At 40.3% G+C, this 57,671-nt stretch carries 52 protein-coding genes, 1 tRNA gene and 1 pseudogene (1 of these 54 running past the window's edge); 17 read left to right on the forward strand and 37 right to left on the reverse strand.

Annotated elements, in window-relative coordinates; genetic code table 11:
- Positions 1–90: 90 nt before the first annotated feature.
- The 23 genes and pseudogenes from J5X91_RS05450 to J5X91_RS05560 all read right to left on the reverse strand — a co-directional run bounded on the left by J5X91_RS05450 (position 91) and on the right by J5X91_RS05560 (position 22,897).
- Complete coding sequence (locus J5X91_RS05450; protein ID WP_011327705.1) at positions 91–306, reverse strand: EF-hand domain-containing protein; 216 nt, start codon at positions 304–306, stop codon at positions 91–93.
- 95 nt (positions 307–401) lie between these two features.
- Positions 402–614: a calmodulin gene (locus tag J5X91_RS05455; protein WP_011327704.1), complete on the reverse strand. Its 213-nt coding sequence runs from the start codon at positions 612–614 to the stop codon at positions 402–404.
- A gap of 149 nt (positions 615–763) precedes the next feature.
- A complete protein-coding gene (locus J5X91_RS05460; RefSeq protein WP_011327703.1) occupies positions 764–976 on the reverse strand; it encodes an EF-hand domain-containing protein in 213 nt (70 codons plus the stop codon).
- Positions 977–1,530: 554 nt separating this feature from the next.
- The gene (locus J5X91_RS05465; protein ID WP_011327702.1) at positions 1,531–1,746 is read right to left on the reverse strand and encodes a TIGR02450 family Trp-rich protein; all 216 of its coding nucleotides are present in this window, start codon (positions 1,744–1,746) and stop codon (positions 1,531–1,533) included.
- 72 nt (positions 1,747–1,818) lie between these two features.
- On the reverse strand, positions 1,819–2,172 hold the full coding sequence (locus J5X91_RS05470; RefSeq protein WP_011327701.1) for a cupredoxin domain-containing protein: 354 nt from the start codon (positions 2,170–2,172) through the stop codon (positions 1,819–1,821).
- Between the two features lie 30 nt (positions 2,173–2,202).
- Positions 2,203–4,449, reverse strand: a complete 2,247-nt coding sequence (locus tag J5X91_RS05475; RefSeq protein WP_086998339.1) for a heavy metal translocating P-type ATPase — start codon at positions 4,447–4,449, stop codon at positions 2,203–2,205.
- Positions 4,449–4,883: a MerR family transcriptional regulator gene (locus tag J5X91_RS05480; protein ID WP_086998381.1), complete on the reverse strand. Its 435-nt coding sequence runs from the start codon at positions 4,881–4,883 to the stop codon at positions 4,449–4,451. The genes J5X91_RS05475 and J5X91_RS05480 overlap by 1 nt, the downstream gene beginning before the upstream one ends.
- A gap of 184 nt (positions 4,884–5,067) precedes the next feature.
- Entirely contained in the window at positions 5,068–5,397 is a 330-nt protein-coding gene (locus tag J5X91_RS05485; protein ID WP_011327698.1) for a Na+/H+ antiporter subunit G, read from the reverse strand.
- A gap of 9 nt (positions 5,398–5,406) precedes the next feature.
- Entirely contained in the window at positions 5,407–5,676 is a 270-nt protein-coding gene (locus tag J5X91_RS05490) for a K+/H+ antiporter subunit F (RefSeq protein WP_011327697.1), read from the reverse strand.
- Positions 5,670–6,206, reverse strand: coding sequence for a Na+/H+ antiporter subunit E (locus tag J5X91_RS05495; protein ID WP_208834206.1), 537 nt, complete (start codon positions 6,204–6,206; stop codon positions 5,670–5,672). Before J5X91_RS05495 ends, J5X91_RS05490 begins: the two co-directional genes overlap by 7 nt.
- On the reverse strand, positions 6,206–7,723 hold the full coding sequence (locus J5X91_RS05500; protein WP_208834207.1) for a monovalent cation/H+ antiporter subunit D: 1,518 nt from the start codon (positions 7,721–7,723) through the stop codon (positions 6,206–6,208). The genes J5X91_RS05495 and J5X91_RS05500 overlap by 1 nt, the downstream gene beginning before the upstream one ends.
- The gene (locus J5X91_RS05505; protein ID WP_011327694.1) at positions 7,720–8,067 is read right to left on the reverse strand and encodes a Na+/H+ antiporter subunit C; all 348 of its coding nucleotides are present in this window, start codon (positions 8,065–8,067) and stop codon (positions 7,720–7,722) included. The genes J5X91_RS05500 and J5X91_RS05505 overlap by 4 nt, the downstream gene beginning before the upstream one ends.
- Positions 8,067–10,859, reverse strand: coding sequence for a monovalent cation/H+ antiporter subunit A (locus J5X91_RS05510; RefSeq protein WP_208834208.1), 2,793 nt, complete (start codon positions 10,857–10,859; stop codon positions 8,067–8,069). The genes J5X91_RS05505 and J5X91_RS05510 overlap by 1 nt, the downstream gene beginning before the upstream one ends.
- A 256-nt stretch (positions 10,860–11,115) precedes the next feature.
- The gene (locus J5X91_RS05515; RefSeq protein ID WP_244363772.1) at positions 11,116–12,288 is read right to left on the reverse strand and encodes a hypothetical protein; all 1,173 of its coding nucleotides are present in this window, start codon (positions 12,286–12,288) and stop codon (positions 11,116–11,118) included.
- Positions 12,275–13,153 (reverse strand): lipoprotein NlpI, encoded by an 879-nt coding sequence (gene nlpI / locus J5X91_RS05520; RefSeq protein ID WP_011327691.1) that lies wholly within the window; start codon positions 13,151–13,153, stop codon positions 12,275–12,277. The genes J5X91_RS05515 and nlpI overlap by 14 nt, the downstream gene beginning before the upstream one ends.
- 254 nt (positions 13,154–13,407) lie before the next feature.
- On the reverse strand, positions 13,408–15,534 hold the full coding sequence (gene pnp, locus J5X91_RS05525) for a polyribonucleotide nucleotidyltransferase (RefSeq protein ID WP_011327690.1): 2,127 nt from the start codon (positions 15,532–15,534) through the stop codon (positions 13,408–13,410).
- 350 nt (positions 15,535–15,884) lie between these two features.
- A complete protein-coding gene (gene rpsO, locus J5X91_RS05530; RefSeq protein WP_011327689.1) occupies positions 15,885–16,154 on the reverse strand; it encodes a 30S ribosomal protein S15 in 270 nt (89 codons plus the stop codon).
- Positions 16,155–16,308: 154 nt separating this feature from the next.
- Positions 16,309–17,268: a tRNA pseudouridine(55) synthase TruB gene (truB, locus tag J5X91_RS05535; protein ID WP_011327688.1), complete on the reverse strand. Its 960-nt coding sequence runs from the start codon at positions 17,266–17,268 to the stop codon at positions 16,309–16,311.
- Positions 17,269–17,359: 91 nt separating this feature from the next.
- Positions 17,360–17,752, reverse strand: a pseudogene (gene rbfA / locus J5X91_RS05540) (30S ribosome-binding factor RbfA); the annotation flags it as partial.
- Positions 17,753–17,861: 109 nt separating this feature from the next.
- Positions 17,862–20,522: a translation initiation factor IF-2 gene (gene infB / locus J5X91_RS05545; RefSeq protein ID WP_011327686.1), complete on the reverse strand. Its 2,661-nt coding sequence runs from the start codon at positions 20,520–20,522 to the stop codon at positions 17,862–17,864.
- Positions 20,523–20,547: 25 nt separating this feature from the next.
- Complete coding sequence (nusA, locus tag J5X91_RS05550) at positions 20,548–22,047, reverse strand: transcription termination factor NusA (protein WP_011327685.1); 1,500 nt, start codon at positions 22,045–22,047, stop codon at positions 20,548–20,550.
- A gap of 38 nt (positions 22,048–22,085) precedes the next feature.
- Positions 22,086–22,541 carry a ribosome maturation factor RimP gene (gene rimP, locus J5X91_RS05555; RefSeq protein WP_041454374.1) on the reverse strand — a complete coding sequence of 152 codons (456 nt, stop codon included), beginning with the start codon at positions 22,539–22,541 and terminating at the stop codon, positions 22,086–22,088.
- A 279-nt stretch (positions 22,542–22,820) separates the two neighbouring features.
- Positions 22,821–22,897: transfer RNA gene (locus tag J5X91_RS05560), tRNA-Met, on the reverse strand.
- Positions 22,898–23,187: 290 nt separating this feature from the next.
- Between J5X91_RS05560 and J5X91_RS05565 the strand changes: the two genes are divergently transcribed.
- Positions 23,188–24,741 carry a cryptochrome/photolyase family protein gene (locus tag J5X91_RS05565; RefSeq protein ID WP_208834210.1) on the forward strand — a complete coding sequence of 518 codons (1,554 nt, stop codon included), beginning with the start codon at positions 23,188–23,190 and terminating at the stop codon, positions 24,739–24,741.
- Between the two features lie 80 nt (positions 24,742–24,821).
- On the opposite strand, the gene J5X91_RS05570 is transcribed toward J5X91_RS05565, so the two are convergent.
- Together J5X91_RS05570 and J5X91_RS05575 are read right to left on the reverse strand one after the other, a co-directional pair.
- Positions 24,822–25,268 (reverse strand): Hsp20 family protein, encoded by a 447-nt coding sequence (locus tag J5X91_RS05570; protein ID WP_011327682.1) that lies wholly within the window; start codon positions 25,266–25,268, stop codon positions 24,822–24,824.
- 290 nt (positions 25,269–25,558) lie between these two features.
- Positions 25,559–26,005, reverse strand: coding sequence for an Hsp20 family protein (locus J5X91_RS05575; protein ID WP_011327681.1), 447 nt, complete (start codon positions 26,003–26,005; stop codon positions 25,559–25,561).
- Between the two features lie 349 nt (positions 26,006–26,354).
- Here J5X91_RS05575 and J5X91_RS05580 point away from each other — a divergent pair, with 349 nt between their 5' ends.
- Complete coding sequence (locus J5X91_RS05580; RefSeq protein ID WP_011327680.1) at positions 26,355–26,618, forward strand: GrxA family glutaredoxin; 264 nt, start codon at positions 26,355–26,357, stop codon at positions 26,616–26,618.
- A gap of 160 nt (positions 26,619–26,778) precedes the next feature.
- The gene (locus J5X91_RS05585) at positions 26,779–28,629 is read left to right on the forward strand and encodes a DEAD/DEAH box helicase (RefSeq protein ID WP_011327679.1); all 1,851 of its coding nucleotides are present in this window, start codon (positions 26,779–26,781) and stop codon (positions 28,627–28,629) included.
- Positions 28,630–29,099: 470 nt separating this feature from the next.
- Here the strand turns inward: J5X91_RS05585 and J5X91_RS05590 are convergent, their stop codons facing one another.
- From J5X91_RS05590 to J5X91_RS05605, 4 genes are all read right to left on the reverse strand, one after another.
- Complete coding sequence (locus J5X91_RS05590) at positions 29,100–30,656, reverse strand: AbgT family transporter (protein WP_011327678.1); 1,557 nt, start codon at positions 30,654–30,656, stop codon at positions 29,100–29,102.
- A 160-nt stretch (positions 30,657–30,816) separates the two neighbouring features.
- On the reverse strand, positions 30,817–31,092 hold the full coding sequence (locus tag J5X91_RS05595; protein WP_208834211.1) for a YfcL family protein: 276 nt from the start codon (positions 31,090–31,092) through the stop codon (positions 30,817–30,819).
- 30 nt (positions 31,093–31,122) lie between these two features.
- Positions 31,123–32,238: an ATP-NAD kinase family protein gene (locus J5X91_RS05600; protein WP_208834212.1), complete on the reverse strand. Its 1,116-nt coding sequence runs from the start codon at positions 32,236–32,238 to the stop codon at positions 31,123–31,125.
- The gene (locus J5X91_RS05605; protein ID WP_089367956.1) at positions 32,228–32,782 is read right to left on the reverse strand and encodes an elongation factor P hydroxylase; all 555 of its coding nucleotides are present in this window, start codon (positions 32,780–32,782) and stop codon (positions 32,228–32,230) included. The genes J5X91_RS05600 and J5X91_RS05605 overlap by 11 nt, the downstream gene beginning before the upstream one ends.
- A gap of 303 nt (positions 32,783–33,085) precedes the next feature.
- Between J5X91_RS05605 and J5X91_RS05610 the strand changes: the two genes are divergently transcribed.
- Positions 33,086–33,778: a 2'-5' RNA ligase family protein gene (locus J5X91_RS05610; protein WP_244363768.1), complete on the forward strand. Its 693-nt coding sequence runs from the start codon at positions 33,086–33,088 to the stop codon at positions 33,776–33,778.
- Between the two features lie 9 nt (positions 33,779–33,787).
- On the opposite strand, the gene J5X91_RS05615 is transcribed toward J5X91_RS05610, so the two are convergent.
- The 3 genes from J5X91_RS05615 to prmB form a co-directional block, all read right to left on the reverse strand.
- Positions 33,788–34,147, reverse strand: a complete 360-nt coding sequence (locus J5X91_RS05615) for a DUF4112 domain-containing protein (protein ID WP_182679218.1) — start codon at positions 34,145–34,147, stop codon at positions 33,788–33,790.
- A gap of 125 nt (positions 34,148–34,272) precedes the next feature.
- Positions 34,273–35,370 (reverse strand): chorismate synthase, encoded by a 1,098-nt coding sequence (gene aroC, locus J5X91_RS05620; protein ID WP_011327672.1) that lies wholly within the window; start codon positions 35,368–35,370, stop codon positions 34,273–34,275.
- Between the two features lie 105 nt (positions 35,371–35,475).
- Entirely contained in the window at positions 35,476–36,411 is a 936-nt protein-coding gene (prmB, locus tag J5X91_RS05625) for a 50S ribosomal protein L3 N(5)-glutamine methyltransferase (protein WP_011327671.1), read from the reverse strand.
- A 123-nt stretch (positions 36,412–36,534) separates the two neighbouring features.
- On the opposite strand from prmB, the gene smrB reads away from it, so the two are divergent.
- A complete protein-coding gene (gene smrB, locus J5X91_RS05630; RefSeq protein ID WP_041454372.1) occupies positions 36,535–37,092 on the forward strand; it encodes an endonuclease SmrB in 558 nt (185 codons plus the stop codon).
- Between the two features lie 41 nt (positions 37,093–37,133).
- Entirely contained in the window at positions 37,134–38,057 is a 924-nt protein-coding gene (locus tag J5X91_RS05635; protein WP_208834214.1) for an AEC family transporter, read from the forward strand.
- 35 nt (positions 38,058–38,092) lie between these two features.
- On the opposite strand, the gene sixA is transcribed toward J5X91_RS05635, so the two are convergent.
- A complete protein-coding gene (sixA, locus tag J5X91_RS05640; protein ID WP_086998294.1) occupies positions 38,093–38,563 on the reverse strand; it encodes a phosphohistidine phosphatase SixA in 471 nt (156 codons plus the stop codon).
- Positions 38,564–38,755: 192 nt separating this feature from the next.
- Between sixA and J5X91_RS05645 the strand changes: the two genes are divergently transcribed.
- Both J5X91_RS05645 and J5X91_RS05650 read left to right on the forward strand, forming a co-directional pair.
- The gene (locus J5X91_RS05645) at positions 38,756–41,479 is read left to right on the forward strand and encodes an insulinase family protein (protein ID WP_208834215.1); all 2,724 of its coding nucleotides are present in this window, start codon (positions 38,756–38,758) and stop codon (positions 41,477–41,479) included.
- A 64-nt stretch (positions 41,480–41,543) separates the two neighbouring features.
- Complete coding sequence (locus tag J5X91_RS05650; RefSeq protein ID WP_208834216.1) at positions 41,544–43,799, forward strand: bifunctional diguanylate cyclase/phosphodiesterase; 2,256 nt, start codon at positions 41,544–41,546, stop codon at positions 43,797–43,799.
- Between the two features lie 23 nt (positions 43,800–43,822).
- Here J5X91_RS05650 and J5X91_RS05655 read toward each other — a convergent pair whose 3' ends face one another.
- Positions 43,823–44,017 (reverse strand): hypothetical protein, encoded by a 195-nt coding sequence (locus tag J5X91_RS05655; RefSeq protein ID WP_182679110.1) that lies wholly within the window; start codon positions 44,015–44,017, stop codon positions 43,823–43,825.
- Between the two features lie 139 nt (positions 44,018–44,156).
- Positions 44,157–44,729 (reverse strand): elongation factor P-like protein YeiP, encoded by a 573-nt coding sequence (gene yeiP / locus J5X91_RS05660; protein WP_011327658.1) that lies wholly within the window; start codon positions 44,727–44,729, stop codon positions 44,157–44,159.
- Between the two features lie 192 nt (positions 44,730–44,921).
- Here yeiP and J5X91_RS05665 point away from each other — a divergent pair, with 192 nt between their 5' ends.
- A complete protein-coding gene (locus J5X91_RS05665; protein WP_086998279.1) occupies positions 44,922–45,308 on the forward strand; it encodes an MmcQ/YjbR family DNA-binding protein in 387 nt (128 codons plus the stop codon).
- A 342-nt stretch (positions 45,309–45,650) separates the two neighbouring features.
- Here J5X91_RS05665 and fadJ read toward each other — a convergent pair whose 3' ends face one another.
- Positions 45,651–47,840, reverse strand: a complete 2,190-nt coding sequence (gene fadJ / locus J5X91_RS05670) for a fatty acid oxidation complex subunit alpha FadJ (RefSeq protein WP_208834217.1) — start codon at positions 47,838–47,840, stop codon at positions 45,651–45,653.
- A complete protein-coding gene (fadI, locus tag J5X91_RS05675) occupies positions 47,840–49,150 on the reverse strand; it encodes an acetyl-CoA C-acyltransferase FadI (protein ID WP_011327655.1) in 1,311 nt (436 codons plus the stop codon). Before fadI ends, fadJ begins: the two co-directional genes overlap by 1 nt.
- 328 nt (positions 49,151–49,478) lie before the next feature.
- Between fadI and J5X91_RS05680 the strand changes: the two genes are divergently transcribed.
- The 8 genes in view from J5X91_RS05680 to J5X91_RS05715 are tightly spaced (at most 59 nt apart) and all read left to right on the forward strand, a layout consistent with a single transcriptional unit that may run on beyond the window.
- Entirely contained in the window at positions 49,479–50,435 is a 957-nt protein-coding gene (locus tag J5X91_RS05680) for a MoxR family ATPase (protein WP_011327654.1), read from the forward strand.
- A gap of 3 nt (positions 50,436–50,438) precedes the next feature.
- Positions 50,439–51,383, forward strand: coding sequence for a DUF58 domain-containing protein (locus tag J5X91_RS05685; protein WP_086998270.1), 945 nt, complete (start codon positions 50,439–50,441; stop codon positions 51,381–51,383).
- A gap of 2 nt (positions 51,384–51,385) precedes the next feature.
- Complete coding sequence (locus J5X91_RS05690; protein WP_011327652.1) at positions 51,386–51,820, forward strand: DUF4381 domain-containing protein; 435 nt, start codon at positions 51,386–51,388, stop codon at positions 51,818–51,820.
- Positions 51,813–52,799, forward strand: coding sequence for a VWA domain-containing protein (locus tag J5X91_RS05695; protein WP_011327651.1), 987 nt, complete (start codon positions 51,813–51,815; stop codon positions 52,797–52,799). The genes J5X91_RS05690 and J5X91_RS05695 overlap by 8 nt, the downstream gene beginning before the upstream one ends.
- A complete protein-coding gene (locus J5X91_RS05700; protein ID WP_208834218.1) occupies positions 52,799–54,676 on the forward strand; it encodes a VWA domain-containing protein in 1,878 nt (625 codons plus the stop codon). Before J5X91_RS05695 ends, J5X91_RS05700 begins: the two co-directional genes overlap by 1 nt.
- Positions 54,670–56,316: a BatD family protein gene (locus J5X91_RS05705; RefSeq protein WP_192532361.1), complete on the forward strand. Its 1,647-nt coding sequence runs from the start codon at positions 54,670–54,672 to the stop codon at positions 56,314–56,316. The genes J5X91_RS05700 and J5X91_RS05705 overlap by 7 nt, the downstream gene beginning before the upstream one ends.
- A 59-nt stretch (positions 56,317–56,375) precedes the next feature.
- Positions 56,376–56,933, forward strand: a complete 558-nt coding sequence (locus tag J5X91_RS05710) for a sigma-70 family RNA polymerase sigma factor (protein ID WP_011327648.1) — start codon at positions 56,376–56,378, stop codon at positions 56,931–56,933.
- Positions 56,933–57,671, forward strand: the 5' portion of a protein-coding gene (locus tag J5X91_RS05715; protein ID WP_011327647.1) for a DUF3379 domain-containing protein. Its footprint extends 17 nt past the window's final position; only the first 739 of its 756 coding nucleotides appear in the window; the start codon lies at positions 56,933–56,935; the stop codon falls past the right edge of the window. The genes J5X91_RS05710 and J5X91_RS05715 overlap by 1 nt, the downstream gene beginning before the upstream one ends.

The raw sequence follows: 57,671 nt of genomic DNA on the forward strand, positions 1-57,671 counted from the left end.
TGCAAGCCTAGCCCTTGAGTTATTATTCAAAAATCAGCTGCCTGATATATTCATTTCAGATGAGGCTGAATAGTTACGAAATGGGTAGCATTATTGAACTGCTGCAAACTCTTCTTTAGAAAGTTCACCATTACCATCTGCATCTAATTCATCAAATATTTGTGCAAGCTGCGGGTTTGCCTGCGCTTCTGTTTGGCTAATAACGCCGTCGCCATCTGTATCAAATGAGTCGAAGTCTACTGCTGCAAATGCCGCTGAAGATGATGCTAGTGCGATTAGTGCTAATGTCTTATGTAATGTTTTCATTGTGTTATCCTTAAGCTTAAAGCCTGTTTAATAAAAAATAATAAAGTGAAAATCCTTTTCAAAAATCCATATTCTGTAAATTAATGTGCTGAAAATTAATACTCAGCAAATTCTTCTTTAGAAAGCTCACCGTTGCCATCAACGTCAAGCTCTGCAAATTGCTCCATTAACTCAGCAGCAACCGACGCTTCGGCTTGGCTAATTGTGCCACTGCTATCTACATCAAGTGTTTCAAAGTCGGTGCCTGCAAATACTGCAGATGAAGACGCTAATGCCATTAAAACCAGTGTTGATTGTAACTTTTTCATAATTTAATCCTTCAAGTCTATGTAATATAAATGTATTAACTTTCCCGTGAACACTTGAATTTCCTTATTATTCTTTATCAAAGGCTCCCTTGCCTATTTAGGTTGTCTTTGGCAACTCAGAATATTAATTGTGTTGTAGGGCTTGAGGCTTATGCCTTAGAAAATTCTTCTTTAGATAACTCACCATTTTGGTCAGTATCAAGCTCAGTAAATTTACTCATAAGCTCTGCATCTACCGACGCTTCTGCTTGGCTAATTGCACCATTACCATCTACATCGAGTGTGTCAAAATCTGTTGCTGCAAAAGCCGCTGATGAAGAAGCTAAAGCCATTAGTACCAGTGTTGATTTAAATGTTTTCATAATGTAATTCCTTCATTGGGTTATGATTTAAGCTGTTTAACTTTAATCTTGTTTTGCTCAATACAGCTTAGGTATTACAACTTCGGTGCCATGTTTTTAAATCACAATAAAAACAGTTACTTATACTTATTTAAGCCGTTTGAGGGTGTTTTATAATGATTTTTTGTTGCTTTTTAGCAACAGCTGTTTGATGTTAAATAATTAAAGCTTAAAAATCATAAGGTTAACTTTAATAAAAAAGACACAACACAGCGCAAATAAGCCACTACTGGCTGCTTTAAGTTGATTTTGTAATAAACCCACCATGAACAATTTACTTTTTATAAATTATTAAATAAAAAACAAACAATAAGGCATTGAAATTTAATAGCTTTTTATAGTTGATTTTATTAATTCAGCATTTATGAAGTGTTTTAAAGTAAATGATACTTTTTGTCGCCATTTGGCGAATGCAGTGCACATTAGGATGTGATTAACAGTGAATTGAAACAAAAAACCGCTACATAATCTTAATGCAGCGGCTTTATTATTTTTACGAGAAGTGGAATTAGTTGTTATTTCCAGCCTTGTAACCAATTTTGTGCGTTTTTTAAATCTCGCCAACTAATTGGGTATTGGCTTTTTGAAATTATTGCCTCAGTAACGCACGCAATCACGTTGCTATCCTCATCGTACTCAACCTCTATAATAATAAAGTGTTTTTCTTTATTGATTGCAGGTACTGCAGTCCACTTACTATTAAGTAGCTTTTTAGGGTTTAGTTTATTCATAAAATTGCAAAGTCCAACCAAGCTGTAAATATGATAAGCCAATACGCGCTAACAATACGTTTAGCTCAACTATTACTGCACTATTAGCTTACCTTTATACATTTGCATTTGGCAGTGAAAGTCGTACTCACCTACTTTAAGCTCGGGTATTTTTAAGGTATTAGCATCGCCCATTACGAGGGTTTTACTTATATCAAGCTGTGGAAATATGACTGTTTCGCTACATGGTGCACTATCTTGGCGATCGAAGTTAAGTGTTAACTCTTTACCTGCAACAACTTTAATTTGCGCCGGCTGGTATATACCGTTATCAACCACTATAACTACCTTATTGTCGTTACTTTGCACTTGCTTTGGCTTAAAAAGCCAAAACCAGTACACAATCGCAATTATGAGTAATGCGCCTAATATATTAATCATCAACATAATTATTACTCCTAAATTAAAGGCTTTGGCTTATGATTTTGCTGGTTTAAAAAAGCGTAATCTATTGGCGTTACTAACAACCGTTAGCGATGATAGTGCCATAGCAGCCCCTGCTACTACTGGGTTAAGCAATAATCCAAAAAATGGATATAACAACCCAGCAGCAATTGGAATACCCGCCACATTATAAATAAAGGCACCAAATAGATTTTGCTTAATATTTAAAATGGTCGCGCTACTTACTGCAATTGCATCTGCAAGGCCGTGTAACGATCCGCGCATTAGGGTTATGTCGCCACTTTCTATGGCTATATCAGTGCCTGTGCCAATCGCAAAGCCAACATCGGCTTGTGCTAGTGCCGGTGCATCGTTAATGCCATCGCCCGTCATACCCACTATTTCGCCCTTTGCTTGGCGTTTTATAACTTCATTTACTTTGTCGTCAGGGAGTACTTCTGCAATAAAGTCCTTTATTCCTACTTTTTTAGCAACTGCTTGCGCTGTTGCTTGGTTATCACCTGTGAGCATGACTAAGTGAATGCCTTTATTTTGCAACCGCTTAATTGCTGCAGCTGAGTCTGCTTTAATAGGATCTGCTACAGCAATAATAGCCTGTAGCTGTTGATTAACTGCAAAATACATTGGGGTTTTTGCTTCACTTGCCAATGTTTGTGCCTGCTCGTACGCATCGTCAATTGCAACATGGTATTTATCCATTAAGGCCTTATTACCAAACAACAGCGTTTGTCCATCAAGTGTCCCTATTACTCCTTTACCGGTAAGTGCATCAAAGTCAGTTACTTTACTCAGCGTTAAGTTTAGCGCTTTAGCATAACTTATTATGGCCTCGGCTAATGGATGCTCTGAACTACTCTCTAGGCTAGCAACGTGCTGCATTACTGTGTTTTCATCGCTGTTATTAAAGGTAATAACATCGGTTACCGTTGGCGATCCTTGGGTAATGGTGCCAGTTTTATCTAAAATCATGGTGGTAATTTTAGAAGTTACTTGTAGTGCCTCACCGTTGCGGATCAGTATTCCCGACTCAGCAGCTTTACCTATGCCCACCATTACCGACATTGGCGTTGCTAAACCAAGCGCACACGGACAAGCAATAATAAGCACTGTAGTGACAGCAACTACCGCATAAGCAATTGCTGGCTCAGGGCCAAAGTTTAACCAGGCAAGCCCAGCAAGTATTGCTATTATCATTACCGTGGGAACAAAAATACCCGAAATAACATCTGCTAAACGACCAATTGACGGCTTTGAGTTTTGTGCCCGCTTTACCATATTAATAATATTGGCGAGTGTTGTTTCGCTGCCTATATGGGTCGCTTTGAATAATAATGTTCCGGTTTTATTAATACTACCAGCAACTACCGTATCGCCTATTTGTTTAGTAACCGGCATAGGTTCACCCGTTAGCATTGATTCGTCAACACTACTACTGCCTTCAAGCACTTCGCCATCTACTGATATTTTTTCGCCCGGGCGCACTCGTACCTGATCACTTTTTACTACGTCGCTAATATCAATATCGCGCTCTTGCCCGTCGCGAATAACACGTGCTGTTTTTGGTTGCAGCCCTATTAAACGCTTTATAGCCTCAGAGGTGCGCCCGCGTGCTTTTACTTCTAATGCTAGGCCTAAGCTTATTAAACCAATGATCATTGCTGAGGCTTCAAAGTACACATGCCTTGCCACCTCTGGTAGTAGGTTAGGGGTAATAACGACTACCATAGAATATAACCAAGCAGTACCGGTTCCCAGCGCTATAAGCGTATCCATATTGGCGGCATGGTTTTTAAATGCTTGCCATGCGCCATTGTAAAATTGCTTACCGGCTACGGCCATCACTGCCAACGTGGCTAAACCCACAATAAACCAAGCTATACGTTGAGTCGTGGTTATTACGTTCATATCGAAAATAAGCCCATAAAGCATTAATGGTGCACCTACGCCTAACGCTAATATCATATTGCGCATTAATTTTTTATAATGCGCGTCATCGGCTTTGGCTTTTTCATCGAGCGCATCTTGCTCTGAGTCATTACTCATGGGCTTTGCTTTATAGCCAATGTTTTCTACCGCTGCAATAAGCGCCGCTTCATCCGCTTGCCCTTCCACTTGTACGGTGCGTTGTGCAAAGTTCATTTCTACTCGCTGTGCACCCGATACTGTTTTTAGCGCTTTTTCTATTTTTGCTACGCAGCTGCCACAATTAGCCCCTTCAATAATAAAGTTTTGTGAGCTGCTGTTAATATTATTACTCATTACGCCTCCAGGTTATTTTTTTCAGTGCTAATGGGGTCAACAAATGACTCTATTAAACTACATATATCAGCGCTAGTTGCGCCATCGGGAGAACTTTGCCACTGCTTAACTGCCGCTTGCATTCGTGTGCGCAGCTTAAGTGTTTCTTGAAAAAGAGCTTCGGTTTCGGCTAAGCGTTTAACTATTAGTTTTCGTGTTAATGGGCATGGGCAGTTTCCTTGCTCCGACTCAGTAATAATGTGCTGAATATCTTTAACAGAAAAGCCCAACTGACGAGCATTGATTATAAACTTTAAACGCTGTTGATCAGTTTTTGTATATTCTTGATAACCGTTACTTACACTACGGACTGGTTTGAGCAACTGCATTCGCGTGTAATGGCGAATAGTGTCGGGTGTAACGCTCATTTTATTGGCAAGTTGTTTAACGTACATAGCTCCTCCGTGATAATTCATAGTTTAAAGCTAAATTCATACCTGTAGTGTAAACCTATGTGTCACACATAGGTCAACTTAAATACTTTAAAAACAACAAAGCCGAATAAATTAACTTTATCCGGCTTTATTGTAGTTAAATATATCTAGGGTAGTTACACGCTAAATGCATTTATAAATAATATTAATCTTCAATATTATCAAGCCCTTTGGTGCCATCTTTTGGTTTGAGCTTATGATGAATGGCTGCTTTAATTAACATATACCCACTAATCGGTGCGGTAATTAATAAAAATATAGTAATAAGTACTTCTTTAACACTCACGCCATGTTCGGTATTTGCAAAGTACACCATAGCGGCAGTTAAAATGTTCGCCATACCTAGGGTAGTTGCTTTAGTTGGGCCATGTAAGCGCATAAAAAAATCAGGCAGTTTAACTAAGCCTATTGAGCCAATTAAAATAAACACGCCACCTAGTAATAATAATATTGATACTATCCATTCACTGATCATTGCTATACCTTATTCGATTATATCGCCGCGAAGTAAATACTTACATAATGCTACTGTGCTTATAAAGCCAAGCATTGCAATTAATAAAGCCGCTTCAAAGTACAACCCCGTGCTCATACTTATACTGTATAAAATAATCAGCGCAATCACGTTTATATACATAGTATCGAGCGCTAAAATACGATCGGGAACCGATGGACCAATTACCAAACGCCATAAATTTAATAGTAGCGCTAATCCAATCATGCTAAATACAATTAATAATACGGTTTCTAACATTGAAATATCTCCTTTAAGGGAGCCTCATAACGCTCTTTTATTTGTTTAATAAGTGCTTGCTCGTCTTTAAGATCAAGTACATGAATAAGCAAATAACGCTGTTTTGGTTGCTCACCTTTATTAAGTGATTCTAAAATAGGATATACCTCAGCGCTCACAGTGCCAGGTGTGAGTGACACGCAGCTTGCCAAAATAGTAATCGGCATTTCATGGGTTAAATCTACGGGTACTTTAACAAATGCTGGGCGCATGTTTTTACTTGGCCCAAGTATTAATACAGCCACTTGTAAGTTAGCCACTATTATATCGTACAGTACAATAAAAACCTGTTTAAAGGCTAATCCGGGCCTTAAAATTAATGGCTGAGGATCGCGAAACGATATAGTAAATAACGGAATAACAATCGCAAATATAGCCGCTAATACCAAGTGCCCTGCAGACATACTATTATTTAATAACAGCCATACTATAAACAAAAATACACTACGAAATGGCGTAGGTAACAATCTAAAACGTGCTTTTAGTCGCATTAAACACCTCCTTTAAGCACGGCATTAATACCACCACTTATGTCGTGTAATTGGGTTGCGGCCTTTATGGTGTACTCACTAATAACACCACCAAAAACAACTAGCATTACTGAGCAAATAAGTAACCCCACAATAGCAATTACTTGCAATGGATGCGCGTTTGGTGCGTCATTTGGCTCACTACCTGTGTACTTACCTTCCCAAAACAAACTAGTTCCGGCGCGTGCTAGTGCAATAATTAACACTAAACTAGTAATTAAGTAAGCAGGCCAAAATACAAGTGCATTTTCACTATTGAGTGTTGTTTTTAAAATCCAAATTTTGCCTACAAAGCCTGAAAATGGCGGCATGCCTATTACAGTTAATGCTGCAATAATAAATAACGTACCTAATAAAAACGGCTGTTTTACCACTCTACCTGCTACCAATCTGTCGCCAACTTTACCGCGTTGAATAGAAATTATATCGGCGAGTAAAAATAAAGCAGCACATACCAAAGTTGAGTGTACTAAATAATATAGCAAGGCCGCCGTAGCGTTTATGTTTTGTAACGACACTAAAGCCACCAAAGTACCCACCGACACCAGTACTAAATTGGCAGTGATCTTACGTAAATCCTGAGCGGCTAATACCCCTATGGCCCCTACAGCTATCGTTGCAATTGCTAAGCCCCATAACCAAGTTTGCGCCATGTGTTCAAGTTCGCCAGCTTGCTCACCAAACATAACGGTATAAACGCGTAGCATGGCGTACACACCAACTTTGGTCATAATCGCAAATAGCGCAGCAACAACTGGGGCGGCACTTGAATAGGTATTTGGTAACCATAAATGTAGTGGCAACAACGCACTTTTTAAAGCAAATACTACTAATAACAATAGTCCACCGGCTTTAGCTAAATAAACATCGTCGCCAGTAAGTAAAGATATTTTTTGCGCCATATCGGCAATATTTAGCGTGCCTAGTACACCGTATAAAATACCTAAACCAATTAAAAACGCACTCGAACCTACTAAGTTTAAAATAACATAGTGCAATGCAGCTTTAGTTTTTTGCTTGCCACCACCGTGCATAAGCAAGGCATAAGAGGCAATAAGCAGCACTTCAAAAAATACAAATACGTTAAATAAATCGCCAGTTAAAAATGCACCATTTACACCTAAAATTAAAAAGTGAATTAGTGGATGAAAAAAACTGCCGTGTTCATCATCGCCTGCACATCCGTACAGCACAACCATTACGCCTAAAAATGAAGTAAGTGTTACCAACAAGCTAGAGAGCATATCTGCAACAAGTACAATACCAAATGGTGCTGACCAGTTACCTATTGCGTATACGTTAATACCTTCGTTGTGTACGGTTATCAGTAATAAAACACTCACTACAAATGTAATAATTGCCATTACGCCTGAAGCCAAACGACGGGCAAATAAGTTTTTACCACACGGTGGTAATAGTAAAATAATAGCTGCTAGCATAGGCAGCAATACAGGAAGCGATGTTAAATGCTGAATCATTTTTTCACCTTGTACTTACTTTTAACAAGGTGACCATCAACATGGTCATTACCTAAATCTGCACGGCCACGTATTGCTAATATAACCACAAAGGCGGTCATTGCAAAACCAATTACAATGGCTGTTAACACTAAAGCTTGCGGCAGTGGATCGGCGTAATCTGCACCTGTACCTAATACAACAGCTTTATTTGTGGTTAGTCGACCCGATGAAAATAAAAACAAGTTAACTGCGTAAGAAATCATAGTTAGACCAAGCACAACCGGAAAAGTACGTGCTCTTAGCAGTAAAAATACACCGCAACTAATTAATACACCCACGCATGACGCGTATAATAACTCCATTAAACATCACCTTCTTTTTGCTCTGCACTTGTGGTCATATCACCTAAGCTTGCTAATATCATCAATGTGGCACCCACTACGGTTAAGTACACACCAAGGTCAAATACAATGGCACTTGCTAACTCTGTTTTACCAATAAATAGAATGTCAAAATAGTCAAACCACGTGGTTAAAAATGGCTTATCAAAAAACCAGCTACCCACACCCGTGAACATAGCAATAGCGATACCCGAGGCAATAATTTTTCGGTAATTAACATCAAAGCGCTCACTGATCCAAGTAGAGCCATGTGCCATATACTGCAAAATAAAGGCAATAGAAGTAACAAGCCCGGCAATGAAGCCGCCGCCCGGTAAATTATGACCACGTAAGAAAATATAAGCCGACACTAACAGTGCAAGCGGGAGTAAGCTTTGCGAAATACTGGCTAATAAAATAGGGTGGCGCTCGCGTGCCCATGAACGGCCATCACTGTCGGTTGCAGGCATAAACAATGGAATTCGCGATAAAAGCTTAAAAATCCCTAGTGCTGCAATACCTAATACGGTAATTTCGCCAAGCGTATCAAAGCCCCTAAAATCAACTAAAATAACGTTAACTACATTGGTACCGCCACCACCGGTTTTGGCATTGGCAATAAAAAAGTCAGAAATAGAATCAAGCGGACGAGTAAGCAAAGCGTAACAAATACTGGCTATAACAACGCCCACTGTCGAGGCAATACTTAAATCACGTAATATACGCAATGAGCTTGATTCTCTTGGGGTGCTTTGCGGTAAGAAAAACAATGCCAACATAAGTAGTATTATTGTTGCCACTTCTACCGTTAATTGCGTTAAGGCTAAGTCTGGTGCCGAAAAGCGGGTAAATACCACAGCTACCATAAGTCCTACAATAGATACCATTAACAAAGCGACCATACGCGATCTATGGCTTATCACTGTGGCAATCGCACCTACAATTAACAAGCTAGCACCTATGCCGTTGTGCAAATCAACCGGTGTATTTGGCACACTTCCCGCTAATTTTTGCATTTCGAATAACGGCCAACCTGCAGCTAATAAAATAACGCCCAGCATAATAAATACATAGCGTTGCAGTGAGCCATTTTCTGTTTTGTTTATTTTATCTTGGCTCCAATCAATTACGCATTGTACTAAATGATCAAACATTTTTTTAGCGTTTAGCGGCGGTAAAGACGCTTGAAATTGAAACAGGTGTTTACGGTTAACATAAATAAACAAGCCGCCAGCAACTGCCATGGCACTCATTAATAACGGTAAATTAAAGCCATGCCAAATGCTCAGCTGATACTCTGGCATTGCTTTGCCCAGCACTGCTAATGAGGCTGCCGATAAAATACCATCAACTACAAAGTGCGGAAACATGCCAACAAGTAAACACAATACCACTAATATTTCGATGGGTACGCGCATATAACGAGGCGGCTCGTGTGGCGTACGCGGTAAATCTATTGGGTCGCCATTAAAAAACACATCGTGGATAAAGCGCGCCGAATAAGCCACGGCAAATGCCCCCGCAATGGTTGCTAAAACCGGGATTAACCACGACATAGAGCCAAGTACTTGCTGATGCAGTGTTTCGGCAAAAAACATTTCTTTTGAAATAAAGCCATTAAGCAAAGGGACACCCGCCATTGCTGCAGCGGCAACCATAGCAAGCGTTGCTGTGTAGGGCATAAAGCGCCACATACCATTGAGTTTACGCATATCGCGCGTACCTGTTTCATGGTCAATAATACCAGTGGCCATAAACAGTGACGCTTTAAAGGTGGCGTGATTAATAATATGAAAAATAGCGGCAACAGTAGCAAGTTCGGTATCTAGGCCAAGCAATAGCGTAATTAAACCTAAATGACTTATCGTTGAATACGCTAATAAACCTTTTAAATCATGCTTAAATAAAGCCACGTATGCGCCAAATAACAAAGTAATTAAACCTGTTAAGGCAACTAATATAAACCACATTTCGGTGCCCGCTAAGGCCGGATAAAAACGCGCTAACAAAAAGATACCCGCTTTAACCATGGTCGCCGAATGTAAATAGGCGCTCACGGGTGTTGGCGCTGCCATGGCATGAGGTAGCCAAAAATGAAACGGAAATTGTGCCGATTTAGTAAATGCACCTAATAACACTAAAACCAGTGCAAGCTCATATAGATCGTGCGATTGAATAATTGCTCTGCTGGCTAAAATTATATCTAGGTTATAACTGCCAACAATGTCGCCAATTATCAGTAACCCACCAAGCAGCGCTAAACCACCGGCTCCGGTAACTGTAAGCGCCATACGTGCGCCCTTGCGCGCCTCTGACTTATGCCACCAATAACTAATTAATAAAAACGAACTTATACTGGTTAATTCCCAAAACACCCATAGCTGAATAACATTATTAGACATAACAATGCCAAGCATTGCGGTCATAAATAACATTAAGTAGCTATATAGCTTTGCCATTGAGTCGTTATTACTTAAATAATAACGAGAATATAAAATAACCAATAAGCCTATGCCCAAAATCATAAATATAAACAGTAAACTTAGACCGTCTAAGCGCAGGGAGAAATCGAGCCCTAAACTTGGGATCCAAGCAGCACTAAAGCGAATAGTTTCACCGGCAAGTACCGCAGGCGCATGATATAGAGTTATGCAAAGTGCGATTAATGGTGCAAGCATAGTTAAGCTTGTCGCTTGGTTTCGCGTTAGTTTGCCTGTAAATGCAGAAATAACACTGCCAATTAAGGATAGCAGGGGTATCCAGAGCAAAGTCATAGTAAAGGACCTTTTAAAATCATAAATTTATCAATACGCTATTCGTTATAGTTAATGACCAAAGTGACTTGGGCATTAGCTTTTGTGGTCTGCTTTTTTAACAGCATTAATACGTATAGTTATACTGATAAACGCCGTTTTTGTCTATAGAAAGCGCCTCTAGCTGCATAATTATCAAGCAAATTTATATATAAATTAATGCAACAATATCAACTATGTTCGCTTTTCATACGCCTTAGAGTAAAGACTTTAAAATTTAGCGTGGCGTTATTGAGCGTTCCATGAAGGAGTTAAAACGAGGAAACACTGTAAAATGGGTATTTATGTGTGCTTGCCACAACGCTCTGTATTGCGCCGAGAGAGCCAACTGCTGATATTGCATAATAGACCAAGCTTCACTGGGCTTATAAGCCACGGCCCCTTGCTGGCAGCTCTGGCTTTTATACCAACCTACTGGTGGGGTAGCTTCGCTATTTGCTAAAAACAAATTAGGTGCCACAAAACCACTTTGTGCACACAGCCAAGCTTGCTTCGTTTTTGGTAGCGCGTATTCATCCTCAAAACCATTAAAGTGCATTAATTCATGTAAAAACACTTGGTAACCTGCTTTTGAATTTAATTGCATAATGCCACTGCGCACATTTGCACTTCCCTGCTTGGGCATCATTACTATAAAGTCAAAATCAGTAGGAAGCTGTTTTTTTAGCCTAGCGGTTTGCCAATCGCACTGCGCCATTTTATTTGCTGCACTACTACAATTAATAGCACCGCCAACATAAATCGGTTGCGATAAACAAAAAACCCCAGCACTGGGCTCAAGGCGCTTATTGTATTGCTTTATAAGTTTAGCGAGCTTATATAACCCGCTACGGTGATCGCTCATCATTAACACGTTAAACAAACATTGTTCATCCGCTTTAACCTCTGAACTCAATGATAAAAAACCAAGGCGCTGCATAAACGCTGTGGGCAGGCTGCTATAAGGCTGAGTTGTTTGCAGTTTAAGATGATTTAATGCATCTCCCTCAGGCAATAACCCCTGCTTTGCCAATAATTTAAGATCGCCCCATTGAGATTGAGCTAATAACTCCATCGCTAATGCTTGGCGTTTTGACTCACTCATAGTATGGGTGTTTTTTTGCCAAAATAACTTTGCAGTATCGGTATGGTTATTTTTTAATAATTTAAGTGAATATCTATATTGCGCGGCAGGTATTTTATTTCGCGCTAATGAAGCGAGCGCAATATCAGGGAGTTGCTGTAAATGCAGAGAAAAATAATCAGGAAATAGCCAATAACTTTGTATTATATTGGCCTTGGCATTTAAAACCTGCCAAAAGCCAATACTGTTAGCATGATTACTCGAGCCACTAATTAATAGGCTACACAGTAATACTACCGCTAGTTTATAACGCTTAGCTTTCGTCAACACCTGTCATCAGCTCAAGTTCTAATCGCGCATATTTATATTCAATAAACTCATGCACGTTGGTAGCCAGTGCCAGCTTAAAATAATCAGCGGCTAAATTAATATTACCTGCTGCTTGATGCGATTTTGCCAAATAAAAGTAAGCCTCGCATAATCGCTGTGCGTATTCTTGCTCTGATTTAACCCCATCACTAATAACAGATAAAAAATCATGTTCGCTAATATCGCCCAGGTAAAGCGCAATTAACTGATACGCCCATTGCGATTCATCAAGTGCTTTAGCATTGGTTTTAAGCACACTAAGTGCTTTAACTTTATCATCCTGTGCTTGCGCTAAAAAAAGCCATAACACACGGTAAGGATCGTTTGGAGAGCGCGCTAAAAACTCATTAAAATCGTTTTGTGCAAGCTCTGCTCTGTCGCCATAGTACAGTGCAATACCACGATTTAAATACGCATATTCATGTTCTTCGTTAAGCTCAAGGGCTGAATCAAAAAGTTCATAGGCTTTTTCATACTGCTGCATTAAGGTATGTTGAATACCTAAAAAATTATACACCTCGGCTAAATCTGGTTTTAATTTAACAGCACGATTAAAGTCAATTCGCGACAACGTGGTCATGCCTAAACTGTCAAATAATACACCCCGATCATAATAAAGTTTTGCTTGTTGCTCAGGGCTTAGATCTACTCTATTTAGTAGCTCTGAATAACGTGCAATTGCAATTTCACTTCTAAAATCAGAGGCGAGAGGCGCAGTAAAAGGCACATTAACAATCGGCATTGACTCAGCTTTTGAAGTGCTTTGGCACGCGCTTAAAGACAAAATAGTAAAAGATGCCAAGGCTAAATGTTTGAGTGTCATTAAAATCCTTAATACCAAGGTAAGTAGCAAATAAATAAGACATGCGATGTCTAGTAAGGTTCATATTAACTGCGTTTAGCTAATAAATTATTTAACGCTTTAAAATAATGATATCCATTCAACTTAAGCGCTTAAAATAATTAACTTTAAATTCAATTGCTATAAGCAGTTAGTTTCATTAAAGCATAAAAAAAGGGGCTAAACAGCCCCTTTTTATGTTATCCAGTAAATATAACCGGATTAAGTATTAGCAATTATGCGTCAGTTGGCGCATCAGCTGCAGGTGCTGCAGATTCCATTGCTTCTTTAATACTTAGACGTACACGGCCTTGGCGGTCTACTTCTAGTACTTTAACTTTAACTTCTTGACCTTCAGAAAGGTGATCAGTCACGTTATTAACACGCTCAGTACTAATTTGCGAAATATGTACTAGACCATCTTTACCAGGAAGAATATTTACAAACGCACCAAAATCAACAATACGTACAACTTTACCTTCGTAGATAGTACCTACTTCAAGCTCAGCAGTTAATTGCTCAATGCGGCTAATTGCATTTGCTGCGCTTTCGCCGTCAGTTGCTGCAATTTTGATTGTGCCATCATCACCAATTTCAATCGTTGTGCCTGTTTCTTCAGTAAGTTGACGAATTGTTGCGCCACCTTTACCAATAACTTCAGCGATTTTCTTCTGTGGGATCTTCATAGTATAAATACGTGGAGCAAACTGAGAAAGCTCTTCAGACGGTGCAGAAATTGCTTTGTCCATCACTTCTAAGATATGTAAACGTGCAGCTTTTGCTTGTTTAAGCGCAATTTGCATGATTTCTTGAGTGATACCTTCAATCTTAATGTCCATTTGTAGTGCTGTAATACCGCCAGCAGTACCCGCAACTTTAAAGTCCATGTCGCCTAAGTGATCTTCATCACCTAAGATGTCAGAAAGTACAACAAACTTATCGTCTTCTTTAACTAGACCCATTGCGATACCCGCAACAGACGCTTTAATTGGTACACCAGCATTCATAAGTGCAAGTGAAGTACCACACACAGAAGCCATTGAAGATGAACCGTTTGATTCAGTGATTTCAGATACTACACGGATTGAATATGGGAATTCAGTCAATGTTGGCATTACTGCTGCAATACCACGCTTAGCAAGGTTACCATGGCCGATTTCACGACGCTTAGGAGAACCAACAAAACCAGTTTCGCCTACACAAAATGGAGGGAAGTTGTAGTTAAGCATAAAGTGGTTTTTGTGCGTGCCAGTTAAATCGTCGATTAACTGTGAATCACGCTCTGTACCAAGTGTAGCTGTTACAAGTGCTTGAGTTTCGCCACGAGTAAAGATAGCAGAACCGTGAGTACGCGGTAATACGCCAGTCATTACGTCAAGTGCACGAATCATATCTGGTTCACGACCATCGATACGCTTTTCGCCAGCAGCGATACGGCCACGAACGATTTTCTTCTCAAGTGAACCGAAGATTTTACCAATTTCTTGCTTATCTAAAGACTCGCCTTCAGCAAGTTCGCTTGTTAATACAGCAACAACTTCATCTTTAGCTACGCCAAGTGCTTCTTTACGCGCTACTTTATCTGTAATGCGGTAAGCTTCGCCCACTTTATCAGCAGCAATAGACGCTACTTTTTCTTCAAGTGATACGTTTTTAGCTGGTGCAGTCCAATCCCAAGTAGGCTTGCCTGCTTCTGCTTTAAATTCTTTAATTGCTGTAATGATCGCTTGAGCTTGCTCATGGCCATAAACAACCGCACCTAGCATAATGTCTTCTGCAAGTACGTCTGCTTCTGACTCAACCATTAATACTGCGTTATCAGTACCAGCAACAACTAAGTCTAGCTTGCTTTCTTCTAGCTCTTTTAGTGTTGGGTTTAGTACGTATTCGCCGTCGATGTAACCAACGCGAGTAGCACCAATTGGACCACTGAACGGAATACCAGAGATAGCAAGTGCAGCTGAAGTACCAATTAACGCAACCATATCAGGTTGAATTTCAGGGTTAACAGAAACAACAGTAGCAATAACTTGTACTTCGTTTACAAAACCACTTGGGAAAAGTGGACGAATTGGACGGTCAATAAGACGTGCAATAAGTGTTTCGCCATCGTTAGGACGACCTTCGCGCTTTAAGAAACCACCAGGGATACGACCAGCAGCGTACATACGCTCTTGGTAGTTAACTGTTAGTGGGAAAAAGTCTTGGCCAGGTTGCGCTTCACGTTTACCAACAACAGTAACAAGTACTGAAGTGTCGCCAATGCTTGCAAGTACAGCGCCGTCTGCTTGACGAGCGATTGCACCAGTTTCTAGTGTCACTGTGTGTTGACCTAGTTGAAATTCTTTAATAATTGCTTGCACTTAAAATATTCCTTAAATGTTTTAAAATGTTTTTAAGTTGTCATCTAAGTACCAATTACAGTACATAATTGTATTTATTTTAAAATCAATTAAGTACTACAATTGGCGATGACGTAAATAAACGTAACTAAACCTTTTTAGCTACGCGCATAGTATATACCAAAGCGCCGTTAGAATGCGAGTCTAGCTATTAGATAAAAGCTAAGCCTTATGAAGGCTAAAAATGACGACCTTTGCTTACCTATTAAATAGAGGTTTTATTTTATAATTTAAGGTGTTTATAAAACGTCGTGCTGAATTTTAGGCACAAAAAAAGGAGCTAAAAAGCTCCTTTTTTGATAATCAAGTGCTTAGCGACGTAGGCCAAGTTCTTTGATTAACGCAGTATAACGCGTGATGTCTTTACCTTTAAGGTAATCAAGCAATTTACGACGTTGGCTAACTTTGCGAAGCAGACCACGACGTGAATGGAAGTCATGCTTGTGATCAGCAAAGTGACCTTGAAGCTTGTTGATATCAAAAGTAAGTAATGCTACTTGTACTTCAGGTGAACCAGTGTCGCCTTCAGCACGTGCGAATTTAGCAATGATATCGATTTTTTCTTGATTGCTTAGTGACATAATAACTCCAAAAATTAAATTTAAAAGGTGCTTTAGCCGATCACTAATTCAGCCAAAACGATTAAGCGGGCGTATTCTACCAATTGTACAAATAACTACAAGTTAATTATCCCATCAATATAAATAAGCTGCTGAAAATATTTAAAGCAACTATTTATTCGGGTTTTACATAATCATCTTGTTGGCTGGCCAAGCCACGTTTAACTTTTAAATGGCCGCTGGCATTACGCTCGCCTGTGCCAATAAAAATACCGTCAGCTACAACCTTAATTGCGCCTTCAGGCAAATCTATATCAAGGTCTATTGCTTGGCCGTGACTAAAAATACTGCCCTGCTCTTTACTTATCTCAACAACCGGTAAATCAACTAAAGCTGTATCGAGTGGCAATAACAACGCGTCTAAATAAGTAGAAGGTGCAACTTCTTCGTCTTTAGCTTTTGCTAATAACGCTTCAATTTCATCTAGCGACACCATTTTTTCTGCAGGATATTGACCAACCGCAGTGCGGTGCAGCATAACAACGTGTGCGCCACAACCTAGCTTTTCACCTAAGTCGTCAACAATAGTACGAATGTAGGTGCCTTTAGATACATGCGCCGTCATTTGTATTACGTTATTCACTTCATCAAATTCGTCAAACGTTAAGCTAAACACGTTTATTTTTCTGCATTTACGTGGTACTTCAATACCCTCGCGTGCATACTTATATAAAGGCCTACCTTGATACTTAAGCGCCGAGTACATTGACGGGTACTGATCTGACTCACCAACAAAAGCGGCAATTTCTTTAATCAGTTGTTCACGCGTTACATTTACATCTTTAGTGCTAACAATTTCACCATCAGAATCTGATGTCGTTGTTCTCTCGCCTAATTTAGCGCGTACCACATAGGTTTTGTCTGTATCGAGTAAAAACTGTGTAAACTTGGTTGCCTCACCAAAGCAAATAGGCAGCATACCGGTTGCCAATGGATCTAGCGCACCTGTGTGCCCCGCCTTTTGTGCAAAGTACACACCTTTTGTTTGCTGTAGTGCTTTATTTGATGAAATGCCAATTGGTTTGTTTAACAACAAAATACCGTCAACTGGACGGCCTTTACTGCGCTTTGCCATCTGTATTAGTGCCTTCTTCGCTATCTGTATCAATATCTACGTGCTTAGTCTCATCTTCGCTGTTAGTTACGTCATCTTCATGATCAGTGCTGTCTTCAACATCTGTTTCATCTGCAACATGTTTAGCGTTGTCTTCGCGAATAATGGAATCAACTAAGTTAGATATACGCATACCTTCCATTAGTGAGTTATCAACTAAAAACTTTAACTCAGGCATAATACGTGCACGAATACGCTTACCTAGTAACGAGCGGATATAACCGGTCGCTTCGTTAAGTACGTTTGCACTTTGCTTCGCTGCATTATCATCTTGCGTATTAAATACCGTAATGAATATTTTCGCATAAGATAAATCGCGCGATACTTCTACCGCTGACACTGTCACCATACCTAAGCGTGGATCTTTTATTTCGCGTTGTAAAATTACCGCAATTTCTTTTTGAATTTGCTGAGCAACACGATCTGTACGAGAAAATTCTCTCATTGCATTTGTCCTAAAATCATAACCTATTGGAATATAATAATAAGTTAATTAAATAATGGATACACAAATGGGGGCTAAGCCCCCATTTATTAGTCTAGCTAGCTAACAATTAAAGAGTACGTTGTATTTCAACTGTTTCAAATACTTCAATTTGGTCGCCAACACGAACGTCATTGTAGTTCTTAACGCCGATACCACATTCCATGCCGTTACGAACATCAGCAACATCGTCTTTAAAGCGACGAAGTGACTCAAGTTCACCTTCGTAGATAACCACGTTATCACGAAGTACACGAATTGGAGCGCTACGTTTAATAACACCTTCAGTAACCATACAACCAGCAATTGCGCCAATTTTTGGAGACTTAAACACGTCACGAACCTGAGCAAGACCAATAATCTCTTGCTTAAATTCTGGTGCCAACATACCCGACATTGCTTGTTTAACTTCGTCAATCAAGCTGTAGATTACGCTGTAGTAACGCAAGTCTAAGTTTTCAGACTCAATTACTTTACGAGCAGAAGCATCAGCACGAACGTTAAAGCCAACCACAATTGCGTTAGACGCTGCTGCAAGTGTTGCATCAGTTTCGGTAATACCACCAACACCTGAACCTACTATCTTCACTTTCACTTCATCAGTAGAGAGTTTAGTTAGTGAATCAGAGATTGCTTCGATTGAACCTTGAACGTCAGCTTTAAGTACCACGTTAACTTCAGACACATCGCCTTCAGTCATATGACTAAACATGTTTTCAAGCTTAGCTTTTTGTTGACGCGCTAGTTTAACATCACGGAATTTACCTTGACGATATAAAGCAACTTCACGCGCTTTACGCTCATCTTTAACTACAGTTGCTTCGTCGCCTGCAGCCGGAATACCAGAAAGACCTAAAATTTCTACAGGAATAGAAGGACCCGCAGACTTAATGTCTTTACCGTTTTCATCGCGCATTGCACGAATACGACCATACTCAAGACCACATAATACAATGTCACCTTGGTTAAGCGTACCCGATTGAACAAGTATCGATGCAACTGGACCACGGCCTTTATCTAAGCGTGATTCAATAACAACACCTGCAGCCATACCAACAGTTGGAGCCGTAAGTTCTAGTAGTTCAGATTGGTTTAATACCGCTTCTAAAAGCTCATCAATACCTAAACCTGTTTTTGCAGAGATATGAACGTACTGCGTATCGCCGCCCCATTCTTCAGGAATAACGTCAAGCTGAGCTAGCTCGTTCTTAACGCGATCTGGGTCTACGCCTTCTTTATCCATTTTGTTTACAGCAATGATTAAAGGAACGCCAGCAGCACGTGCATGCTGTACCGCTTCTTTAGTTTGTGGCATAACACCATCATCAGCTGCAACCACTAAGATTACGATATCAGTCGCTTGAGCACCACGAGCACGCATTGAAGTAAATGCGGCGTGACCCGGAGTATCTAAGAAAGTGATCATGTTGCCATTAACATCAACATGGTATGCACCAATGTGCTGTGTAATACCACCGGCTTCGCCTGAGGCTACTTTAGCTGAACGAATGTAATCAAGTGTAGATGTTTTACCATGGTCAACGTGACCCATAACAGTTACAACTGGTGCACGTGGCTCAGACTTACCATCTTCATGGCGATCGTTTAGTACTTTTTGCTCTAATTCGTTTTCTTTAACAATGATAACTTTGTGGCCCATTTCTTCTGCAACAAGTTGTGCAGCTTCTTGGTCAATCACTTGGTTAATAGTAACCATGTCGCCCATTTTCATCATTGTTTTTACAACTTCAGCGCCTTTAACAGCCATGCGTGACGCAAGCTCTGCAACTGTAATTGTTTCGCTAATACGCACTTCATTTTTAACATCAGCAGTTGGTTTTGTAAAACCATGCTGTAGCGATGTAGGTGCTTTTAACTTGCCTTTATTACGGCCTTTAGACGCTGCAAATTTATCTTTTGCTGGCGCTTTTTTCTTTTTCTTCGCACGGCGTGTGCCTTGCTCATCACGAGCATCAGCAACATCTTCTGCTTCACGTGCGTAAGTAGAAGTTGTAAGGTGGTGATCAGATGTTTCTTCACGCTTCTTACGCTCTTCTTCTTCTTTCTTCCAGCGTGCTGAGTTCTCTTCAGCTAGCTTTCTTGCTTCTTCTGCTTGACGTTTCGCTTCTTCTTCAGCTTTCTTCAATGCGGCCTCTTCTGCTTCTTTTTGCAGACGCTCAGCTTCGATGCGATCTTTCTCAGACTTAGCACTTTGCTCTGGGGTCATCTGCTTTTGTTTCGCTTTACGCTCTGCATCAGCTTTGCGTTTAGCTTCTTCTTTAGCTTTACGATCAGCGTCTTCTTTCGCTTTACGTTCTGCCTCTTGTTTCGCTTTCAATTCTGCGGCTTCTTGTGCAGCTTTTTGCTGCTCTTCAAGGCGCAGTTTTTCTTCAGCGGCTAGGCGTAGCTCTTCTTGCTCTTGCTCCATTGCGCTTTTCTTCACGTAGGTACGTGTTTTGCGAACTTCAACTTGAACAGACTTTGCTTTGCCCGTTGAACCAGTCACACTTAATGTGCTTTTGCTCTTACGTTGCAATGTCATACGCGCTGGGCCATCTGAACCTGTGCCGCCATGCTGCTTGCTTAAGTGATCAAGTAACGTCGCTTTTTCAGCTTCGGTTACGCTTTCGCCTGCTTGCTTGGTAATACCGGCTTGTGAAAACTGCTGTAGCAATTTATCAACAGTTGTACCTATATCACCGGCTAGTTTTTCAACATTTACTTCTGCCATAGTCTCTAATACCTCCGTTAATAAATTACTCGTCTGCAAACCAACAAATGTTACGTGCAGCCATAATCAGTTCACCTGCTTTTTCAGGTGATAGTTCTGTAATATCCACTAATTCATCAATACCTTGCTCAGCTAAGTCTTCAAGTGTAATTACACCCTTGCTTGCCATAACAAATGCTAAATGACGTTCTAAGCCTTCAAGCGCAAGTAAGTCTTCAGCTGGCTCTGCGCCATCTAAGCTTTCTTCCGTTTTAAGTGCTTTAGTGGTTAATGCGTCTTTTGCACGTGAGCGCAATAGATCAACCGTTTCTTCATCTAAGCCATCAATTTCTAAAAATTCAGATGCCGGTACATACGCAACTTCTTCAAGTGACGAGAAACCTTCGTTAATTAATAATGAAGCAAATTCATCATCAATTTCTAAATTTTCAGTAAATAAGTTAAGTAACTTATCTGACTCAGCTTCGTTTTTGCTACGCATGTCTTCAACAGTCATTACGTTTAGTTCCCAGCCAGTTAATTGGCTAGCTAAACGAACGTTTTGACCATTACGACCAATAGCTTGTGCTAGGTTATCAGCTTCTACAGCGATATCCATTGAGTGCGTATCTTCATCCATTACGATTGAAGCTACTTCTGCAGGTGCCATTGCGTTAATAACAAATTGTGCTGGGTTATCATCGTAAAGTACGATATCAACACGCTCACCGCCAAGTTCTGACGATACAGCTTGAACACGTGCGCCACGCATACCTACACAAGCACCAATTGGGTCAATACGTTTGTCGTTAGACTTAACCGCAATTTTAGCGCGCGAACCTGGATCACGTGCAGCGGCACGTAATTCAATCATTTCTTCGCCGATTTCTGGCACCTCAATGCGGAACAATTCCATTAGCATTTCAGGCTTAGAACGCGTTACAAATAATTGTGCGCCACGTGCTTCTGGCTTAACTTCGTATAGAAGACCGCGAATACGATCGCCTGGGCGGAAGTTTTCACGCGGTAGCATGTCGTCACGGTAAATTACCGCTTCAGCATTATTACCTAAATCAAGAACGATCGCGTCACGAGTGGCTTTTTTAACCACACCCGTTACTAACTCACCTTCTTTACTTTTGTATTCTTCTACAACTAAAGCACGCTCAGCTTCACGTACTTTTTGTACGATAACTTGCTTAGCCATTTGGGTTGTAATACGGTCAAATTTAATTGAGTCAATTTGCTCTTCAACGAAGTCACCCATTTGCAAGTCAGGTTCTTCAACTTGCGCTGCTTCTAGGGTAATTTCGCTGTATGGGTTCTCTAAAGACCCATCTTCTAATACTGCAGCAATCTGCCAGCGACGGTAAGTATCGTAGTCACCTGTTTTACGGTCAATTGCTACACGTACGTCGATGTCACCACCGTGCTTTTTCTTTGTTGCTGTTGCTAGAGCGAACTCTAAAGCTTCAAAAATCTTTTCTTTTGGAACCGCTTTCTCATTGGAGACGGCTTCAGCAACCAATAATATCTCTTTTGCCATGGGTTATGCCTCGCTTGCCCTATTCCTTTGCGCTCGAATTAAAACTTTGCAATTATGTTCGCACGCTCAATGTTGCTAAGCATAATTAAATGCTCTGTACCATCACTAGATAGTGTAATCATATCGCTAGTAACTGCTATTAAATCGCCTTTAAAATTACGACGACCGTCTTGTGGAAGTTTAGTACGTAATTGTACTTCCTCTCCTTGCGCCTGCTCGTAGTGATCTTGTTTGAATAATAGACGATCAACACCAGGAGACGATACTTCCAAATCATATTCATTTGTAATTGGGTCTTCGACATCTAAAATCGCACTTATTTGGCGACTCGCATCTGCACAATTATCAACTGAGATCCCAGCCTCATGAGTAATATAAACTCTTAAGGTAGAATGGCGACCCGCTTGTACAAACTCAAGACCATGTAATTCAAAACCTAACATTTCTACCGCTGGCGTTAACATAGCTACTAAATCTTGTTCAAGTTTTGTCACGAAAATCCTCCATACAAACAAAAAAAGGGCTTATAGCCCTAAAATATTGAGTTTAAATTTTGATTTGATCACCATGTCACAAATCAAACAGTGCAGATACAACAACGCCCCGAACCAAGCGGGGCGTCACACCAAAAAGCACAAAACTGTGTGGCCTAGGGCCAAGCTTGGTTGCGAGTCAAAAATCTGACTAAATTAAACTACAGTAGCTTAAACGCAAAACGCGCATTACTTAGAATGCGCGATATAAATTAGTAAGATTAAACCCACTATTATGATTGGTTGCGGGAGCCGGATTTGAACCGACGACCTTCGGGTTATGAGCCCGACGAGCTACCAGACTGCTCCATCCCGCGCCAATAGATACTAAACTTAATAATTTAATATCGCTGTTAGTAATATCTTTCAACATACTAAACAATGGCGGGTATTATAAGTATGTACGCCGTAATTAGCAACCATAATAAGTAATAAGTTTATAAAAAAAGTGACACCAAATAGCGTGTTTATAATTTAACGCGTAATTATTTAATTTTGTTAATTTTTGCACTTATTATCCAAATTTAGGAATTTTTAAATCTATGTTTTTATAAAGTAAGCGATCTTGATGTAATAATTTTGCGTATTAAATTTATTTGGCTTAGGCATGACACACTTTAATACTCTTAGACTCATTTTGGGCGATCAGCTCAACCCTGCTCACTCATGGTATAAAGATAAAAAAACCAATACCTTGTATGTTATTGCAGAGCTAAAACAAGAAACCAGCTATGTTAAGCACCATATTCAAAAAATCTGTGCATTTTTTTGCGCTATGGAAAACTTTGCAACAGCATTAAACCAAGCCGGATTTAATGTACTGCATTTAACATTAAACGAAACCTGTAATGATGAAGATTTACCCGCATTGCTTACCCGTATAGCAGCGCAACATCAATGCAATACTATTGAGTACCAATACCCAGACGAATATAGATTAAAAAACCAGTTAGCCCACTTTGCAAACACCAGCCCATTAACGGTTAGCAGTGTTGACAGCGAGCATTTTTTACTGCCCTTTGAGGAAATAAAACACCGCTTTATAAAAGATAAACACATAACAATGGAGCATTTTTATCGCGCAATGCGCAAACAATTTAATATATTAATGGATAGCAACAAACCACACGGTGGAAAGTGGAACTTTGATAGTAATAACAGAAATAAATTTTCAGCCGCCGACTTAGCACAAATCCCGCCACCTAAATTATTTAATAACGATGTAAGCGCTATAATTGCGCGTTTAAATAAACATAATGTTAGCTACTTTGGTAAAGCCGCAGAGCAACTTCCTTGGCCCACAACCCGAAAACAAGCCATTAGCTGCTTAGATTATTTTTGTTTGTATTTACTGCCTCATTTTGGCCAGTTTCAAGATGCAATGACAGAGCAAAGTAAACATAACAGTAGCCTGTACCATATCCGCTTATCGTTTGCTTTAAATGCAAAGTTAATACACCCACTGTTTGTAATAAAGCGCGTAATAGCCCAGTACGAACAACGTCCTAATGATATTTCTATTGCTCAAGTAGAGGGATTTGTTAGGCAAATATTGGGCTGGAGAGAGTACGTACGCGCAATTTACTGGATTAACATGCCAGATTACGCAACTAAAAATCAGCTTAAAGCCAAAAATACATTACCGCCGTATTTTTGGCATGCTAAAACTAAAATGAACTGCATGCACCATGCGCTCTGTGAAAGCTTAACTACTGCATACGCCCATCATATTCAGCGCCTCATGGTTATAGGTAATTTTTGTTTATTAACGGCTATAAACCCAGATGACGTTGATGCTTGGTATTTGGGTGTTTATATAGATGCTATTGAATGGGTAGAAATGCCCAATACTCGGGGTATGAGCCAATTTGCCGATGACGGAATTATTGCCACCAAACCCTATGCGGCAAGCGGTAACTATATTAATAAAATGAGCGACTACTGCAAAAACTGCCACTATAAAGTAAAACAAAAAGTGGGTGATGACGCCTGCCCGTTTAATAGCCTTTACTGGCATTTTATGCACACGCACAGAGCAAAGTTAGAAAAAAACCCACGCATTGGTATGGTGTATAAAAACTGGGATAAACAAGAGAATACGTTACAACAAAGTACATTACAGCAAGCCACTTACTATTTGAATAATATAGCAAGCCTGTAACTTTTAACTTCTTATCAGGACAGCAAAAAGCCGCTAAAAAGCGGCTTTACGGGGATAATCAAAAACTAAGCTTATTTAAATTACTTGCCTTCTATAAGGCTACCACTGCCTATTTCAATTTTGCGTGGCTTAAGTGCTTCTGGTATTTCGCGTTCAAGGTTAATGCTCAATAAGCCATTTGCTAAATCGGCACCAAGTACTTTTACGTGATCCCCCAGCTGAAATTTACGCTCAAAGTTGCGCTCTGCAATACCTTGATGAATAAATTTACGCTCACTGGCTTGCTCTTTACCCGTTTTAATACCCGCAACAACAAGTGTGTTGTTTTCTGACTCTATGCTCAGCTCGCTTTCGCTAAAACCAGCAACTGCCATAGTAATTCGGTATTTGTCTTTATCGAGCGCTTCGATATTGTAAGGAGGAAAGCTTGGCTGCTTATCTGAACTCGCTGCCGCATCCATTAAAGACGCTAAATGATCGAAACCGATGAATGAACGATAAAGGGGTGATAAATCTACTGTACGCATAATAATATCCTCATATTTAAGCGATATTTCAGTTGTGTTTTTCTAATGAACAAACACAAATGAAGTTTAATTAATAATATAAATTTCAATTACTTCTGTTTAACAAGGACCCATCAGGCGTCCTCTACTTATCTATATATGGACGTTAAAATTGTTTTCAAGCAAATAACAAATAATTTTTTAAATTTACTCTTTTAAAATACACAACAAGGTCGTTAAACATAAATTACAATGGTAAAAATACCGCCTCAAGCGAGGCGGCTAAAACAGTGGAAAATATTTAAAGTGAATTACTTATCTTCGAGCAAATCATTGCCACCGATTGCTATTTTGCGCGGTTTTAACGCTTCAGGTATTTCACGTTGTAAATCTATGCTGAGTAAACCATGGGCTAAATCAGCAGCGATAACTCTTACATGATCTCCTAACTGAAACTTACGCTCAAAATTGCGATCTGCAATGCCTTGGTGAATAAATTTACGCTCTTTACTATCGTCTTTACTTTGTTTAACCCCGCTAACTTTTAGGGTGTTATTTTCTGACTCGATTGTCAGTTCGCTATTGCTAAAACCAGCAACCGCCATAGTGATTCTATATTTGTCTTTATCGAGCGCTTCGATATTGTAAGGAGGAAAGCTTGGCTGCTTATCTGAACTCGCTGCCGCATCCATTAAAGACGCTAAATGATCGAAACCGATGAATGAACGATAAAGGGGTGATAAATCTACTGTACGCATAATAATATCCTCATATTTAAGCGATATTTCAGTTGTGCTTTTCTAGTGAACAAACACAAATGAAGTTTAATTAATAATATAAATTTCAATTACTTCTGTTTAACAAGGACCCATCAGGCGTCCTCTACTTATCTATATATGGACTGCAAAATTGTTTTCAAGATGATTTTTCAAAAAATTATTTATTTTACTTTTAACACCACATTAAGCGCCCAATAACAGTAGCGATTATTTAAAAACGCTGATCCCTAAGGCATATCAATAAAAGCGAACAGCTTAATCGCTTGTTTGCTCTTTAATATTTAACTCAATTGGTTACACTAGTAGCAATTTAATTGAGGAGTTCACTATGTTAACTGTAATTTTTGGTCGTGAAGGCTGCCCATTTTGTGTTCGTGCTAAAGACGTAGCAGAACAACTATCAAATGAACGTGATGATTTTAAATTTCGCTATATCGACATTATTAAAGAAGGCATAAGTAAAGAAGATCTTGAAAAGTCTGCCGGCAAACCTTGCCCAACAGTGCCGCAAATCTTTGTAGACCAAAAACACATTGGTGGTTTTACAGAGTTTGAGGCCTACGCCAAAGAGAATCTTGGACTTTATCAATAAGTTCTGTATCAAATATGTTAACCAGTTAAGTAATCTAGTTACTTAACTGGTTAAATTTCGACCAACATCAATCACCTATAAATTAGTTGTAATTTCTACAAGCATTTACCGCATTTATCCTTTATAATGCGCGCCTCTTTAAATTCGTTGAGGCGTATTAATGTCAGAACCAGTCACGTTTGAATCTCTAAATCTTTCTCCTGCAATTTTGAAGGCAGTTGAAGAGTTGGGTTACAAGACACCATCTGAAATCCAAGCTCAATGTATACCGTTATTGCTAGAAAGAAAGGACGTACTGGGACTAGCTCAAACGGGTACAGGTAAAACCGCAGCATTTGCACTACCACTATTAAATAATATTGACCCGTCTGTGAAACAGCCACAGATCCTTGTACTCACACCAACCCGTGAGCTTGCGATCCAAGTTGCTGAGGCATTTGAACAATATGCTAAACATGTTCGTGGTATTGAAGTATTGGCACTTTATGGTGGCCAAAGCTACAGTATCCAACTAAGTGCACTTCGTCGTGGCGCGCAAGTTATCGTAGCTACTCCAGGTCGCTTAATCGATCATATTAACCGTGGCACTATCAAGTTTGATGCTCTACAAGCACTTGTACTTGATGAAGCCGATGAAATGTTACGTATGGGCTTTATCGATGATGTAGAAAGCATCATGGAAAAAACACCGCGCGAAAAGCAAACATGTCTTTTCTCTGCGACCATGCCTAAGCAAATTCAAAACATCAGCAGCAAGTATATGAACAATCCTGAACAGGTTCATATCTCTGCGCGTAACTCAACTGTATCATCAGTAGAGCAAGTGTTTTGGAATGCAAGCATTCATAAAAATAAAGCCATTGTTCGCTTTTTAGAAGCTGAGCAATATGAAGGCGCTATTGTTTTCGTACGTACGCGTAACGATACAGTACAACTTGCTGAATTATTAGAGCGCGAAGGTTTCTCTGCCGCTCCACTTAACGGTGACATGAACCAGCAAGCACGTGAACGCACAGTAGAGCGCTTAAAAAGCGGCATGCTAAATGTTGTTATTGCAACAGACGTAGCGGCACGTGGTCTAGATGTTGACCGTTTAAGTTTAGTTATCAACTACGATATTCCACAAGATTCTGAAGCCTACGTTCACCGTATCGGCCGTACAGGTCGTGCTGGTCGTACTGGTAAAGCAATCTTATTCGTAAAACATAACGAACGTTATTTACTTAAAAATATCATTCGTCATACGAATTCAGATATTGCACAAGTTGAATTACCAACAGCTAAAATTGTTGAAGAAAAACGTATCGAAGCGTTACAAGCCAAGTTAACACTTGCTCTTGAAAACAAAGATATTACTTTCTTTAATGAAGTAGCAGCAAACATGGCTCAAAAGCTTGAACTTTCTGCTGAAGACCTTGCTGGTGCGTTACTGTGTTTAGCACAGCAACAATCACCAATTAAGGTTGAAGAAGTTAAGATTCAACCTCGCGAACGTAACGAGCGCAATGATCGTAACCCACGTAGCAATGACCGTGGTGATCGTGGTCGTCGTAACGAACGTGGCGGTGAACGTGGTGGCGAGCGCGCTGAACGTAAGCCTCGTGAGCGTAACAGCCGTGATGCAGGTCCTATGGATACATACCGTATCGAAGTAGGTCGTGAACATGGTGTTCAGGTTAAGAACATTGTTGGCGCTATTGCTAACGAAGCTGACATTTCAAGCAAGTTTATTGGTGATATTCGTCTACACGATAATCACAGCACGGTTCAATTACCGAAAAACATGCCTAAAGATGTACTTGATCATTTCCAAAAAGTGTTTATTTGTAAACGTCCTATGGGCTTAACAATCACTGCTGATCAAGGTCCTGCTGAGCCACGTGGCGAACGCTCTGAGCGTCCAGCTGGCGGCGAAAAACGCAGCTTTAATAAAGATGACAGCGCACGCGGTGATAAGCGCAGCGGTCCTCGTAAAGAACGTCGCCCAGTAAGCTTTACAACGCCGAAATAAGCAACGACTCTTTAATAAAAACCTTGCCACGTAAGTGAGCAAGGTTTTTTTGTGCCTAAAATAAAGCTCTAGGCTCTAGGCTCTAGGCTCTAGGCTCTAGGCTCTAGGCTCTAGGCTCTAGGCTCTAGGCAGAAAATAATATTCCCCTGAGAAAATAAACACGATATTTTATTTCCACCTCACAGCTAAATTCTCGCCTGCACACCCCTTTCTTATCTGCACTGCTCTATTACTTCTCTAAAGCGCAGCGTCTCCTATCCTCTTGGTGAATAACTCACTTAAAAGCATTTAAACAAAGAGCTGTAAATGAGGAAGGCAATGCCATAGTAACTTTTATTGGCATTACTTTTATTAAGATTACTTTATTCGGGGTACAGTGTTTGCCCTACGGTTAAATCTGATCTCTTAACACAAAAAAGCCCCACCAATTTCATGATGAGGCTTTTACTATATTACCTATTTGTTTTACGTTAAGGCGCTAGCGCTGGGTAAACGTAGCTGGCATCAAGCCCTAGTGGGATACCAAGTGCCCAGTAACCTAATAAAAAGATACTCCAGCCAATCATAAAGGCGATTGAGTACGGTAGCATAATAGCAATTAAAGTGCCTATGCCGGTGCCTTTCACATACTTTTGACAGTACACCACCACTAATGGGAAATAGGGCATTAACGGTGTAATAATATTAGAGCTTGAGTCACCAACACGATAAGCCGCTTGAGTTAAGTCTGGCGAAATACCAAGTTGCATTAGCATAGGTACAAATATGGGGCCAAGTAATGCCCATTTTGCTGAACTTGAACCTACAAATAAGTTAACAAAGCCGGTTAAAAAGATAATTCCCACAACCGTTACTGCACTTGGCAACTGCATTGCTTTTAATAACTGCGCGCCTTCGATTGCTAGCAATGCACCTAAGTTTGATTTACTAAATGCGGCAATAAATAACGAACAGAAAAATGCCATTACAATATAATATGCCATGCCGCTCATCGCTTTACTCATGGCATCTATCATGTCTTTAGAGGTTTTGAAGGTGCCTACGGTAAAGCCGTAAACCGCGCCGGGTATCCAAAATAATAAAAAGATTAACGGTACGATAGATTGCATTAATGGCGAGCTAAAATTAGTTAACGAGCCATCGCTGCTGCGCATTGCCGAGTTACTATCTGCCGATACATAAGCAAGTAACGCAAGGCCTGCAACCATAACTGAACTGGCAATTATAAATGCACGTTTTTCATCACTGCGGGCATCTTCAAATACGGGTAAATCTTCTTTAGCGCCATCTACTGCGGTTTTTTGTAAACGTGGTTCTATAATTTTATCGGTAATATACCAGCCTAATGCCACTATAAATAAGCTAGATGCTGAAGCAAATGCCCAGTTATTTAACGGGTTAATTGTCATTGCAGGATTAATTATTTGCGCCGCACTTTGGGTAAAACTTTGTAGCAATGGGTCGATACCCGATGGAATAAAGTTAGCCCCAAAACCACCACTCACACCAGCAAATGCAGCAGCAATACCCGCAAGCGGATGGCGCCCTGCAGCATAAAATATAACCCCAGCTAGTGGAATAACTAATACATAACCTGCATCAGTTGCGGTATGGCTTACAATGGCCACTAAAATAATTGAAGGCGTTAATAACTTTTTAGGCGTCACTTTAAGCATTAACTTAAGGCCGGTATTAATAAAGCCCGAATGCTCTGCAACCCCCACACCTAACATAGCCACTAACACTACGCCTAAGGGTGCAAAGCCGGTAAAGGTTTTTACCATAGAGGATAAAAAGGTGGCGAGCGAATCACTTGCTAGCATATTATTGATAATAATGGCTTCGCCGGTACGTGGATCTATTGCATCAAAGCTTACGCCTGAAAACCACCACGACAAAAACCAAATTAGTAACATGGCAAACAAAAATATAATGGCCGGATCAGGAAGCTTATTACCTACCCGTTCAACAAAATTTAAAAATCGTGCAATTAAACCAGTTGGCACTGCACTTTGGTTATTATTCATTCTTTAAAGCTCTCTAAATCATATTTTCAATAACCATATCCTATCTTTACACAACAGTAAATTAACCTGAGGCTAACTCCCTCATATCAATACTTTTAAACAAAAAAACGCGATAAGCCAGTAGCGTATCGCGTTTAAATTAGTTTTTGCCTAGGTTTACTCAAGCCAATGCTTTTACTTCTTCCCACAAACGAGCAACAAGGATTTTGTCATCTTCATTAAGTTCACCATTATGATAAGCTTTCACTAAGCTTTGCTCTACGGTTTCGTTAAGTTCATCTGTGCTAATAGTTAGCTTTTCTACTTGCGCATACCCTACTGCTAAGTCAAAGTGACCTCGCAAATAGCCTCCTGCAAATAATTCATCATCGGTGGCTTTAATCACTAAATCATCAAAATAGTGTTGGGCTGCATCAATATAGTTTACTAAACTCATTTATTCTGTCTCCTGGTTTTGCAATGGGTATTAATACCCGACTGCATACATAATGTGGTCGTTAAATCCGCATGTAACTTTAATATAACCGGTTAGTTCATCATCTAAACTGCTATCGCCGGTGTCACAAATAAGTGGGCGGCCATTTAAAGCCTGCAATTTTGTTTTTGTAGCTACTACTATAATGTTATTGGTGCCAATAGCGCGAATAAGCGCGGGGCTAAGCTGTTGATTACCACGACCAAAAATATGTCCTTGGCCGCCAATTAAGGTGATCACTAATTTAGTTTTTTGACCTTGCGTATGCTCAAGTAATTGCACTGCGGTTAGGTCTTGCGCTATAAGGGTTTGATCTTTAACTAAATCGACACCTAAAAGTGTATTTTCTAACCCCATTTCTTCCATTACTGCAGCAACGGTTGAGCCACTGCCCATAATGTAAAAAGTGTCCTCATCCATTTCACTCACCACATAGGCGGCAATATCTACAAGCACTAACTCGTCGGTTTCTTTACCGCCATTTTTAACCGCTTGCATGTAACGCACTTCGCTTGGTACTTGCATTTCGCCATAACGTTTAGCTTTAACTGTGCCTTGTCTAAATGCCTCTTCGTCAATGTCCATTACATCGGCGTCACCTAAGGTAACTAAATCGCCTTTTACCAGCATTTCGACTACACGCCCTGCTGCTTTTGGCGTGATTGCATATACCCCTGAGTGTATTTTGCAGCCAGCAGGAATACCCAGTACGGGTATTGTGTCCTCAACAGCATGGCAAATATTACGCGCTGTGCCGTCGCCTCCAGCAAATAAAACTAAATCTACACCTAGCTCTTTAAGTGCTTTTACAGCCTGCTCTGTGTCGTTGGCTGTGGTTATAGCATTGCTGTTATATATTACTTGCACCTTAAAGCCGAGTGCTTTAGCACAGTGCTCGCCCATATCGCCATTTACTGTATAAATAGTTAATTGGTTTTTATAAGGCAGTAATACTTCAAGTGCGGCTTTTGTACGACTATTAGCTTTAGGCTGAGCGCCAAGTGCTAGCGCTTTGGCTGCAGTTGCTGCGCCATCGCTACCTTTTAACGCTACAGTGCCGCCTAAACCCGCTAGCGGGTTTATAATTAAACCTAACTTAAACTGCATCCTTGAGCTCCTTGGGATGTTGCCAATTAAATTGCTGTGCACTCATTGGCCATGGCGTATTATAAAAATGGCTTAGTGCTTTTAGCAATGCCTCGGTACGGGAGTTAAAACCGTTATTAATAAGTGTTAAAACTTGTTGGTGTACTCGCTGCTGAAAATCAAAACGACACGTTTGCTCGCCATTTAAATTATCTACCGACACATTAAATTCAAAACCTGCGGCGGTACTCAATAGCCACTCAATGGCTTGCGGTTTTATTTCTACATTTTCAAATTCGGCTTGTTTTTGCTTATCGCGGCCGTCGGGGCAATACCAATAGCCGTAATCTTCAAGTAAACGGCGCTTATCTCCCGCCACCAGCCAATGTGCAATTTCGTGCAGGGCACTGGCGTAAAAACCATGAGCAAACACAATTTGGTGATACGGCGTTTTATCACAGCTAGGAATATAAATAGGTTCGTGCTCGCCTTTAACCAGCCGCGTATTATAGCTTTGGTCAAAAGTGGCTGCAAAAATAGAAATTAAATCAGCAATTTTATGCATAAAAGTTTAATTACTTACTCTGAATATAGGGCTTACTGCCCATTATATTAAAAATGTGCACGCTAAAAACGAGGTGAATTGTACGGGCTTTCGCTGCGAATGTAAAAAATTGGATAGCGAGTTAACACTTGGGTATAGCTGCGTTTTATAAAGCCCATGGGGCTTGCTAATAATAGCTATACAAGGTGCTGCCAAATAGCTGGTATTTATACTGTTTGGCGTATTTACTGCTTGAGCAATAACCCTTACCATCACTATAACGACAGAGCTGCTTAATGAAATACTAAAATTATGTTTAAACTAATGAGTATAAAAAAGGTTAAATTTTTATTTATTGCCCTGCTTGGGCTTTTGGGTGTATCACTGCCTGCTGTTGCAAAAAACATCAGTATTAATGTGTTTGCTATTCCTTCGCAACCAATCATTACTTTAATGGCGCAAACCAGTGATGCATTAAAACAAGCGGGTATGGTTAGCTTTTACGATAAAGGCATGCCGGTACACGCTACTTTATATTTAACTGACTTTGCACACGGTACAGAGGAGGCAATTAAACTTGCGGTAAAAAACATCATAACGCAACAACAGCCTTTTCCCATAACCGCTGAAGGCTTTAGCGTAACGCAAAGTAATTGGGCCTTTATTAATTTACAGCCGTCGCGCCAATTACAAAGACTATCTGACGAGGTAACACTTGCCATTGAACCGCTGCGCGAGCGAAATGCTGCAGTGCCTACTTGGGTTAAAAACTACCCCAACAAGTTAACTGCATTTAAGCGCTACGGCAGCCCTAATGTTTTTCAAAACTTTCAGCCACATTTAACATTGTTAGCTAACGAAAAAAGCCCTCAACTGGCTGTTATAAATAAACAAATACAGGCTAACCCACCTAAAGCACAGGGGCAAATAATAGGTGTAGGTATAGGAATTTCAGATCAGTTTGGTCAACAAAAGCAGGTTATTGCAGAATACTTTTTTAACAAGGGTAAAAGCTAAATTGCTTTATTACTTTTGCTGCGCTAAGTATTTTTTTAGCAGCTGGGTGTTTCGGGTGTTTGCTTTAAAGTAAGCATCAAAAATATCGCCTACTATGGGTAGTAAACCGCCCACAAAGTCGATAAGCATATTAGCTAATATACGTAGTTTTATAGTCCAACTAACACCTAAGCGCTGCGCTTCAATTAATACATAAGCAGATAAAATAAAACCGGCCATATCACCGGCAACAGGCAATAAACCAATAATCGCATCGGCACCAACTTTAAAATTAGTAAAAGGAATTTTTAAACTGCTGTCGGTAATGAAGCTAAATCGCTCCAGCCTTTTCAGTACAGCTTGTTGCTGAGCCTTTACGTTATTTGTCATTGTCACATTTAGCTCCCTCAAACCTGTTTAATTAACTTTAGTTAAAAAGTTGAACTTGCACTGATAAACAAATACAAAAAACGCGGATCGCCCGCGTTTTTATTATCTACTTAATGTAACTCTAATTATACCGAACCGGGTATCGGCCCATGCTCGTGGTGTACATGTGGGTTTTGTCCACGTTGACGTAGCAAATGATCCATTAAAGTAATGGCCATCATCGCCTCAGCAATTGGCACAGCACGAATACCTACACACGGATCGTGACGACCTTTGGTGATCATCTCAACCGCTTCGTTTTCAGTATTTATACTGTTACCCGGTATGGTAATGCTTGAGGTAGGTTTTAGCGCAATAGAAGCAATAATATCTTGCCCCGTAGAAATACCGGCTAATACACCGCCCGCATGGTTTGAAGTAAAACCATTAGGTGTGAGTTCATCGCGATGCTCTGAGCCTTTTTGCTCAATTACATCAAAGCCGTCGCCAATTTCAACACCTTTAACCGCGTTAATGCTCATTAATGAATGCGCAAGTTCAGCGTCAAGGCGGTCAAATACTGGCTCACCAAGGCCTACAGGTACATTACTTGCCACTACTTTTACTTTTGCGCCTACTGAGTCACCTTGCTTTTTAAGGCCGCGCATATATTCATCAAGCGCTTCTAACTTGCTCACATCAGGAAAAAAGAATAAGTTGTTTTCAACTTCGTTCCAATCAAAAACGTCTGCTTTAATTGGCCCTAACTGACTTAAGCAGGCTTTTATTTCGATACCATGAAATTGTTTTAAATATTTTTTAGCAATAGAGCCCGCAGCAACACGAATTGCCGTTTCGCGCGCTGATGAGCGACCACCACCGCGATAATCGCGCAGGCCGTATTTATGCCAATAGGTGTAATCGCCATGACCTGGGCGAAACACATCTTTAATTTTGCCGTAATCTTTTGAGCGTTGATCGGTGTTTTCAATAAGTAAACCTATGCTAGTACCTGTGGTTTTACCTTCAAATACGCCTGAAAGAATTTTTATCTGATCGTCTTCACGGCGCTGCGTGGTATAACGACTTTGCCCCGGTTTACGACGGTCTAAATCTATTTGTAGGTCGGCCTCGGTGATTTCAAGACCTGCTGGTGTACCATCAACAACGCCGCCTAATGCAACGCCGTGGCTCTCACCAAAAGTAGACACTTTAAATAACTGTCCAATGCTATTACCTGCCATTACTTTTCCTCATTCCTAATGACTACCAATAGCCGAGCTTTACACTCGGCTATTTACTTATATCAATTTATATTCAAATACATATTCTATAAATGATATTGATTTTTATTGTGCAAAATACTCATCAAGTTGCTGTTTGCTAATAACAAACACACCTAAACCACCTTGTTCAAACTCAACCCATTCAAATGGCGCACCCGGATACAATGCATCCATATGTACCATAGAGTTACCTACCTCTACAAACAACAAGCCGTTTGCAGTAAGGTGCTTACTTGCTTCGCTTAATATAGTGCGGGTTACGTCTAGGCCGTCGTGGCCTGAAGCCAAACCAAGTTCTGGTTCATGATGAAACTCACGCGGTAAGTCGGCCATGTCCTCAGCATCAACGTACGGCGGGTTAGCTATGATCAGGTCGTATGTTTGCCCTGGTACACCACTAAACACATCTGACTGAATTGGCAATACTCGTTCACTTAACTGGTAGTCTGTAATATTTATGTCGGCTACTTCTAAGGCTTCATAAGAAATATCAACCGCATCTACCTGCGCATTTTCAAACGCTTGTGCAAGTGCAATCGCGATACAACCAGAACCCGTACATAAATCTAAAATACGCTTAACCGACTCAGGCTCTTCAAGCCAAGGGGTAAAGCGGTTATTAATTAACTCTGCAAATGGCGAACGTGGAATAAGCACGCGCTCGTCTACATAAAATGGCATATTCGCAAACCAAGCAATGTTGGTTAAATACGGCACTGGGGTAAAATCGTTAATACGCTCAGCAATTAAGCCCGCTAAGCTGTTTTTTTCTGTACTCGTTAAACGCGCATGCATTAATTCTTTCGGCGCATCTATTGGTAAGCTTAATGCGGGTAATAATAAATTTACCGCTTCGTCCCACGCATTATCAGTACCGTGACCAAAAAAAATACCACTGCTGGCAAATTGGCTTGTAGTCCAACGTAACCAGTCGTGTAAGGTTGAAAGTTCTGCTACAGCTTCTTCTAGCGTTGCTTCTTCTATTTGTAATTCACTCATGTGTATTGCCTGCCTGCTACTTTCAAAATTATTAATTCAATCGAGGCCACAATCGCCTCCCGATTGCCCTATTGTAACGCCTTTTATCTCGATTTTTACCCTTTTTTTGTTTAGACTGCCGCTATGAAAAAAGATCCTTATTCAAACAGCCCAATTAGCAATGATGACATTGACATGTTTCGTCAAAGTATCACTGGTGCGCGCGTTTTTAAACAAGACACTCACCGCTTTACTAATAAGCCTAAAGTGTCACAAGCAAAGCAGTTTGCCCAGCAAAAAAAGCAACAACAGTCAGAATTCTTCTTTTCGGATGAATATATACCTGATATTGATACCAATGGTACGGTTAATTATGTACAAGATGGCCAAGACCGCTTTTTAGCTAAGCAACTACGCCGTGGTGACTTTGTTCCAGATTTAACCCTAGATTTGCATGGCTTAAATAAAGAGTCTGCAAAAGATGAGCTAGCTGGTTTGATCCACGAATGCAAAAAGAAACATTACTATTGTGCATGCATAATTCATGGCATTGGTGGGCATATACTCAGGCACAAAGTACCGCAGTATTTAGTACAACACCCTGACGTAATTGCAATGCACCAAGCACCGCTTGAATATGGTGGTAAAGGCGCTGTACTTATTTTAATTAATTTACCGCAAAGTGATGAGTTTAGGCGTTAAATAACCACAGCTCTGGTTAAATACTATTTAAGGCGATATTAGTGTCTATTTTTTCAATTATATTTCCGCTGGTATTTATTGTTACTGCTGGTTTTATTAGCACTAAGTCACAATTTTTAGAACAACAACATATAACTGGTATTAGTAAATTTACCTTTTATATTAGTATTCCCGCTTTTTTATTTTTAAATATGGCGCAAGCTAACTTACACAGTAGTGTGAGCTTAAATGGCTTTTTAAGTTTTTATATTGCGGTTGTGGGTGTTTTTATAATTGGCGCTTTAATAGACCGATTTTTAATTACTAAGCACAGTGATTATCAACGCCATAGCGTATTTGCTCTTGGTAGTAGCTATTCAAATACCGTACTGGTTGGCTTACCAATCATTATTGCAGCAATTGGCCGTGAAATGATTGGTATAGTATTTATGATTATCACTTTTCATAGTGCATTGTTATTTACTCTCACCTTTTTAGTGAGTGCCAAAAGCGAAAAAAGTGCGTTTTCGTGGCAACAATTTGCCAAAAACATGCTGTTAAACCCTGTGGTACTTAGCATTAGCCTAGGGTTATTGGCTAATGTTTTAGGCCTTACATTGCCACTGGATATTATTAATGGCTTAGATTTACTCTCACAACCCGCTATTGGCTGCGCACTATTTGTGTTGGGAGCTAATCTAGCATTTTATAAAATAAGCCAAAACTGGCAACCCGCGCTAATCGCCACATTATTAAAGCTAGTATTACTGCCCTGCTTAGTATTATTGTTAGGCCGATTTGTGTTTATGCTAGAGGCGCAACTACTCAACGTACTTATATTATTAAGCGCATCGCCTTTAGGTGTTAATGCCTACCTTATTGCTAATCAAATAAAACAGCACCAAGCAACGCTTGCCAGCACTGTGGTTATGTCGACCGTTTTAAGTGGTATAAGCTTTACGCTTTGGCTGGCATTTTTATTATAGAGCCTTGCTATTAGCTAATCAGCTAACTCATTGCATTACACGTTACCCGGAGCATGAATGCTAAGGTATTCGCTGCGCTGGGTTTGCTCATTATAATTAATTACGGCAACTGCACCGGTATTAAAAATAGGCATATGGCCCACACATAACTGATCAACCAAATAACTTACTATGGGCATGTGCGCCACTACTAGCCAAGTATTGCACGCAGGGTGCGCCGCTATTAACGTTTCGATGTAATCGGCTGCAATTTGCGGTTTACCTTCAGGTATAATGTCTTTGCAGGTTTCGCTAAATTTAAACGTGTTATTTTTAGCAACCCCTTTTGCTGTTTGTTGAGCTCTAATGTAAGGACTAACTAACAGCGCATCGGGTGCATAGTTTTTTGCCAGCCACAGACCCATTTTTTCAGCTTCAATATGACCCTTTTGGGTTAACTGTCTCGCTGCATCATCGGCCTGCATTGGCGTTGCTTCGCCGTGGCGCATTATTAAGATTGTTTTCATAATAAATCAACCAATTAAAGAATATAAAACAGTAGCCAATTTGCCCGTTCTTCCGCTATATTAACAAGGTAACACTATTTTTTTCTTAAATAGTTCTGTCATGATATTCAGGTAAATCTTATCGCTGTATTTCTCTGTCCTGAAGTTATCATCTGTTGTTAACAAGTAAACATTTAGTTTCAGGAGCATCATTTGAATATCAGTCGCAATGATAACAGAGCCTACCGCGCTGTAACACTGGACAATGGTCTAAAAGTACTCTTAGTGCAAGATAAAGATGCAACAAAAGCCGCTGCGTCTATGGCTGTTAATGCTGGACATTTTGACGACCCTGTTGATAGACAAGGCTTAGCACACTTTTTAGAGCACATGCTATTTTTAGGCACAGATCAATTTCCTGACTCAGGTAGCTTTAATAATTTTGTATCACAAGCGGGCGGCAATACCAATGCCTGGACCGGAACTGAGCACACGTGCTACTTTTTTGACATTAATAATCAAGAATTTGAACATGCGCTAAAGCAATTTAGCCGGTTTTTTATTGCGCCATTATTAAATGCTGCAGAAACAGAAAAAGAACGTAACGCGATAGAAGCAGAATTTAAATTAAAAATTAAAGACGACGGCCGTCGTATATACCAAGTACATAAAGAAACGGTTAATCCGGCTCACCCTTTTGCTAAATTTTCGGTGGGTAATTTACAAACATTAGCTGACAGAGAGCGCTGCATTAGCGACGAGCTAAGAGACTTTTTTAAGCAGTTTTATCAAGCTCAATACATGACTTTGGTCATATGCGCTAATGAGGAGCTCGACACTCTCCAAGCATGGACAAAACAATACTTTACTGCGGTTTGTGGTAACGCCAAGCAACCAAAACCCGCAATTAGTGCGCCGCTATACCGAGCGCAAGACCTAGGAAAACTGCTGCACATTGAGCCTCATAAGCATATGCAAAAGCTTATAGTGAGCTTTGCAATGCCTAATATTGATGACTTTTATCGTCACAAAACAGTGAGCTTTATTGCACACTTACTCGGTTATGAAGGTGCGGGCTCGTTATACTCTATTTTAAAACAGCAAGGCTGGATAAATGCACTTTCTGCCGGGGGTGGCATTAATGGCAGTAATTTTAAAGACTTTAATATTAGTATGGCACTAACGGATGAAGGTATTGAATACTTTGAAGATATTATTGAAATGATCTTTGAGTATATTTGCCTCATTAATAACAATATTGAACAGCTACCGCGCTTATACCAAGATAAAAAGAAGCTATTGCAAATTGCCTTCGATAACCAAGAACAATCGCGCTTAATAGACTGGGTAAGTAACTTAAGCATTAATATGCAACATTACGATCAGCCTAACTACTTACAAGGCGACTATTTAATGGAAGGCTTTAAACACGCCACCCATGAAATGGCCATGCAATGGTTAAAGCCACACAATATGCGCTTGGTACTTATTCACCCCGGGGTTGAGCCTCAACATAAAGCAGCTTGGTATAATACACCTTACAAGGTTGAAAAAATTTCGACTAGTTGGCTCGATGCACTAAGTAACATTAATAAACCACTCAATGAAATGCGCTTACCTGTTGTTAATCCTTATTTAACTAAAGACGTTGAGCTGTTTGATATAATTGAGCCACAAACAAAACCTGAGCTAATAGTCACAGAGCCTGGTTTTGATTTTTGGTTTAAACAAGACAACACCTTTCGCGTTGCCAAAGGTCATTTTTACTTGGCAATGGACTCAGACTTTGCAATAAAAGATGTAAAGCACATGGCACTTACCCGCCTCTTTTCTGATTTATTTATGGATAGCGTTAGCGAGCAATTTTACCCTGCCGAACTTGCAGGACTTAGTTATCACTTAACGTCTCATCAAGGTGGGTTAACACTACATACAGCGGGGCTCTCATCAAGCCAGTTAGAGCTGGTTGATGAACTCATTGATGCTTTATTTAACGTAGAAATTTGCTCTAAACGTTTTGCCGAGTATAAAAAGCAATTAGTAAGGCATTGGCGTAACAGTAATCAAAATAAGCCCGTAGGTGAGCTGTTTAGTATGTTAGGCGCAAAAATAATGCCGTGGAATCCACAGCCAGACGAATTGGCTGACGCATTAAAAAACACGTGTTTTCAGCAATTTAATGAATTTAGACAAGACTTTTTTAAAGCCCTGCATGTAGAGTCATTTTTACATGGTAACTGGCAACAAGCTGATGCAATTAGTTTTCAGAAAAAAGTAGCCGCGCACTTAAAAAGCGCCGCTGTAATAGCCGATTTAACACGGCCATTATTTGAAATTAACAAAGTAACGCGCTTTGAGTTAACGCTTCCTTGTAATGATCACGCTATGCTTATTTACTATCAAGCACAAACCGACTGTGTAAGTGAAAAAGTAAAAATGATGGCGCTAAATCATCTAATCAATCAAGATTATTTTAACGAACTACGCACCACGCAACAATTAGGTTATTTAGTTGGTGCCGGTTACGCGCCTTTTAACACCCGCGCGGGCATTGTTTTTTATGTGCAATCACCCAAGTTTGAAGCCAAAACAATACTGCAGCGCCATAATAACTTTATTCATGACTATTTAACCAATATAGATAATTTAACCCCACAAGATTGGTTACAACAAAAGCACGGTCTAACCACACATATAGCCGAAGCAGATAAAAACCTGCGACTGCGCTCGCAACGATTATGGTTAGCTATTGGTAATCGCGATCACGAGTTTCATATGCAACAACGCTTGCTTGATGCATTAAATGCATTAACCCTTGCAGATATAAAAGCATACGCGCTAAGCCTTTTTAATGAAAATAGACCTAGATATGAGTTTTTAAGCTCTGCAAAGCCCAATAAAGCGCATAATCAGGCCCTTTGCTCGCATTCTCTTTGACAGTGAGTAACGCTTGATTTAGATTGTCGTTTGAAAATTAAATGTTATAAAAATAATAAAAATAATGATCACAATAATAATAAAAATAAGCTTACTATTAGCCCTATTAGTTGCCTCGCATAGCCTATATGCCTTAGAGGCAACTTTTAACTTAAATTTAAATACCGTTGCAGTTACGGCAAGCGCAATAATTGTGCTTGTTTTATGCTACATGCTAACGGTTATATATAAACTTAAGCGCTCGCGCTATCAACTTATGCTTTCTGAACAACGCTTAAAAAGCACTGTTGAAGGCAGTGGCGATACCCTTTGGGATTGGAATATAAAAACCGGTAAAGTACTTCGTATTAACGATAAGTACTTAATGGATTCAATATTATCAACAGAGTTTCCACCTAATAAAAGCCTTATTCACCCAAGCGACATTACCCAAGTAGAATATTTACTTAAAAAACACTTTGCTCAACAAACTCCTTTTTTTGAAGCGACTTATCGGATTAAAGATCATTTTGGCGGCTGGCTCTGGGTACTCGATCGCGGCAAAATAATAGAAAAAGACACCAACCTTAGCCCCCTACGTATGACAGGCACAGTGCGCGACATTTCACAATTAAAGCTAACCGAAGAGCGCTTAAACCTTTTTGCAAAATGCGTTGAATCGCTAACCGATGCCCTGGCTATTTACGATAAAAACTTTAAGTTAGTCGATATTAACCCCAGCTTTTTAACCTTATTTGGTGGCGTGCGCGAGCAGTACCTTAAAAAAGATTTTAATTTGCCCGGCTACGATAAAAGTTACATTAACACTATTAAAAAAACCGTATACCAGCGAGATAGCCTGCAACAAGAAGTTAAATTACGCAATAGTGCACATGTTTTATTACCCATAGAAATTTCGATTGATGAAATTAGAAATGATCAAAACCAAATAACTAACTATGTCGTTGTATACTCTGATTTAACCGAGCGTAAAAAAGCCGAATCGCAACTGCATAACCTCTCCAATAGAGACCGCACCACCAACCTGCCTAACCGTAATTTGTTTTTTACCGACTTACAAAAATTAGGGCAACTAAACTCGCACCATGCTTTGTTAGTTTTCGACTTAGATAACTTTAAAAAAATAAATGACTCTTTAGGGCACCAACTAGGTGACAGCTTATTAGCTAAACTCGCTATGCGGCTAAATAAACTCACTCGCGAAAATGACGTGTTTTATCGCTTAGGCGGCGATGAGTTTGCACTGGTAATGTCTGATACTAACGACATATATACGATTACCCGCACCGCTAAACAGTTTTTAGCGGCTATTGCTACGCCTTTTAAAATGGCCGGACATGAGCTTGCCATTACCTCAAGCGTTGGCATTGTGTTGTTCCCTGAAGATGGTAATACCCCAGAGCTACTATTAAAAAATGCCGACACAGCTATGTACCACGCTAAAAAGAAAGGTAATAGTTATCTGTTTTTTAATGACACCATGAACCGTGAAGCCGTAAAGCGCCTGCAAATAGAAAACCTAATGCGCTTTGGTTTAAAAGAAAATCATTTTGCCGTGTATTACCAACCAAAAATGAATATTCACACCGGTAAACTTGTGGGAATGGAGGCATTAGTACGCTTTATCACGCCTAAAAAAGGCATTATTAGCCCGGGTGTTTTTATCCCAATAGCAGAAGAAACAGGGCAAATAATAGAAATTGGTGAAGTGGTTTTAAATAAAGCCTGTCGCGATGTAAAAGAGTGGCTTGATGCGGGCTTATTTAATGGCAGAGTTGCTGTGAATTTATCGGCAAAGCAATTTAGTTTACCCGACCTAACAACACGTATTGATGTGATTTTACAAAAAAATGCATTGCCCTCTTACTTTTTAGAGCTAGAAATTACCGAAGGCACGGTAATGGACGACCCTAAAGATGCTATCGCAATAATGTGCTCACTCAGCGCCCGAGGTATTCATTTAGCAATGGACGACTTTGGTACCGGCTACTCTTCGCTGGCCTATTTAAAGCAGTTTCCGCTTAATACGCTTAAAGTTGATAAAGCCTTTATCGATGACATGAAAAACGAGCGCGGCCGCAATATGGTCGACTCAATTGTTACTATTGCCCATAACCTTGACCTACATGTGGTTGCAGAGGGCGTAGAGCAAGCGTCGCAAATAGAAATACTCAAACAATTAAACTGTGAAACAGTACAAGGCTACTATTACTCTAAGCCGCTATCAAAAGATGAGTTTACCGAATTTTTAAAACTCCAGCACAACAAGTCTGTACCTAGTTTAATTAGTCCGATTAAAAAAGTGGCTGTCACTAATTAAAATTAAAAAACAGAAATAAAAAATTAAGGATGCCATATGCAAGGGTTAATACCTACACTTCGCAGTAACGCACGGCGGTAATGTAAATTAAACAAACACCATGCAACCGGCCCAAGTAAACCCGCTAACAACAGCCAACGCTTAACCGGCATACCCTTTTTAATCGCCTCTAAATACATAATCGCTATAAACACTGCGCTTAATAAAACAAAAATCAAAGCAATACCTAAACCTGTAAAAACAAGCCGCGTATTTTAACCATAAAATGACTATTTTTAAAGCTATGCACTTACTATTTGAATCTAAGCAATAAAAAAAGCCGAACAAGTCGGCTTTTTAATATAAATAATTAGGCGCTTACTTTTCAGCACGGCCCATAAATTTATGCTCTGCAGTATTGATACGAATACGATCGCCTGTAGAAATATGCTCAGGAACTGAAATATTTAACCCTGTAGACATACGCGCCGGCTTTGAGCGTGCACTCGCCGAAGCACCCTTAATAGATGGGTCGGTTTCTTCCACAACCAGTTCAACACTTGATGGCAAATCTAGGCCAACCGGTGCGCCATCTATTACAATAACGTGCACGCCTTGAGTTTCTTCATTTACGAACAAAATCTCTTCGCTAATCGCATCTTTACTTAGATTATATGGCGTGTAATCTTCGTTATCCATAAACACATACTCGTCACCATCAATGTACGAAAGCATAGCTTCACGACGAGTTAAATCAGCAAGTGTTAACATATCACTGTCTTTAAATGTTTCATCCACTTTGCTGCCCGTTACTACGTCGTATAAACGCATACGGTACAAACTACCACCAGCACGACCTTGTGGAACTGAGCGTACTATATCTTTTACAACTAAAACGCGGCCATTAAAATCAATGGCTGTCCCTTTTTTAACTTCACTCGCCTTTGGCATGAATATATTCCTATTATTTTTGACTCTGAGAAACATACCACGAACTAGATTTTGTTCAACTAAAACTGCTTCAAAACCCCGCTATACCTTGGATTAACTCATAAAATTATGATTTTTACAAAAATACATATAATCAAACATTAAAAAAACTGTTATGGTAGTTTCATCGAGTATGACTTCAAGGAATGGATCATGGACCAACAAACTGTACATGAGTATTTAGTTAACAAACCACTAGTTAAAGTAACCCAACCTTTTTCTAAAGAAGTTGATGTTTACAAGGTAAACCATAAAATGTTTGCCACCCTTGCACTGGGTAATGATGAAAATAACGACGCCAATGGCGAGCCTATTTGGTGGTTAAATTTAAAATGTGACCCCGACGAAGCACTAGCATTAAGAGATATGTTTACTGCAGTGATCCCTGGCTATCATATGAATAAACGCCTTTGGAATACCATAATACTAGATGGCACAATCCCGCAAAATGAGATTAAGCGAATGATTGATAATTCATTTGATTTAGTGGTAGATAACATGCCTGAAAAAGATAAAAAAATTATCGCCGCCCATCTTTAAATATCCCATTTTATTTTAAATACGCTTGAAGTACTTCAAGCGTATTTATTACCAATATTTAGCCCCCCTAAAGCTAAATTCAAACTTCCTGTTATATACCTCGATGCCAAAACACTTTTCAACACACAGCGTTTACCTTTAAATATCAGCAAGTACAAAAACCCACTTTCAAGTGGTAGACAATACTCTCTAAGGGTATGGTTTATTACTTATTCGAGTGATATTTAGTGAGTTTAATAATTTGAGTGGTTAGTAAACTTTTTAATAGGCTTTCGCTTAAATAATTTAGCCATAAAAAAACCGCATATAAAATGCGGTTTTTATTAGTAAATGCTTATTTACTTATTCTTTAGCACTTGGCGCTGCAGCATCGTCAGTGGCTTGCTCTGCAGGCTCCGACTCAACTGTTGGCTCTGCGCTTGGCTGAGCGGCATAAAACTTAGCACCTGACTCTGCCATTGCTACAAGCGTGTCGCAAGGGGTAAAAATTGCATTGCTACTGCCTAATGTAGACATGTCTGAGCTTATTTTACTTGCGCCTAGTTTATCCATATAGCTAAATGGTCCGCCGAAGAACGGTGGAAAACCAATACCAAAAATAGCACCAATATCACCGTCACGTGGGCTGGCAATAATGCCTTCGTCTAAACAACGAACCGCTTCATTAAGCATTTGTGCAATACAACGTTTGGCAATTTCGCTTTTATTTAAACGTGGAGCTGGGGTAACGTTTAGTAGTTCGTAAACTGACTCATCAACCTTTTTGCCTTTTTTATCGTACTCATAAAAGCCACGACCTGTTTTACGACCAAGGCGTTTTGACTCTATCATACGAGTAAATGCATCGGGTGCTTTAAAACGCTCGCCTAGCTCTTTTTCTAAAATTGGCGCAATTTTAGAACCAATATCAATACCCACTTCATCAAGTAATGCCAGTGGACCTACCGGAAAACCAAACTCAACTAAGGCTGCATCAATTTTTTCAATTGGCTCGCCTGCTAGCATTAAGTTAGCCGCTTCGTTTAAGTAAGGCGCTAAAATACGGTTTACATAAAAGCCGGCGCTATCTTTTACTACAATAGGTGTTTTACCTTGCTTGCGCGCAAAGTTTACCACACGAGTAATGGTCTCTTTTGAGGTGCCTGCGTGTGGAATAATTTCTACCAGTGGCATTTTTTCTACTGGTGAAAAGTAATGTAAACCAATCACGTTTTCAGGGCGCTGAGCTTGAGCTGCAATTTGCGAAATAGGTAATGACGAGGTATTACTCGCAAAAATAGTATTTTCTTGGCATTCACGCTCAATATCAGCAACCATGCCTTGTTTAAGCTCAAGATCTTCAAATACCGCTTCAATTACTAAATCTATATTTTTAAAACCGCTGTAATCGGTTGCGCCTGTAATACGGCTCATTGTTAGCTGCATATCGGCTTTAGACATAATGCGGCGCTTTAAGCGCTTATCTAAAATTTTATAGGTGTAGCTCATTGCATTACTAATGCCCTGCTCTGCTACATCTTTAATACGTACCGGTACTTTAGCTTTAACGGCACTTACGTGCGCAATACCTGCGCCCATTAGTCCGCCACCTAACACTGCGGTTTTGTTAATTGCTGGTGCGTCGCCGTTGCGCCAGTCTTTTTTCATTTCTGTGGTTGCAAAAAATACACTGCGCAGCGCTTTTGATTCATCGCTCATTACCAGCGTTGCAAAGCTTTCCGCTTCGGTTTTATACGCTTTTAGCTTATCGAGCTCTACGCTTGCACGTACTGCTTTAATAATTAAAAGTGGCGCAGGGTAATGTCCGCCCGTTTGTTTAATGACGTTTTCTTTTGCTTTTTTAAAGATAAAGTTACGGCCAAACGGGTTTGATTCTAGCAGCTTGCTCACGGTGTCGAGTTTTGGCTCTTTAGCTGGTGCTTTGCCTTTAGCGGCAAATTCTTTCGCTACTTTTAATAGCACGCTATGTGGTACGCAATCATCTAATACACCGGCTTTTTTAGCTTGCTTTGCACGAATTTGCTTACCAGTTAGCATCCATTCTAAGCCTTTTTGAATGCCAATTATTTTAGTTAAACGCTGAGTACCGCCACCGCCAGGTAATAAACCTAACTGCACTTCTGGCAAACCAATTATGGTAATACCACTGTCGGTGCCTACGCGATAATCACAGGCTAGTGCAAACTCTAACCCGCCACCTAAAGCTGCGCCATGAATAGCACTAACCGTAGTAAAAGGTAGGTTTTCCATGTCAAAAAATGCATGGTGACATAACTCGCTAATAGCTAAAGCATCTTCACGCTTTTGCACACTATCAAGCATTTTAACGTCAGCGCCAGCAATAAAGTTATCACTTTTACCACTAATAAATACCATGCCTTTTACAGACTGCTGTTTAGCTTCGGCTAGTAAGGCTTTTAAATCATCGGCAAAACTACTGCGCAGGGTATTCATTTTTTCGCCCTGCACATCTATAGTTACTACGGCGATTTTATTTTCATCAACCGTTAAATTAAATACTGAATCTGACATTACGCACTCTCCAATACAAAAGCTGCACCTAAACCACCTGCAGCACAGGCTGTTGTTAATGCTAAACCGCCACCACGACGCTTAAGCTCGTATAAGCTTTGCGTAATTAAGCGAGCACCGGTTGCTGCAAATGGATGTCCATAAGCAAGCGATCCACCTAATACGTTAAACTTATCCATGTTAATTTCGCCAATCGCTTTGCTGCGACCTAAGTGCTCTTGCGCAAACTTATCTGAGGCAAACATTTTCATGTTGGCGAGTGTTTGCGATGCAAACGCTTCGTGCATTTCTATTAAGTCTAGGTCGGCAAGGGTAATACCCGCTCTATCTAGTGCGATAGGCGTGGCATGAGCTGGACCCATAAGCATATCTTTTTCAACACCAATGGCTGAAAACGCAAAACTGCGTACATAACCAAGGATTTCGTAACCCAGTGCTTTTGCTTTGCTTTCGCTCATCATTAATACCGCAGCTGCACCGTCGGTTAATGGGGTGGCGTTTGCTGCAGTTACTGTACCGTGTTGGCGGTCAAATACTGGCTTAAGCTTAGCGTAGCCTTCAACCGTTGAGTTTTTACGAATGTTGTTATCTTCTTCAATAAAGCTTTTATATGGCGGTAAGTGCGCCGTCATTACTTCATCTTTTAATTTTCCATCTGCCCATGCTTGGGTTGCTAATGAATGCGAGCGATGCGCTAATGCATCTTGATCTTCACGGCTAATGTTATGTGTTTTAGCCATTTGCTCAGCAGTTTGCCCCATTGAAAGGCCTGTTGAGTACTCTGCAACCGCAGGAGGCACTGGCAATAAGTCTTTTAAACGCAATTTTGAAAATATTTTTAAGCGCTGACCTAAGGTACGCGCTTTATTTAAATCAACTAAACTGCCTGCTAATTTTTTGCTCACGCCAATGGGTAGTACCGATGAAGAATCGGCGCCACCAGCAATACCTACAGTAACAGAGCCGGCCATAATAGACTCAGCAACGTTGGCAATAGCCTGAAAACTAGTCGCACAGGCACGTGATACTGAATACGCATCAACCGATACCGGCATGCCAGTACCTAATACAATTTCGCGTGCTATATTTGGTGCTTCTGGCATTTGTACTACCTGACCAAATACAAGTTGATCAATTTCTGACTTGTTGAAATTTAATCGCTCAAGCATTTCGTTAACCACAAGTTTACCCATATCAAGTGCAGGTACATGGTGGAACGCAGTTGCTTGCTTGGCAAAAGGTGTACGTAGGCCGCTAACTATGGCTATACGATCGCCTTTTGGTGTTTTAAGTATGTTTTGCTCAGACATTAATTATGCTCCCGCTGACAGGTCTGACCTGTTTGTTTTACTCGATTCTAAACAACCCGTGTACTAAAGCCAATAGATAAACTGAAATTTATCGATTAGTAGGCAAATAAAATTCTCTAAGACCTACTATATAAGTACTACAATAGGCTTTTTTAGACGCATTTACAAAGTTTTGTGATAGGCTAAAAGTCGTTAATAAATAACGAACTATTTTTAAAAATACAGTCTAACTCTTGAGTTATCCAATTTTAAACCTTATAACTAGGTCAGTATTTCGTACCCAAATAACTTTGGTATTATTCCAGCTGACGAGGACAGTCTATTTATTATGGCAGCTAACGCATTTTCACAATTAAAAACGTACTTAGATACACAAATTATTGGCCAGCCAGAGCTTACTCAAGCGCTACTTATTACCATTTTAGCTGACGGCCACTTATTAGTAGAAGGCCCTCCTGGCCTTGCAAAAACGCGCGCCGTAAACGCCTTAGCTAAAGGCATTGAAGGCTCGTTTCAGCGGGTGCAATTTACGCCCGACTTGCTCCCTGCCGATATTACTGGTACTGATATTTATCGTCAGCAAACCAGTGAGTTTGTATTTGAAAAAGGCCCACTGTTTCATAATCTTATTTTAGCTGATGAAATAAACCGTGCCCCAGCTAAAGTACAATCAGCTTTATTAGAAGCCATGGCAGAGCGCCAAGTAACGGTAGGTAAAAATACTTATCCGCTAAGTGAGCTATTTTTAGTAATGGCCACACAAAACCCGCTGGAGCAAGAAGGCACTTACCCGCTACCTGAAGCGCAGCTTGACCGCTTTTTACTGCATTTGAGTATAGGTTACCCCGGCGCAGAGCACGAATTAGACATACTGCGTTTAACCCGAGGCGAAGCATTAAACGAGCAACCAGCAGTAATGCAAAAAATTAGTCAAAGCGATTTATTTGCCGCTCGTAAAGCTATTTTAGGCCTTTATTTAGCACCACCACTTGAGCAGTATTTAGTGCAGCTTATTATAGCTACCCGTGAAGGCGCTAAGTTAGATGCACAACTAGGTAGCTGGATTGAGTTTGGTGCTAGCCCACGTGCCACTATTGCTCTTGATAAATGTGCCCGTGCGCATGCTTGGTTGCAAGGCCGCGATTTTGTAGCGCCCGACGATATTCAGGCAGTAGTACATAATGTATTGCGCCATCGTATTATTTTAAGTTACGAAGCCCAAGCCGATGGCATTACTAAAGATCAGGTAATTAGCCGTATTGTTGAACTTGTAGCCGTACCGTAACTTATGCAAACCCCATTAGATCCCCAAGCATGGCTTGCACAAAGCCATAGCCACGGTGTTAATTTAGCGCTTAAAGAGCTGATGTATTACAAAGCCAAAGCGCAATTGCTAGAGCTGGCTCCTAAAGTAAAAATTAAAAACACCTTAACCGGGCAATACCTTGCGCCGCATAAAGGCCGTGGTATGGAGTTTGCTGAAGTACGCCACTATCAACAAGGCGACGATATTCGCTCTATTGATTGGCGTGTAACTGCACGCACTGGCGAAACACACACTAAGCTTTTTCAAGAAGAGAAAGAGCGCCCGGTGTTTATTTTTACTGATTTTTCAAACTCGATGCTATTTGGCTCGCAGTTGTTATTAAAATCGGTGCAAGCCGCGCACATTAGCGCATTAGTTGCTTGGTCGGCCTGCCAACGTGGTGACCGTATTGGTGGCATTGTATTTAATCAGCACTCTCATTTAGAGCTCAAGCCCAGCGCCCGTGAAAAAGCGGTATTAAAGCTGTGTCATAATTTGTGTGATAGCCACCAGCAAGCCCTTAACGCAATTGACGAGCAAGCCACTAACAACTTTAGCGATAACTTAAAGCGCCTTAACCATTTGGCTAAACCCGGTAGTTTAGTGTATTTAATTTCTGACTTTAATGCCCTAGACGACGCCAGCTTTAAACAGCTCGAAATACTAAGCCGTCACTGCGAGCTAATTGGTTGCCACATAAGCGATCCATTTGAACATCAGTTACCGGCATTTAAACAAGCCGTTACAGTAAGCGCCAATGGCCAAGACTTTGCCCTACCACTTATGGATAGCAGTTTTAGAGCGCGCTTTGCTAAAAATGCCGAACAGGCATTTAGCACACGCTTTAATCGCTTAACTAAATCGGGTCTTAATTTAATATCATTCAATGCAGCCACACCGCTTGAGCTGCAATTAGTGAGAAAATAACCATGCAAACGTCTCCACTTGATGGCCTACACGACATAATAGCGCCAAGCCAAGTAAATTGGTGGCCACTTGCCCCTGCTTGGTGGGTTATTATTGCCGTTTTGTTATTGCTGCTAAGCGCCGCAATTTATATGGCTTATAAGCGTTATAAATTTAAACAACCAAAACGCTTCGCGGTTAATTTAAGCCAACAGCACACTGATCCTCAACAATTACATATTATTTTAAAACGCTTAGTCATTGCCTATTACGATAAACGCCTTGCTACGCAATCTACCAAGCAGTGGTGTAATACGCTTAATACACTAACCGGATTAAGTTTTAGCGAACAAGAAATTCTCAGTGTTTATAATCTTGAGCAAAACAATAGCGCGCTAGAAAATAAGTTTCGCCAAGCAATTAAGCAATTTAAGTTAAAGGAAGTGGTTAATGTTTGAATTTAGCTGGCCATGGCTGTTTATATTACTCCCCCTGCCTTTATTACTATTATTACTAAAACCGGCTGTAAACAATGCACACACTCGACTGCGGATCCCAAGCTTTGCCAAACATAACTTAACCAGCCAAAGCGTTGAAGCTCATGCACGGCGCTTAACTCCGTTCGAGTGGGTTATATGGCTATTACTGGTAATAGCTGCGGCAAACCCTACTTGGTTAGATGATCCTATTTCAATGCCAAACGAAGGCCGCGATATAATGCTGGCGGTTGATTTATCAGGCTCTATGACCGAGCAAGACATGGCTTACAATGGCCAATATGTTGACCGCTTAACTATGGTTAAAGCGGTATTAACTGATTTTATAGAGCAGCGCCAAGGCGACAGGCTCGGCCTTATTTTATTTGGCGACACCGCCTTTTTACAAACCCCCCTTACGCGTGATGTAAAAACCGTAAGTAAAATGCTTTCTGAGGCACAAATTGGTTTAGTTGGCCGCGCCACTGCCATTGGCGATGCTTTAGGGTTGTCGGTAAAACGTTTTGCAAACAAAGATAAAAGCAATCGTATTGTGGTGCTACTAACCGACGGGCAAAACACTGCGGGTAATTTAAAACCCGAAGAAGCCCTACTGCTTGCCCGCGATGCTGGTATAAAAGTGTATACCATTGGCGTTGGCTCAGATAATCCTCGTGGGTTTAGTTTATTTAATATGGGCGGTATGAGCGGCGACACAATAGATGAAGGGTTATTAAAACGCATAGCCGAGCAAACTGGCGGCTTGTACTTTAGAGCTAAAGATGTAGCCGGTTTACAGCAAATTTATGCCGAACTAGACAAATTAGAGCCCATTAGTGTAGATGAGCAAACCTTTCGCCCGCAAAGCTCATTATTTTACTTGCCGTTATTAATCGCTATTTTATTAATTAGCTTAAAAGTAATGTTAACAACCCTGCGCGCAATAAAGGAGCCTAACTAATGGATTTTGAATTTATTCGCCCTGCTATTTTGTGGTTACTCATACCCGCAGTTGGGTTGTTTTTTGTTGCCTTAATTAAGCGCAAAAAAGCCACCAATGAGCAGCTAATTGCACCGCATTTAGCACAGTTTATTATGAGCGACGCAAGCACTAAAACTAACCAGCCACTTTGGTTACTAGCGCTATTTTGCAGCTTAGGGATTATATTTAGTGCCGGCCCCAGCTTTGAAGAAAAGCAAGTACCTGTGTTTCAAAGCAAAAACGCTCGCGTTATTGTTATGGACATGTCGTACTCTATGTACAGCACAGATATTTTACCAAATAGATTAATGCAGGCGCGTTTTAAAGCCCTCGATATGATTGATTTATTTAAAGAAGGTGACACAGCGCTCGTTGCCTATGCTGGCAGTGCTTATACCATTTCACCGCTAACCAACGATGCCACTACACTTGAAAACCTAATACCTAGCTTAAGCCCAGAAATAATGCCCGACAAAGGCTCTAATGTTTTAGCTGGCCTTGATATAGCAAAAGAGCTATTAGGACAAGCCGGTTACCTAGATGGCGATATTATTTTAATAACCGACGGCATTGATCAGCAAGAGCAAAGTGAGGTGAGCACTTTTACTAAAAACACCCAATACCGATTAAATATTTACGGTGTAGGCACCGCCCAAGGTGCGCCAATTAAACTACCCGAAGGCGGATTTTTAAAAGACCACTACGGGCAAATTGTAGTGCCGACTATTAATACCAGCCAGCTAAAAAGTTTAGCTACAAACAGCGGCGGTAAATTTGCTAGTTATCAGCCAAGTAGCGCCGACATTGCTGTTTTTGCACCTAGCGCTAATGGTGAGTTGTTAAAAGATGAAAAACAAAACCATGCGCTTTGGCGTATAGACGCCGGTATTTATGGCTTGTTACTGCTACTACCTTTAAGCCTTTATTTATTTAGACGTGCGGCTTTGCTGAGTGTGTTTTTAGTGTTTAGCTTTTTACCACAGCAAAATGCGTATGCCGTAGAGCTGCCCACAGTTTTAAAAAACACCGATCAGCGAGCGCTTGATGCTTATAACAATAAAGATTATGAGCAAGCAATAACAGCCCAATCGAGCCAATTAAAAGGCGCTGCGCTTTATCAGCAAGGGAACTTTGAGGCCGCGGTTAATCAATTTAGTGATGATAAATCGGCAACCGGTTTTTATAACTTTGGTAACGCACTTGCTAAAGCGGGCAAGCTAGAGGAAGCAATTAATGCTTATCAACAAGCTCAAGCATTAAACCCTAACTTTACACAAGCCGCAGACAACCAAGCACTGGTTGAGCAATTACTGAATCAGCAGCAAGAGCAACAAAACCAAGGCGGCGGCGAATCACAAGACGGGCAAAAAAGTGATGAGCAAAACCAACAGCAAAATTCTGATGAAGCCAAGCAAGATCAGCAACAAAATGATGAGCAAGGCGAAGCGCAAAGCGACAGTGAAAAAAACAGTGACGATAAATCGGATAAAGACTCTGAGCAAGCACAAGAGCAAGCTGATCAACAAAATAAACCTGACATGCAAGCTGAGCCGCAAAACGAGCAAAGTGAAAATCAACCAGCCGAACAGCCAAAAGATAACGCTGAGCAACAAAGTGAGCCACAGGCTGCAAACGAACCTGCGCCCGACGAGCAACAACAAACTGCCGAGCAACAAGCGCAAGCAGTACAAGCCAGTGAGCTGACTAACGAAGAAAAAGAACAAGCACAGCAGCTTAATCAGTTACTGCGAAAAGTGCCCGACGATCCCGCTATTTTATTACGGAACAAAATGCAATTAGAAGCCCAAAAAAGACAATATCAACGTCGCCCCACAGGAGTAGAAAAGTCATGGTAATGCGATTATTTTGCTGTTTATTGCTATTAAGTGCGATGCCATTGATGGCTGCCACCAAACTCGAAGCCAGTGTAAATAAAAACCCGGTGTTAGCGGGTGAGTTTTTTATTCTTAATATTACAGTAGACGACACAATTAAAGATGAACAACCCGATACCTCAATGCTGTTAAAAAGCTTTGTGGTTGGCCCTACTAGCTTAAGTACTCGCACCAATATTATAAATGGCAGTATGAACAAACAAACTACCTGGTCGGTTAAACTAATGACTCGCCGTGAAGGTGAATACACTATACCGTCGTTTACTGTTGCAGGGCTTAGCTCGCAGCCTATTACTTTAAAAGTAGCCAAGCGCGCAGCTGATGCCGATAAAAATAACGATATATTTTTAAAAACATCGCTCTCAAGTAAATCTTTGTTTGTACAAGAAGCCGGTGTTTATACGCTTAAACTTTATTTAGCCAAAGAGCTACTCGACGGCAGTTTAGGCACGCCTAGCATGGAAAATGCACAACTTAGCCAACTAGGTAAACAAACGGAAGATTATGAACTCGTTGACGGTAAACGTTACTTAGTAATTACCCGAGAGTATTTAATTCAGCCGCAAAAAAGTGGTGACTACACTATTGCCGGCCCAGCTTTTCAAGGCCGTGTGCAACAAAATTACCGCCAGTTAGAAGTATCGGCACTTGGCAATGATCAGCAAATAGAAATAAAGCCTATTCCAAGTAATTACAATGGCGCTTGGCTGCCTAGTGAGTTAGTAAGTTTAGATGAGCAATGGCAACCAGAGGATAATACTGTTGAGGTAGGCACTCCTATCACACGCACAATTACCTTAACGGCACTTGGTGTAACCAAAGAACAACTCCCCGAAATATCAATGCCCGATATTACAGGGATCCGTAGCTACCCAGATCAAAAAGAAAATAACAATGCGGTGCGTAATGGCCGTGTAGTATCGCAGCAAATTGCCTCTTATGCTTTGTTACCACAAACACCCGGCACTTATACGCTGCCCGAAATAAAACTGCCTTGGTACAACACTAAAATAAATCGTATTAGCTTTGCCACTTTACCAGAGCGCACTATTACTGTGATCCCTAGTAGCAATGCTGCTAATCCTGTGGTTATAAATGATTCGCAAAATACCAATAACCAAGCAGCAGGACAAAATAGTATAGATGCAACTAATCCGCTGCAAGTACAAAGCTCAACACCATTATGGTTAATAATTGTTGCTGTACTGGGCTATTTATTATGGATTGTGACTGCAATTTTTTATTGGTTAAGCCGTTCTACTCATAATGCGCATGTAGCAACTACAACTGACAAAACACCCGCGCTGCCTAGTTTGAAAAACTTATTACATGCAGCAAATAAAAACGATGCAAAAATGTTTTATAGCGCATTAAATATATATGCAAAAACAGTAACTAAGCAAAATATGGGCGCTATTGATACTTTATGCCGTGCTATTAATGATGCAGAACTAACTAATAACGTGATGCAGTTACAAACACAATTATACAGTAATAAAAAAACAACCAGCGATCTTACAGCTATAGTTAAATTACTTAAAAAGTATCAGGCTCAAACATTAAAGTCGCAACAAGCTGTATTAAAAGACCTTTACCATTAAATTTTAATGCGTATAGGCCTTTTATTACATTAAATAATATTTAACTAAAAAAAGAACTTATGTTTGGAAATAAAAAATCGAATAATCAGGTCTTAATTGATATGGCACAAAAGCAAAAGCGCTACGAAGCCTTGGTTCATGTTTACCATAAAGAGCTTTACCGCTTTGCCTATTGGTTATGCCGTGATCCACACATTGCCGATGACTTAGTACAAGAAACATTTTTGCGTGCCTGGCGCTCGCTCGACTCTTTACTGGATCAAAAAGCAGCAAAGTCGTGGTTACTTACGATTTTACGTCGCGAAAACGCGCGACGATTTGAGCGCAAACAATTTGATTATAGCGATATAGAAGATGAATTATTGGTTGATGAAAGCAGCCACTCTTTAGACGATGAAATGGAGCAAACTGTTATTCAGCGCCAAATTGCACTCTTGCCTGATGAATACAAAGAGCCGTTATTACTGCAAGTAGTAATGGGCTGCTCAGGCGAAGAAATTGCAAATATACTCGATTTAAATAAAAACACGGTAATGACACGTCTATACCGTGCTAGAAACCAACTTAAAGAGGCTTTAAGCCGTGATGATGAGCAACTTAAAGGGGCATCAAAATAATGGATGAGCTTGAGTTTCGTCGCCGCACTATTGCGCAGCCAAACGATATTGACAATGAGCTTACCGAGTTTGCTAAAGACAACTCAGAGCGACAACGGTTTATTAACGACATGAAAGATTTCGATAAATATTTACAAAGTGCAGCTAATGACGTTCCGGTACCTGAAAACCTAGCCGAGCGAATTCTTTTAAACACCTCTTTAAAAGAAAAAGCACAGCAACAAGCGCAAATACCGGCTAATAAAAACGTTATTGCATCGCGATCGCGCTTTAAGTTTGACCGAGTACATTTAGCCCTAGCCGCTTCGTTTGTTGTTACTATAAGTGCATTCTTTTTTAGTTCTGAGCAAAATACCTATGGCGCAGGTGAGCATGCTTTAGCCCACGTTTATCACGAAATAAATTCTCTCGATAAAACACAAGCAATTAGCCTGCAAAGCGTGAATGAAAAGCTCGCCTTACTTGGCGGACAATTAAGTGAGCTACCCGGTAAAATTACTTACGCTATGTTTTGTGACTTTAAAGGGGAGAAAGGCATACATTTAGTGTTTGAATCTGACTTTGGCCCTATGACGGTATTTATTGTGCCGACTAAAAATAAAGTGTTTGAAATGGGCTCTGATGACTTTCATGATGACAGATTTGAAGGCCATATTAATAGAGGCCAACAAGCCGATACCGTATTAATTGCCAGCTTAGGTGCGCCGGTGAATATGTATAATGAACGTGTTTCTGGCG

Origin of the sequence: Pseudoalteromonas sp. K222D, from assembly GCF_017653575.1 — a bacterium.
In the GTDB taxonomy this organism is placed as follows: domain Bacteria; phylum Pseudomonadota; class Gammaproteobacteria; order Enterobacterales; family Alteromonadaceae; genus Pseudoalteromonas; species Pseudoalteromonas nigrifaciens.

Bases quoted from the DNA above. Each gene is read 5' to 3' on its own strand.
- truB (WP_011327688.1), bottom strand. From the start codon at position 17,268: ATGGCAAAGCGCAGTAAAGGCCGTCCAGTTGACGGTATTTTGTTGTTA.
- J5X91_RS05485 (WP_011327698.1), bottom strand. From the start codon at position 5,397: ATGATCAGTGAATGGATAGTATCAATATTATTATTACTAGGTGGCGTG.
- J5X91_RS05565 (WP_208834210.1), top strand. From the start codon at position 23,188: ATGACACACTTTAATACTCTTAGACTCATTTTGGGCGATCAGCTCAAC.
- J5X91_RS05695 (WP_011327651.1), top strand. From the start codon at position 51,813: ATGTTTGAATTTAGCTGGCCATGGCTGTTTATATTACTCCCCCTGCCT.
- J5X91_RS05450 (WP_011327705.1), bottom strand. From the start codon at position 306: ATGAAAACATTACATAAGACATTAGCACTAATCGCACTAGCATCATCT.
- J5X91_RS05705 (WP_192532361.1), top strand. From the start codon at position 54,670: ATGGTAATGCGATTATTTTGCTGTTTATTGCTATTAAGTGCGATGCCA.
- J5X91_RS05690 (WP_011327652.1), top strand. From the start codon at position 51,386: ATGCAAACGTCTCCACTTGATGGCCTACACGACATAATAGCGCCAAGC.
- J5X91_RS05460 (WP_011327703.1), bottom strand. From the start codon at position 976: ATGAAAACATTTAAATCAACACTGGTACTAATGGCTTTAGCTTCTTCA.
- J5X91_RS05470 (WP_011327701.1), bottom strand. From the start codon at position 2,172: ATGTTGATGATTAATATATTAGGCGCATTACTCATAATTGCGATTGTG.
- J5X91_RS05575 (WP_011327681.1), bottom strand. From the start codon at position 26,005: ATGCGTACAGTAGATTTATCACCCCTTTATCGTTCATTCATCGGTTTC.
- J5X91_RS05600 (WP_208834212.1), bottom strand. From the start codon at position 32,238: ATGCAGTTTAAGTTAGGTTTAATTATAAACCCGCTAGCGGGTTTAGGC.
- J5X91_RS05580 (WP_011327680.1), top strand. From the start codon at position 26,355: ATGTTAACTGTAATTTTTGGTCGTGAAGGCTGCCCATTTTGTGTTCGT.
- J5X91_RS05665 (WP_086998279.1), top strand. From the start codon at position 44,922: ATGGACCAACAAACTGTACATGAGTATTTAGTTAACAAACCACTAGTT.
- J5X91_RS05570 (WP_011327682.1), bottom strand. From the start codon at position 25,268: ATGCGTACAGTAGATTTATCACCCCTTTATCGTTCATTCATCGGTTTC.
- J5X91_RS05710 (WP_011327648.1), top strand. From the start codon at position 56,376: ATGTTTGGAAATAAAAAATCGAATAATCAGGTCTTAATTGATATGGCA.
- yeiP (WP_011327658.1), bottom strand. From the start codon at position 44,729: ATGCCAAAGGCGAGTGAAGTTAAAAAAGGGACAGCCATTGATTTTAAT.
- J5X91_RS05505 (WP_011327694.1), bottom strand. From the start codon at position 8,067: ATGGAGTTATTATACGCGTCATGCGTGGGTGTATTAATTAGTTGCGGT.
- aroC (WP_011327672.1), bottom strand. From the start codon at position 35,370: ATGGCAGGTAATAGCATTGGACAGTTATTTAAAGTGTCTACTTTTGGT.
- J5X91_RS05480 (WP_086998381.1), bottom strand. From the start codon at position 4,883: ATGTACGTTAAACAACTTGCCAATAAAATGAGCGTTACACCCGACACT.
- J5X91_RS05495 (WP_208834206.1), bottom strand. From the start codon at position 6,206: ATGCGACTAAAAGCACGTTTTAGATTGTTACCTACGCCATTTCGTAGT.
- J5X91_RS05680 (WP_011327654.1), top strand. From the start codon at position 49,479: ATGGCAGCTAACGCATTTTCACAATTAAAAACGTACTTAGATACACAA.
- J5X91_RS05490 (WP_011327697.1), bottom strand. From the start codon at position 5,676: ATGTTAGAAACCGTATTATTAATTGTATTTAGCATGATTGGATTAGCG.
- fadJ (WP_208834217.1), bottom strand. From the start codon at position 47,840: ATGTCAGATTCAGTATTTAATTTAACGGTTGATGAAAATAAAATCGCC.
- J5X91_RS05605 (WP_089367956.1), bottom strand. From the start codon at position 32,782: ATGCATAAAATTGCTGATTTAATTTCTATTTTTGCAGCCACTTTTGAC.
- J5X91_RS05455 (WP_011327704.1), bottom strand. From the start codon at position 614: ATGAAAAAGTTACAATCAACACTGGTTTTAATGGCATTAGCGTCTTCA.
- J5X91_RS05595 (WP_208834211.1), bottom strand. From the start codon at position 31,092: ATGAGTTTAGTAAACTATATTGATGCAGCCCAACACTATTTTGATGAT.
- J5X91_RS05510 (WP_208834208.1), bottom strand. From the start codon at position 10,859: ATGACTTTGCTCTGGATACCCCTGCTATCCTTAATTGGCAGTGTTATT.
- J5X91_RS05610 (WP_244363768.1), top strand. From the start codon at position 33,086: ATGAGTATAAAAAAGGTTAAATTTTTATTTATTGCCCTGCTTGGGCTT.
- J5X91_RS05615 (WP_182679218.1), bottom strand. From the start codon at position 34,147: ATGACAAATAACGTAAAGGCTCAGCAACAAGCTGTACTGAAAAGGCTG.
- J5X91_RS05500 (WP_208834207.1), bottom strand. From the start codon at position 7,723: ATGATTCAGCATTTAACATCGCTTCCTGTATTGCTGCCTATGCTAGCA.
- nlpI (WP_011327691.1), bottom strand. From the start codon at position 13,153: ATGACACTCAAACATTTAGCCTTGGCATCTTTTACTATTTTGTCTTTA.
- nusA (WP_011327685.1), bottom strand. From the start codon at position 22,047: ATGGCAAAAGAGATATTATTGGTTGCTGAAGCCGTCTCCAATGAGAAA.
- rpsO (WP_011327689.1), bottom strand. From the start codon at position 16,154: ATGTCACTAAGCAATCAAGAAAAAATCGATATCATTGCTAAATTCGCA.
- J5X91_RS05590 (WP_011327678.1), bottom strand. From the start codon at position 30,656: ATGAATAATAACCAAAGTGCAGTGCCAACTGGTTTAATTGCACGATTT.
- J5X91_RS05465 (WP_011327702.1), bottom strand. From the start codon at position 1,746: ATGAATAAACTAAACCCTAAAAAGCTACTTAATAGTAAGTGGACTGCA.
- smrB (WP_041454372.1), top strand. From the start codon at position 36,535: ATGAAAAAAGATCCTTATTCAAACAGCCCAATTAGCAATGATGACATT.
- J5X91_RS05585 (WP_011327679.1), top strand. From the start codon at position 26,779: ATGTCAGAACCAGTCACGTTTGAATCTCTAAATCTTTCTCCTGCAATT.
- J5X91_RS05685 (WP_086998270.1), top strand. From the start codon at position 50,439: ATGCAAACCCCATTAGATCCCCAAGCATGGCTTGCACAAAGCCATAGC.
- prmB (WP_011327671.1), bottom strand. From the start codon at position 36,411: ATGAGTGAATTACAAATAGAAGAAGCAACGCTAGAAGAAGCTGTAGCA.
- sixA (WP_086998294.1), bottom strand. From the start codon at position 38,563: ATGAAAACAATCTTAATAATGCGCCACGGCGAAGCAACGCCAATGCAG.
- J5X91_RS05650 (WP_208834216.1), top strand. From the start codon at position 41,544: ATGATCACAATAATAATAAAAATAAGCTTACTATTAGCCCTATTAGTT.
- fadI (WP_011327655.1), bottom strand. From the start codon at position 49,150: ATGTCTGAGCAAAACATACTTAAAACACCAAAAGGCGATCGTATAGCC.
- J5X91_RS05700 (WP_208834218.1), top strand. From the start codon at position 52,799: ATGGATTTTGAATTTATTCGCCCTGCTATTTTGTGGTTACTCATACCC.
- infB (WP_011327686.1), bottom strand. From the start codon at position 20,522: ATGGCAGAAGTAAATGTTGAAAAACTAGCCGGTGATATAGGTACAACT.
- J5X91_RS05475 (WP_086998339.1), bottom strand. From the start codon at position 4,449: ATGAGTAATAATATTAACAGCAGCTCACAAAACTTTATTATTGAAGGG.